The following is a 57671-nucleotide window of genomic DNA, read 5'->3' on the forward strand; positions in this document are numbered from 1 at the left end:
GGGCGGGAGGGGCCGTCAAGGAGCTGGTATGGACCAAAGTTGAGCAGATTCATGTCCGCCGCACATACATATGAACGCAGACCCGGCACAACCGGGCGACCCGCCGTCCATGCCGCCCTCGACTTGACCCGCACATGACTGACGCCCGCTGTTCACCGAGGGCCACGGCTCCTGTGGGAGGCTCCCGCTGAACGGTCGCCCCACCAACGCGCCAACGTCCTTGCCGACGCGCGCTGTTGACTCTCGGCGCCGCCACCACACTGCCCGTGGCCGCCGCCACGGCCACGGGCGCTTTCCGGCGGCATACGGCACCGGGCCGGGCCTCCGCCGACGGCCCGGACCGAGACACCGGCCGGCCTTCCGGCCGCCCCGGCCGCAGCCGCCGGAGAGATGACCGCGGGATCTCCGGCTTCTGGACAGGTGCCTATAGTTCATGGACACATGTCCAGAAGCTCTGACCGTTGAGGATCCCGATCATGCAGACAGCCGCGCATGTCCTGACCGCCCTGGTGGCCGCCTTCCATATCTATGTCATGGTGCTGGAGATGTTCCTCTGGGAACGCAAGCCGGGACGCGAACTCTCCGGATTCGACGCCGACATGGCCCGCGCGACCGCGACCCTCGCCGCCAACCAGGGCCTCTACAACGGCTTTCTGGCGGCCGGACTGATCTGGGGCCTGATCGCCGCCGACCCGGCCGGCCACCACGTACAGATCTTCTTCCTGAGCTGCGTGGTCGTCGCCGGTGTCTATGGCGGAGCCACCGCGAACAGGCGCATTCTGTTCGTCCAGGCCCTGCCGGGCGCGATAGCGCTCGCCGCGGTCCTGGCGGCCGGATGACCGGCGCACCGGCGGTCGGTACACCGGAGGGCCGCGCGTCCGAGAGCGATCCACGGGCCGCCAGGACGCGGGCCAGACTGCGGCAGGCGCTCCTCGACGCGTGTGCGGAGCGTCCGCTCGAAGAGATCGGTGTGGCCGCTCTGGTGCGCCGGGCCGGTATCGGCCGGGCCACGTTCTATCTGCATTATCCGGATCTCCAGGCGCTGGCCGCCGACGCCTGCGCGGAGGTGGTACGGGACGCCGTGGCCGCACTGCACGCCTGGCGGGGCGCCGTCGATCCGCACCGGCCGCCGGCCGCGCTCACCTCGTTCTTCACCGGCCTGCCCGCGCACGCGGCGCTCTACCGGACGCTGCTGCGCCCGGGTGGCGGCGGCCCGCTGGGCGAGCTGCTCCACCGTGAATTGCGCGAGCGCAGCCGCGCCGAGCGCGCCCTGGCCGGAGCGCCCGCTCCCGAGCTGATCGCCTCGGCGGTCTCCGCCGCCTTCACCGGAGTGCTGGCGGACTGGCTGCACGGACTGATCGAGGAGTCGCCGGAGGGCGTCGCGACCCGGATCTGGCGGCTGCTCGTCGCGCTCCACCGCCTGCCGGCCGCGTGAGACGGAGCCGCGCGGAACACGGTCCGCAGAGCCTGCGGCATATGCCAGAAGCACCACCGGATCGAGTGTTGCCGAATGCCTTACAGGCCACAGGCCCCTGTGCGACAGTCATAGCGGTCCATCATTCAGACCACGCAGTGCCGCGCCCGTATCGGAGTACGAGATGCCGTCCCCTCTGTTCGCGGACCGTCCAGCGCCTCAGTCTCCCGAGCGGGAGACGGTGGACGCGCTCATCACCCAGGCCCGCCGGCTGCGCGGAGACATGGACGCCGTGCGCCGGGACACCTCGGTCGACGACGACGACACACTGTGGCGCTGGCAGCGAGCGCTCTGCGAGCTGGCCGTGCGGCAACTCGACCATCTCGGCGCCCATTTGGACCAGCTCAGGGCCGGCCGGCCGGACAGTCCCACCGACCTGGGACAGGACGCTCCGTCCACTCACCGCCGGCGTGAACCGCCGGCGCTCGCGCGGCCGGCGCTCGGCCGCGTGGGCAGCGCGGAGTGGGATCTCCTCACCGACGAGGTGAGCTGGTCGGACGAGTTGTACGAGATCTTCGGCCGGCCGGCCGAGAGCGGGCCGATGTCACTGGACGAGCTGCCCTCGCTGGTCTTTCCCGACGACCAGCCGGTGCTCACCGCGATGGTGACGGGCTGTCTGATCGACGGAAAGCCCATCGACGGCGAGTTCCGCGTCCTCAGGCCGGACGGCCGCGTCCGTACACTGCACATGCTGGGTGAACCCGTCATCGACACCGGCGGCTGCACCGCCTCCATGTGGGCGGTCCTGCGGGACATCAGTGAACTGCGCCGCAGCGAGCGCGCGGTGCGCGAATCCGGTGACTCGCTCCGGCGCGCACAGCACATCGCGACGACCGAGCGGCGGCTCGTGACCGAGCTCCAGGAGGCCCTCCTCCCGTCGTGGCGCGGCTCGTTGCAGTTGTCCGGAAGCGGTCCCGCCGCACTGGATCTGGCGGCGCGTTATCTGCCGTCCGTGTGGAGTCCGCCGACCGGCGGTGACTGGTACGACGTCTTCGAACTGCCCAGCGGTGAAACCCTGTTGACCGTCGGCGATCTCACCGGCCATGGCATGGCCGCCGCCTCCTCCATGGCGATGCTGCTGGGCGCCCTGCGCGGGATGGCCGTGGCGGGGGTCGAGCCCGGGGCGCTGCTGGGGCATCTCAGTCAACTGCTCGACGCCTCGGAGCAGCCCGCGCTGGGCGGCGTCCTGTGCTCCCGCTACACCCCGGCGACACGCACCTTCACCTGGGCCCAGGCAGGACACCCCGCCCCGCTGCTGTTCCGCGACGGGACGGGGCGCACGCTGACACCACCGGACGGTGTGCTGCTCGGCGCGGCCTCCGGAGCCGCGTACGAGCAGGCCGGCGTCCGGCTCCGGCCCGGAGACCTGCTGGTGCTGCACACCGACGGACTCACGGCCGACGGCACCACGACCGAACAGGACCGGCTCCTGGCGCTGGCGCCCCGGCTGACCGGGACCCGTACCGCGCAGCAGTGCGCCACGACGGTCGTCGAGGAGTTCGGCGAGGCCGAGCGGGCGGACGACGCCTGTGTGATGGTCGCCAGGGTCGGCGGCTGAGAGTCTTCGATGAGCGCCGCATCCGGTCGGGCCGGTGCGGCGGACGTCAGATGCCGGCGCTCCTCACCCTCTTGACCGGATTCTTGGGCATGACGAGCTGGATCTCCTCGCGCAAGTCCTCGATCCTCGGATAGCCCGCGTACTGGCCGGTGAGCCGGTACATCTCCCGCAGCCGGTCCCAGGTGCGGTGCGAGGAGGTCTCTCCCATCGACATCAGCGCCAGCCGGGCGTAGCGGTCGGCCTGCTCCGGGTCGTCGGCGATGAAGCAGGCCGAGGCCAGCGAGATGTAGTCGAAGATCTTGGACCGCTGCCGGCCGTTGCCGCGCAGCTCCAGCGCCCGTTTGGCGTGGCTCTGCGCGACACCGGCCGCCGAGGGTTCGTGTTCGGCGAGGGTACGGAAGGCCAGGGCCTCCATTCCGTGCAGATCCGCCTCGTCGAACATCTGCATCCAGCACGGTGGCGGGACATCGCCCTTGTCCGAGCCGAAGAGGTCCTCCGCCTCGCCCAGGGTGCGGCGCATGGCCTGGCCGTGGCCCATGGACGCCTGGGCCCAGGCCTCGATCGTGCGCAGCATGGCCCTGGTGCGAGGCAGTGTCTCCTCGCCGGAACCGGACTTGGCGAGCTTCATCAGATCGAGGGCCTCGTCGGGCCGGCCCAGATGGACCATCTGACGAGCCGCTCTGGAGAGTGCCTCGCCCGCGCGGGGACGGTCGCCGCCCTCGCGTGCCGCGTGGGCGGCGATGACGAAGTACTTCTGGGCGGTGGGTTCGAGGCCGACGTCGTGGGACATCCATCCGGCGAGTACGGCGAGATTCGCGGCGACGCCCCACAGACGCCGCTGAAGCGCGTCGGGGTGACGGTAGGCGAGCATGCCGCCCACTTCGTTGAGCTGGCCCACCACCGCCTTGCGCTGGAGTCCGCCGCCCCGGGCGGCGTCCCAGGCGCGGAACACCTCGACGGAATGCTCCAGCGCGTCGATCTCCTGCGACCCGATGGGGGCGGCCTCGTAGCGGTCGAACCCGGCGGGGTCGGCGTGCAGGGGATCGTCGAGCCGGGGGGCGTCGGACGACAGTGCTGGATCGGAGTGCAGCCAGTCATGCATGGCGCTGCTGAGCACGGAGCCCACGGTGAGCGCGGCACCCGCGCCCATCAAGTCGCGACGGTTGAGCATGAGGTCCATTCCCGTGAATTCGGTGAGGACCGCCGCCGTACGGTCGGGCGCCCACGGGAGAGCGTCGGGGTTGTCCGCGTTCCGGGCGTCCCGCCGTTTCCCCGCGCGCCCGCTCCGGACGAACCCGAGGTCCTCGATGGTCACGACACGACCGAGCCGCTCGGTGAACAGGGTTGCCAGCACTCTCGGGACAGGATCGCGCGGGATCTCGCCCCGGTCGATCCAGCGCCGCACCCGCGAGGTGTCGGTGGCCAGTTGAGGGTGGCCCATGGCCGCCGCCTGCCGGTTCACCAGCCGTGCGAGTTCGCCCTTGGACCAGCCGGCCAGGCCGAACAGATCCGACAGACGCGTGTTGGGTTCCGCGCTCACGTCAAGCCCCCAGGTTCTCGGCTGAGTTGACAGTAACCGTCTGTCAGATGCGTGGCGACTATTCGCCATGCTTTCGCCAGGGTGCGCCATATGGTGTGCCACCCGTACGCCGGTGTCAGGTAGGAAAGCGCCACCCCGTCCCGGCGGCGTTCGGCACTCCCCAGGGTGCGGAACGACCGCCGGGACGGGAGGCGCACGCAATTCGTCGGCGCACGAAGGGATCTGTACCACCCATGTACACAGCATCGTCCTCCGTGTCCGCCCCGCCCCGGTCGCAGCGTACGGTCGCGCCCGGCAGCGGACCGTATCTCGACCCCGCCCACGCCGGTCGGACCCGGCTCCGGGCAGGGGCGGTCACCCAACCGCTCAGCGGGAGAATCGACTTGTCCGGCCCTCAGGGCGCGCAGCTTCGGATGGCCATCGCCTCGGTGCACCGGATCTGTCCGGAGTTCAATCCGGTGCAGGTGCTGCGTCGCAGCGGCCGCTCCGTCCTGCTCGTCGGATCCACCGGGCGTACCACCGCGGTCGCCAAGTGCCTACTGGACCACTCACCGGTATGGACCGAACGGTTCCGTCATGAGATAGCCGCTTACCGCTCGTTCGTCCGGCACCGCCCACCGGTGCGGGTGCCCCGGCTCATCGCCGCGGACCCCGACAACTGCGCGCTGGTGGTCGAGCGGATGCCGGGCCGTGCGGCGGCGCTGGCCCGCCATCCGGTGGAGGCGCCGCCCAGGGCCGATCTGCGGACCGTGCTCGGCGTGGTCGCCAGGCTCAATACCTGGCGGCCGCCGGCCGGACTGTTCGACGCGCCGCTCGACTACGCGTCGCGGATCGCCCGCTATCACGAGCTCGGCCTGTTCACCGACCGGGATCTGGACGATCTGCAGAAGCTGCTGCACGGGCTGGCGGGCGGCAGGCAGAGCATGGGCCAGTTCTGTCACGGCGACGCTCTGCTCTCCAACATACTGCTGTCGCCGGCGGGGCCGGTGCTGGTCGACTGGGAGCACGCGGGCTGGTATCTGCCCGGGTACGACCTGGCGACGCTCTGGGCGGTGCTCGGAGACGCTCCGCTGGCGCGGCGGGAGATCAGCAAGCGCGCCCAGGCCGCGGGACCGGCGGCACGGGACGCGTTCCTGGTCAATCTGATGCTCGTGCTGACCCGGGAGATCCGGATGTACGAGACGGCGGTGCAGCGCGCGATGCGCGAGGCGCCGTCACCCGGCCCGTCGCCGTCCCGGACCGTGTCCGCCGCCGTGTCCCCTTCCCCGGACCGGCAGGCGGGCGCGCCGACGGGCGAGGAACAGCGGCTGCTGCTGCGGCGTCTGCACGAGGACTGTGCGATGGCGCGGCGGGCCGTGCGGGCCGCCGTCGGTACTCGCTGATCCGGCTCCGCCGGAGGGAGGACCCGCGCTGTGTGCCCCGTGCCGACACACGGGGCACGCAGCGCGTTCGGCTGCCGCCGCGGCGCGCCGGAAGGTCTTCGTATACGTTCATTGGTTCACTCCACTGACGCGCCGCAGGCCCGGGAACCGCCGCCGCGAAACTCCGCGATACCGGCGCTGACGTGCGAAATCCCTACCGTGGCGCATCATTGACGGATCGTCTGGGAGCCGATACCCCTGGGTGCGACCCGGCTCCGCGGGCCCTTCCCGTACACCCGTCACTGGAGGCTGCATTGCAAGGTTCCGTCCCCCCACGTCCGAAAGCCGCGCGCCGGCGCGCGCTGAGAGCGGGCGGCGTCGTGGCGTCCGCCGCCCTGCTGCTGCCGCTGGTCTCGGCCGGTCCCTCCGCCACCGCGGAACAGCCCGGATCCGGCACGCTGCAGCGCGAGTTCGCCGCCGCCGCCGCGCAGTACCGGGTGCCGGGAAGTGTGCTTCTCGGTGTCTCCTATCTCCAGTCGCGCTGGGACACGCACAGCGGAGCGCCCAGTGTCACCGGCGGCTACGGCCCGATGCATCTCACCGACGCCAGGACCGCGCTCGCCGAGGCGCCGCACCACTCCGACGCCACGGAGGACGCGCGCGGCGACAGCTCGCGCGCGGCGAAGCGAGCCGACGCGGCGGCGCTGCCCAAGGCGTCGGCGCTGCCCGCCCGGCTGCGTACGCTGGACCGCGCCGCCGAGCTGACCGGGCTGCCGGCCGGGAAGCTTCGGGACAGTCCCGCCGCCAATGTCCGGGGCGGCGCGGCGCTGCTGGCCGCGGCGCAGCGGGAGCTGGGCAGGCCGCTGAGCGATGATCCCGCCGACTGGTACGGGGCGGTCGCCCGGTTCTCCGGGGCCGACGACGCCGCGACCGCCGCGATGTACGCCAACGATGTGTACGCGGTGATCCGGGCGGGTGAGCGGCGTACGACGGACAGCGGCCAGCAGGTGGCCCTGCCCGCGGTCCCGCGGGTCTCGCCGGACACCTCTCCGCTCTCCCGGCTCGGTCTGCGCAAGGTCTCGGCGGCGAACACGGAGTGCCCGAGGACGGTCGCCTGCGAGTGGATTCCCGCGCCGTACGCGGAGTTCGGCGAGGACGACTACGGCAACCACGACAAGGCCGACCGGCCGGTCTCCCAGGCGATCGACTACATCGTCATCCATGACACCGAGGCGTCGTGGGCCGGCACGATCACCATGATCCAGGACCCGGCCTATGTGTCGTGGAACTACACACTGCGCTCGTCCGACGGCCATGTCGCGCAGCATGTGGCGGCCAAGGACGTCGCCTGGCACGCCGGCAACTGGTACGTCAACAGCAAGTCGGTGGGTCTGGAGCACGAGGGTTTCCTCGCCGCGCCGGACGCCTGGTTCACCGAGGCGATGTACCGCTCGTCCGCCCGCCTGGTGAAGTATCTGGCTCGCAAGCACGGTGTACCGCTGGACCGCCAGCACATCCTGGGCCATGACACCGTGCCGGGCACGACCACCGCGCTGATCCCCGACATGCACACCGATCCCGGTCCGTACTGGGACTGGGCGCACTACTTCGAGCTGCTGGGCAAGCCGTTCCGAGCGACCTCCGGCGCGATGGCGGAGGCGGTGACGTTCCGGCCCGACTACGCGGCCAACAAGCCGTCGTACACCGGGTGTGTGAAGGCCGGCGAGGCGTGCGCGCCGCACGGTTCCGGCGCGGTACGGCTGCACACCTCGCCGGACGAGAGCGCGCCGCTCGTCAAGGACATCGGCCTGCGTCCGGACGGCGCGGACACCACGACCGACGTCAATGACCTGGGAGCCCGCGCCTCGACCGGCCAGCAGTACGCGGTCGCCGGGCGCAGCGGCGACTGGACGGCGATCTGGTATCTCGGCCAGGAGGCGTGGTTCCGCAATCCGCGCACTCAGCCGACGGCGGTGGGCGCCAGGGCGTCGCTGCTGACGCCGAAGCCGGGCCTCGCGGAGGTGCCGGTGTACGGGCGGGCCTACCCGGAGGCGTCGGCGTATCCGGCGGATGTGCCGGTGCAGACGGTGTCCGCGCTGCCGTACAAGCTGCTCGCGGGCCAGCGCTATGTGGTGGGCGACGTCGCGCCCGGTGAGTACTACTACTCGCCGGTCTTCGACACGGCCGGGCACCGGGTGGTGCGGGGCAAGGAGATGTACTACGAGATCCAGTACGGGCACCGGGTCGCCTATGTGAAGGCGTCCGACGTCGAGGTCCGGCCGGCCCGCTGACGGCCGTCGCCGGCATGCCGGGCGTCACCAGCGGGTCCGGTGGCGCCCGGCACGGTCAGTAGCGCAGGACGCCGGCGATCCGGTCGTGCCCGGCGAGCATGTCGTCCGGGAGGAAGACCACTTCGGCGCCGCCGTCCAGAGCGGCTTCCACCAGTTCGTCGACGATGTCGTCGCATACGCCGGGCCGGTGGGGTGTGGAGTCACCGACGGGGAGCAGATGGCCGTCGGTGATCCGGACCGCGACCCGGAAGTGTTCTTCGAGCGCGACCACTTCGGCCCGCTTCTCGCGTACCGATTCCCAGACCTCGTCGAGGCCCGCGGCGAAAGCGCGCCGGCTCCGGGCCTCGTCGAGCCGGACGAGTATCTCGTCCTGCTCACGGCGGGCGCACTCCTCGAACACGGGCTGGAGTTCCCTGAGCAGGACGGGCGCCGGCCCGTCCGTCAGTCCGCCCTTGACGAGCCGGCCCGCGGCCGTGTGGGTGGCGGCGTTGCCCGTGTCCTCCAGGAGCGCGAGAGCGGGCGCGAGGCCGACCAGGTAGAGCAGCCGCGGCTGCTGTGCCAGCACCGTACGCACGGCTTCGTCGACGGACCGCAGAAAGCGGCGGGTCTCCTCGTCGGTGAAGGTGCTCGGTGTGTCGCCGATGCGTTCCACGCGTTCGACGTCCCAGCTCTCCGGCTCCGGCTTCCTGGGGAAACCGTCCTCGCGGTGCTCGTGCAGGGACTCGCCGCGGCCACTCCACAGTGTGGCGCGGTCGGCGGCGATCCCGAGCACCCAGTAGGGCCGTGACTGCTCGCTGGCGGCCACCAGATTCCGCGTGAGATAGGTGTCGCCGAGGACGACCTGCTCGGGCACCGCGCGCGGCAGATACCAGACGCTGTGCTCGTCGGCGTCCGCGAGGAGCAGCAGCCCGTCGAGAGGGTGGCGCAGATCGACCTCGGCGACGGCCCGGCCGAGCTGTTCCCTGACCGCGAAGCGGGCCCGTCGTGTCAGCTCCGGCTCGGCCTCCAGGCGGCGTCCGGCCTCGGCGAGGAGGTTGCGCAGCCGTACCACGTCCTCCTCGTTGCGGGGCTCACGCCGGTGGGTGGGCATCGTCAGGGACACAGCAGGATACGGGCGCGGTGTGCGCAGCTCCCGCAGGACGTCGGGCGTCAGACCATTGCTGTCCATGCTGTCCCTTCGCTCCGTGAAGGTCCGGCGGCGGGCGGACAGCCGAGGCGTCCGGGCCGGCCCCCGGTCGTGGGTCCATTTTGCGGGATACCGCCGGGTTCCGCAGGAGGGGAGGCCGGGTCCCGCCGGTGGCCGGGCGGGACCCGGCCGGCTCAGGGCTGAGGAAAGACGTATGTCTGGCCCGCGCTCGCCCTGAAGGTGTGCTCACCGCCCGGAAGCAGGGTGCTGCGCAGGGTCAGATCGGTCGTGCGGCTCGCCCGGAGGGTGATCCGGCTCGCGCGGCCGCCGGACCAGACGATGTCGAGAGTGACACCGCCGCGTGCCCGCAGTCCCGTCACCCGGCCGTCGGGCCAGGAGCCGGGCAGGGCCGGCAGGATCTCGATCGGACCGTGCTGGCTCTGCACCAGCATCTCCGCGACACCGGAAGTGGCGCCGAAGTTGCCGTCGATCTGGAACGGCGGATGCGTGTCCCAGAGGTTCGGCAGTGTGGAGCTCTTGAGCTGCTCGGAGAGCATCTTGTGGGAGTGGTCGCCGTCCCGCAGCCGGGCCCAGAAGTTGATCTTCCATGCCTTGCTCCAGCCGGTCCCGCCGTCGCCGCGCGCGGTGAGGGAGACCTTCGCCGCCTCCGCCCATTCACCGCCCGCCTCGATCTGCCGGCCCGGATGGAGCCCGAAGAGATGGGAGACATGGCGGTGGTCGTCCGTCCGGCTGTCCACGTCGGTCTTCCACTCCTGCAACTGGCCCCAGGAGCCGACGCGGAGTCCGGGATCGAGCTCGGCGAGGGCGTCCTCCAGCCGGGTACGGAAGTCGGGAGCGTCGCCGAGAGTCCTGGCCGCCTCCAGCGTGCTGGTGAACAGATCGTGGACGATCTGCTGGGACATGGCCGCGCCGGCCGTGAAGTCACCGTGTTCCGGTGAGTAGCTGGGCGTGACGACGAGCTTCCCGTCGCGCGGGTCGGTCCTGAGGTTGCCGAGCCAGAACTCCGCGGCCTCCTTCATCACCGGATAGGCGGTGGAGCGCAGATAGTCGGTCGAGCCGTTGAAGCGGTAGTGGTCGTACATCTGCTGGGTGAGCCAGGCCGCGGCCTCCGGGAACCAGAAGGAGGTCGCCCAGTCGTGGACGCCGGTGAAGCCGTACGGATTGGTCTCGTTGTTCACGACCCAGCCGGCCGAACCGAAGATCTTCCGCGCGCTCCGGCGGCCTGGTTCGCGCATCGACTCGACATAGCGGTCGTAGGGCGCGGTGGTCTCGGCGAGGTTGGTGACCTCGGCGAGCCAGTAGTTCATCTGGAGGTTGATGTTGACGTGATAGTCGGCCGACCAGGGCGGGTTGGTGACGTTGTTCCAGACGCCCTGGAGGTTCGCGGGCAGTGAGCCGGCGCGTGACGAGGCGATGAGCAGATAGCGTCCGTACTGGAAGAACAGCGCTTCCAGCGCGCGGTCGGCGGCGCTCGTCCCGCCCGTGTACCGCGCCAGGAGCTGGTCCGTGGACAGGTCCGGCGTCTGCTGGCCGATGTCGAGCGAGACCCGGTCGAAGAGCGTGCGGTGGTCGCTCACATGCTCGGCGCGCAGATCCTCGTACGAGCGGGCGGCGGCCGCGTCGACCGCCGCGGTGACCGCACCGTGCGGGTCGTCACCGCGGTAGTCAGGGAAGGTGTCGGCGTAGTCCGTGCCCGCGGCCAGGACGAACCAGGCGCTGTCGGCGCCGCTGACGGTGAGCGTGCCGTCCGCGCCCGCGCTGACGCTCCCGCCGCTGGTGCGCACCCGGATCTGGGCCTCGAACCGCAGGCCGTTGTCCTGGAGCGCCCCTTGTACGGTGAGCCGGTCGCCGGTCGCCGTGGCGGAGAAGTCGTCGCGCGGTGAGGTGTAGCGCAGGATGAAGCCGACCTTGCCGGGCTGGTCGGCGGAGAACCGTCCGGCGATCACGTCGCCGGGATACGAGGCGAAGAACTCCCGTGTGTACGCGGCCTCTTGATGTATGTACGAGACGCCGGCCACGGCCTGCCCGAGGTCGAGCGCCCGCCGGTACGAGCCGTCGGGAGCCGTCGGCGCGCCAGGGACGGCCAGCTCCAGGTCTCCGAAGACCTGATAGGCGCCGAAGCCGTGTTTCGGCTGGCCGAGCTCGGCCACGACGGCTTCCGGCGTGAGTTTTCCCTCGGTGTCGAGGCGTTGCTGGACGGAGGCGAGGACACCGGGCCTGGGCTGGGTCCAGTCGCCGTGGTCATAGCCTCCTCCGGCGCCCGGGCCACCGGTCCACAGTGTCTTCTCGTTGAAGGTGAGCCGCTCGGTGGCGAGCGTTCCGAAGACGCTCGCACCCAGTGCGCCGCTGCCGATGGGCAGCGACTCGCGCTCCCAGTCGGCGGCGGGTGTTCGATACCAGAGTGTTAATTCATCGGATGGCTCGGCGGCGACGGCGGTTCCGGACAGCGCCGGAACTCCCAGCGCCAGAGCGCCTGTTATCCCGAGTGCGGACGTGAGCGTGGTTCTGCGGCTGATACCAGAAGTCATGGCCAGTCACGTTAAAAGTCCGATGACTGAATTGGCAAGGGACATGACAAATTCGCTCGCTCGGCGAACCACCGGCGGTCCGGCGGCTGCTCTGAGGCACCGAGCGGCCACAGAGCCGTATACGAAGTCCGCGCGGTCCCGCACAGGAACCGGCGCCGCCGCTCCCCGCCGTGCGGCGGCGTCCGGCCCGGCCCCCGGTCTCAGCCCTGCTGGAACAGCTCGGCGGGCAACGGCTTCAGCAGCGCGTACAGATCATCGGTGATCGGCCGGTCCCAGCTCGCGATGGTGACCAGGACATTGTCGCTGCGGTCGAACTGCACACAGGAGATACGGCTCTCGGAGAGCTTGAGACGCCGGACGATCAACAGGTTGTCGCCCTGCATCACCGGGATGTCCTCGACGCCGATGACCTGGACCGGCTCTTCGTTCTCCAGCGCCAGCAGTAGCTGGGCCACCTCGAACGGGATCTGTCCCTCGTCGAGATCACGGGCCTGCGAGCCTTCCGGCAGGTTGCCGATGATCATCGCGGGGCCGCGGCCGCCGAACAGGTCGTACCGGAGGAAGACACCCTGGCAGCTCCCGTCGGGAGCGGGCAGCAGCCCGGCGCCCAGGTTTCCGGGCCAGTCACCCGGGTCCATGGCCAGGACATCGAAGTCCGGACCCGCGGGTGTGGCGGCGCTGCGGCGGCGGAGGAAGGACATCCCACCATGGTACGTGTTCGCGCGACTACACCGGAGCGGGGTAGGGCTGTCGTGAGCGGGCGGAAGCGGCGCCCGGGAGGTCGCTCCGAGCACTCCGGTACCGCCGGTGCGGACAGCGGGAACGGGATGTGGACCGCTGCCGGTGCGGGCGCTCCCGGTGGCAACGGCGCGGGCGCGCCACCGCGCCCGGCTCAACCGCCGCCGCGCGGAGGAGAGTCGGGGCGGGAGGCGCCGCAAGCCCGGTGCGCCGGCCGTGCGGCGGCGGTCGGGCCGCGTCAGGTGAGGTCGAACTCGCCGTCGCGTGCGTTGATCACAAAGGCCCGCCACTCCGCCGGGCTGAAGATCAGCGACGGGCTTTCCGGCCGGCCGCTGTTGCGCATGGCGATGAAGCCCTCGACGAAGGCGATCTGGACGTCACCCGTGCCCCGGCTGCTCGACTGCCAGTCCGCTCCGCTCAGATCGAGTTCCGGCTTGTCCCAGCCCGATAGCGGCTTGTGGGTGGTGGTGCTGTCTGCCACGTCCTGCTCCTCCCGCTGCGTCGTCCCGGGCCAGCCTATCCACCGCCACCGGTCCCGGACAGGCCGCGGGAGAAGGACAGCGGGCCGGTGACGGCGCGGCGGCGACGCCGGGTCCGCGCCGGATCCCTTGACGCTCGCCGGCACTCCTGGATTACTGATCCAAGGCGGTCGACCGAATGATCGGTTGATCGATTGACCGCATTGCCCGAGCGACCGGGAGAGCGCCCATGACACCTGTGCTGGACGCCGCGGAACAACTGGGCCGCGAGGAGCTGGCCGTACTGCAGCTTCAGCGGCTGCGGTCCACGCTGCGGCACGCCTACGAGAACGTCGGCTTCTACCGGCGGTCCTTCGACAACGCGGGGCTGCGCCCGGAGGACTGCCGCTCACTCGCCGACCTGGCCCGCTTCCCGTTCACCGCGAAGGCCGATCTGCGCGACAACTATCCGTTCGGGATGTTCGCCGTGGACCGGTCCGAGGTACGGCGTATCCACGCGTCCAGCGGCACCACGGGCCGGCCGACCGTCGTCGGCTACACCCAGCGGGATCTGGACACCTGGGCCGATGTGGTGGCGCGCTCGATCCGGGCGGCCGGCGGGCGCCCCGGGCACACGGTGCATGTGGCCTACGGCTATGGACTCTTCACCGGTGGGCTCGGCGCGCACTACGGCGCCGAGCGGCTGGGCTGCACCGTGATCCCGGCCTCCGGCGGCATGACCTCCCGCCAGGTCCGGCTGATCCAGGACTTCCGTCCCGAGATCATCATGGTGACGCCCTCGTACATGCTGACGCTGCTCGACGAGTTCGAGCGGCAGGGCGTCGATCCGCGTGACACCTCCCTCAGGACCGGGATCTTCGGCGCGGAACCGTGGACGGAGGAGATGCGCCGGGAGATCGAGGAGAGATTCGCGATCGACGCGGTGGACATCTACGGGCTGTCCGAGGTGATGGGCCCCGGAGTGGCCCAGGAATGTGTGGAGGTCAAGGACGGTCTCCACATCTGGGAAGACCATTTCTATCCGGAGGTCGTCGACCCGCTCACCGGTGAGGTGCTGCCCGACGGCGAGGAGGGCGAGCTGGTCTTCACCTCGCTCACCAAGGAGGCGATGCCGGTGATCCGCTACCGGACCCGGGACCTCACCCGGCTGCTCCCCGGCACCGCCCGGGTGTTCCGGCGGATGGAGAAGGTCACGGGCCGGACCGACGACATGGTGATTCTGCGCGGCGTGAACCTCTTCCCCACCCAGATCGAGGAGATCGTGCTCCGTACGCCGGGCATCGCCCCGCACTTCCAGCTTCGGCTGACCCGTGAGGACCGGCTGGACACCCTGACCGTGCGGGCCGAGGCCCGCGCGCGGGCGACGGCCGGTGAGCGTGCCGCGGCGGCGCCGGCGATCGCGGCGGCCGTAAAGGAGAGCGTGGGAGTCTCGGTGTCCGTGGAGATCCTCGACCCGGACACCCTGGAGCGCTCGGTCGGCAAGATCAGGCGGATCGTGGACCTCAGGCCGCGCTGAGACGTCCGGTCGGAACGGAACACCACGCCTCGCCGTCACGGACTGATGGCGAGGAAGACGAAGGCCGCGAAGATCCCGAGGTGCACCCCGCCCTGGAGCAGCGTGGCCCGTCCGGGAGCGACGGTCAGCGCGCCCACCACCACGGTCAGCGCGAGCAGGACCATATGGACGGAGTTCAGGCCGAGCACCAGCGGTCCGCTCAGCCAGATGCTGGCGAGCGCGATGGACGGGATGGTCAGCCCGATGCTCGCTATGGCGGAGCCGAGCGCCAGATTGAGGCTTGTCTGCACCCGCTCGCGCCGGGCGGCGCGGACCGCCGCGAGGGTCTCCGGCAACAGCACCAGCAGCGCGATGACAACACCGACCACGGCCTGTGGCAGGCCGGCCGACGCCACACCGGACTCGATGGTCGGTGAGACCGCCTTGGCGTCGCCGACGACCGCGACCAGTGCCACCAGCAGCATCACCAGACTCAGCAGCGTCGCCCGCCGGGTGGGCCGCGGAGCGTGCGTCTCCACCTCCCGCACTCCGCCCTCCTGGGTGACGGGCAGGAAGTAGTCACGGTGGCGCACGGTCTGTACGGCGACGAACAGCCCGTACAGCGCGAGTGAGGCCGCGGCGGCGAAGCCGAGCTGCGCCGGAGAGAACTCCGGTCCGGGTTTGCTGGTGGTGAAGGTCGGAATGACCAGGGTGAGGGTGGACAGCGTCGCGACGGTGGCCAGCGCGGTGCCCGTGCCCTCGGCGTTGAACACGGCGACCCTGCTGCGGAGCGCCCCGACCAGCAGGCACAGCCCGAGGATCCCGTTGCAGGTGATCATGACGGCGGCGAAGACGGTGTCCCGGGCGAGTGAGGCGGTCTTGCCTCCGCCGTCGATCATCAGGGTAACGATGAGCGCCACCTCGATGACGGTGACCGCGACGGCGAGGACGAGAGAGCCGAAGGGCTCACCGACGCGGTGCGCGACGACCTCGGCGTGGTGCACGGCGGCGAGCACGGCGCCCGCCAGGCACAGCGCGACCAGGACGACGGCGGAGCCCGGCAGCTCGCGACCCCAGCTCAGCACCAGCGCGACCACCGCGAACACCGGCACCAGCACGGTCCACTGGGATGCCAGTGACCTGATGCCGGTACGCATACTCATGCGCCACACGCTGCCAGAGGCCCGGGTTCCACGCCCGGTGGGCTGCGCCAGACGGCGCGGCCGGTTCCAGGTCCGAGGACGCGGCCGTTTGACGAGGCGTCAGTTCCCGTGGGGTTGCCGGGCCACATGAGGCGGCAGGGTTGACAGCACCCATGTCCCGCAAGAAAGTTTCAACAGTCGAACGAGATCCCGAAAGATACTTTCAGGGGAGGTTCCCGATGACGGAGGACACCGTGGGCGGCGGAATCAGCCGGCGCAGACTGGGTGGCGGCGTGCTGGCGCTGGGCGGGGCGCTCGCGGTGGCACCGATTCCCTTCGCCGAGGGCCCGGCCCACGCCGCGACGGCCGGATCGGGTCGCGGCGTGGGCGGGCCGACCGTCCGGCGTCCCGGCTCCGGGCGGACGACCCTGCGGCGCGGCTCACCGGAGCGCGCCGGGCTGATCCCCGGCGCGCTGGAGCGGCTGGTCGCCGACGCGGAGACCTTCCTCGGCCCCTCCCCCACGCATCCGTGGTACGCGGGCGCCGTGCTGCTCGCCGGGCGCGGCGGGACAGTCGCGCTGCACCGGCCGATCGGCAAGGCGGTGCGCTACGCGGCGTACGACGAGAAGACCGACACCGGAGTGGAGTTCCCGGCCGAGCGGCAGATCGCGATGGCCGAGGACACGGTCTTCGACCTCGCCTCCGTCTCCAAGCTGTTCACCTCGATCCTCGCCGTCCAGCAGATCGAGCGGGGCACACTGGCGCTGGAGGCGCCGGTCACCAGATATCTCCCGGAGTTCGGAGGTGGCGGCAAGCAGGACATCACGGTGCGCCAGCTCCTCACCCATACCTCCGGCTTCCGCGCCTGGATTCCGCTCTACGCGGCACCGACCCGCGAGGGCAAGCTCCAGCTCCTGTGGGACGAGGCTCCGGCGAGCCCGCCCGGCACGGTGTATCTGTACTCGGACCTCAATCTCATCTCGCTCCAGTTGATCCTGGAGGAGATCACCGGTCGCCCGCTGGACGCGCTGCTCCGGAGCGAGATCACCGCTCCGCTCGGGATGCACCGTACGCGTTACAACCCGCCCGCCTCCTGGAAGCCGAAGACCGCCGCCACCGAGGACGCGCGGCCGCCGTGGTCCGGTCTCGACCGGGGTCTGGTGTGGGGCGAGGTGCACGACGAGAACGCGTACAGCCTCGGTGGAGTCGCGGGCCATGCCGGTGTCTTCTCCTGTGCCTGGGACCTCGCGATCCTCGCCCGCACGCTCCTGAACGGCGGCGCGTACGGCCGGGCGCGGATCCTGCGTCCGGAGTCCGTGGAACTGATGTTCACCGACTTCAACACGGACTTCCCCGGTAATGCGCACGGCCTGGGGTTCGAGCTCTACCAGCACTGGTACATGGGCGCCATGGCCACACCGAGCACGGCGGGCCACACCGGATTCACCGGCACCAGTCTGGTCCTCGACCCGACGACCGACTCGTTCCTGATCGTGCTCGGCAATTCCGTCCATCCCGTGCGCGAGTGGCGCTCGGGCAGCGCGCCGCGTGTCGCGACCGCCGACCGGATGGCCCGGGCCGTCGCGGTCCGGCCCGAGCGTGGCGGCCGTCGCGCCTGGTTCTCCGGAATGGCCGGCGGCACGACGGCCACGCTCACGCTGCCCGCGCTCACGCCGGGCCCGGGAGAGGTCAGGCTGAGCTGTTCGCTGTGGTGGGACACCGAACCCGGGTCCGACGCGCTGTTCCTGGAAATGTCGGCCGACGCCGGCGCGAGCTGGCGGCCGGTGCCCTTCACCACCGTACGCACGGGCCAGGAGCCGGTGGCCCATCCGGCGGGCTCGGCCACCGGCTGGTCGGGCCGGGTCTGGCACCGGCTCTCCGCGGACCTCGCCGCCGGGCGCCGCGAGGAGATGCGGCTGCGCTGGCGGTACACGACGGACCGGCTGTACGTCGGACGAGGCGCCTATGTGGACGGGCTGCGGGTCGAGGACGGCGGCCGCGTCGTCTTCGACGAGGCACGGCGGACGGACGCGGCGCGTATCGAGGCGGCGGGCTGGGTGGCGTCCGCGGACTGACGCCACCGCCCGCGAGGCACCGTGCGTCGCGTCCGCGCGACGTGTGTCACCGGCGGTGGGCCGGAGCCGTCGCGGTGGTGCCCGCTGGTGCCCGCGCTCACTGTTCCAGCACCGCCATCGCGGCGTTGTGGCCCGGCACTCCGCTGACCCCGCCGCCGCGTACCGCGCCCGCCCCGCACAGCAGCACATTCGCGTGCGCCGTCTCGACGCCCCAGCGGCCGGCTCCGGCGGTGGCGTACGGGAAGGAGAGGTCGCGGTGGAAGATATGGCCGCCGGGCAGCCGCAGTTCGCGTTCGAGGTCGAGCGGCGTCTTCGCCTCGATACAGGGACGGCCGTCGCCGTCCACGGCGAGACAGCCGGCGATCGGCTCCGCGAGATGCTCGTCGAGCTGGGCGAGGGTCGCGGCGAGCAGCTCCTCGCGTACGGCGTCGTTGTCCCGCGCGAACAGCCTTGCCGGGGTGTGCAGTCCGAACAGCGTCAGGGTCTGGTAGCCCCGCGCCGCGAGTTCCGGACCGAGGATCGAGGGGTCGGTGAGGGAGTGGCAGTAGATCTCGGACGGCGGGGCGCCGGGCAGCCGGCCGGCGGCGGCCTCCTGGTAGGCGGTGGCCAACTGGCGGTAGCCCTCCGCGATGTGGAAGGTGCCGGCGAACGCCTCACGGGGATCGACCGACCGGTCCCGCAGCCGCGGCAGGCGGCGCAGCAGCATATTGACCTTGAGCTGGGCGCCCTCGGCGGCGGGGGGCGGCTCCTCGCCGAGGAGTGCGGCGAGGGCTTCCGGCGACGCGTTCACCAGGACATGACGGGCGGTCACCGTGCCGTCTCCGCCGTCCGTACGGAAGGAGACCTCGGCGCCCGCGCCGTCCGTGTCGATCCTGGTCGCCTCGTGCCGGGTGACGATCTCCGCGCCCGCGGACCGCGCGGCGTCCGCCAGCGCGTCGGTGAGAGCGCCCATCCCGCCGACGGGCACGTCCCAGTCTCCGGTGCCGCCGCCGATCACGTGGTAGAGGAAGCAGCGGTTCTGTACGAGTGAGGGATCGTGGGCGTCGGCGAAGGTACCGATCAGCGCGTCGGTGAGGACCACTCCGCGGACGAGGTCGTCGTTGAACCGCTCTTCGATCGCGACGCCGACCGGCTCCTCGAAGAGCATCCGCCACGCGGCCTCGTCGTCGATCCGCGCGCGCAGGGCCGCGCGCGTGGGCAGCGGCTCGGTGAGGGTCGGGAAGACCCGCCGGGCGACCCGTCCCGTGGTCGCGTAGAAGTCCTGCCAGGCTGCGTACTCCCGCTCGCCGCCGGTCAGCGCGGCGAACGACTCACGGGTGCGGCCCTCGCCCACCAGGAGTCCGCCGTCGCCGCGCGGAGTGTAGGAGGACACGGTCCGCCTGCGGACGGCGAAGCGCAGCCCCAGCTCCCGGACGATCTTGCCGGGCAGCAGGGACACCAGATAGGAGTACCGCGAGAGCCGGGCGTCCATCCCCGCGAAGGGCCGGCTGGAGACGGCCGCGCCCCCGGTGTTCCCGAGGCGCTCCAGCACCAGGACGGTGCGTCCGGCGCGGGCGAGATAGGCGGCGGCGACCAGACCGTTGTGGCCGCCGCCGACGATGACGGCGTCGTACGAGACATGTGCGGGCATGGCCACCTTGGTAACACGCGGATGATCGCGGTGCCAGAGGCCGGCCGCGCGGACCGCTGTCAGCCGCCGGCGACGCCGCGCTGCCCGCGCAGCGCCGCGACCCGGCGGTACAACTCCATCGCCTCCGCTCTTCTGCCGAGCTGTTCCAGGCAGTGCGCCTCGTCATTGCGGCTGGCCAGGGCATCCGGGTGGGCGGGGCCCAGGACCCGGTCACGGCTCTCGGCGACCTGCCGGTAGACGGACAGCGCGTCGTGCCAGCGGCCCAGCCAGCCCAGAGCGACGGCGATCTCCCGGCGGCTGACGAGTGTGTCGGGATGGTCGGGGCCAAGCACGCGTTCACGGAGCGCGCAGACGTCCCGCGACTCGGCGAGTGCCTCCTCCCAGCGCGCCAGCCGGCCGAGGTTCACCCCGAGACCGTGCCGGGCCCGCAGAGTCTCCGGGTGCAGCGGTCCCTGGACGCGGGTGCGGTCGCCGACGAGGCCGCGGTAGAGATCGAGGGCCTCCGCACTGCGGCCCAGCCTGCCGAGGCCGACACCGGCCTCGTAACGCGCGGCGAGAGTGTCCGGATGATCGGGACCGAGTGCTCGCGCGCGCGCCGCCGCGACCTCCTGGTACGTGTGCGACGCCTCCGGCCAGCGGCCCAGCCGGCTGAGCGCGTGGGCCACCTCGTACCGGGTGACGAGCGTGTCGGGATGGATGGGCCCGAGGATCCGCGCGCGGGCCTCGGCGACCTCGTGGGCCAGCCGGTACGCGTCCTCCAGCCGTCCCAGTCCGCCGAGGTTGAACGCCAGGTCGTGGCGGCAGCGCAGGGTGTCCGGGTGCTCCGGTCCCATCGTGCGCTCACGGGAGGCCAGCACGGCCGCGAACACCTGGTGAGCCTCGAAGTGCCGGCCCAGCTCTCCCAGCGCGTACGCGGACTCCTGGCGGGCGGCGAGCGTCTCCGGATGGTCCGGGCCCAGAGTGCGCTCGCGTCCCTCCGCGACCCGTGTGAACTCACGCAGCGCGTCGGCCGGCCGGCCGGTCCTGCTGAGAGTGAGCGCGACTTCGTACCGGCTGCCGAGGGTCTCCGGGTGATCGGGACCGAGGGTGTGCTCGCGTTCCGCGGCGACCGCCCGGTGCACCTCGCCCGCCTCCTCCCAGCGGCCCAGCCGGCCGAGGCTCAGAGCGGCGTCGTGCCGGCCGCTGAGGACGGCGAGCTGCTCCGGAGGCGGGGCGGGCCGGCCGGAGCCCGCGAGCACCGGGGCGGCGTGCGGGCCGGCCGGGCCGGTCCAGGCGCCGGTCAGGCCCGCGGCGGGATCGGGCCGGGTCGGCCGGAGGACATCCGCGCCGGCCGCCTTGTGTCCGGTGGTCATGCCGCGGGTCCAGGACGGCAGCCGGGATCCACCCGAGGCGGGCTGCCCGGCCTGGCCGGAGAGATACGGCGCCGGACCTCCGTCCGGTCCGCGTACCGTCGCGAAGCCGTGCGGGCCGACGGCCGGCCGCGCGGCACCGAGCCGGCGCCGGAGATCGGCGGCGTCGGCGGGCCGCTCCTCGGGCGTCTTGCCCAGCAGATCGAGGACCACCCGCTCGAAGAACACGGGCAGCTCGGGCCGGTGCGTGCGCGGCGGCTCGGGCACGGTGTCGCGGTGGCCGACCAGCACCGCCCAGGCGTCGTCCAGGTCGAACGGCGGTGCGCCGGTGGCGATCTCGTACAGCACACATCCCAGCGAGTAGAGATCGCTGCGGTGGTCGACATGGTCGGCGCCGATCTGCTCGGGCGACATGTAGTGCGGAGTGCCCATCGCGATGCCCGTGCCGGTGAGCCGCGACGTGAAGCCGATGTCATGGCCGAGGCGCGCGATGCCGAAGTCGCAGATCTTCACCGTGCCGTCGGTGAGCCGCATGATGTTGGCGGGCTTCAAGTCACGGTGGATGATGCCCTGTTCATGCGTGTACGCGAGCGCGTCCGCCACCTGTTCGGCGATGTCGACGACATCGGGAACCGGCAGCGGCCGCTGTTTGTTGTCCTCCAGAAGCTGGCTGAGGTTGCGTCCTTCGAGAAGCTCCATCACGAGGTAGAGGACGCCGTCGTACTCACCGAAGTCATGCACCACGGTGACACCACGGTGCTGCAGCGCCGCCGCGACCCGCGCCTCCCGGCGGAACCGCTCACGCATGATCCGGGTGAAGGAGTGGTCCTGTTGAGGTCCCAGCGGCTTGAGGCACTTGACCGCGACGAGCCGGCCGAGCGATTCGTCGCGCGACCGCCACACCTCGCCCATCCCTCCGCGCCCGATCACCTCAAGCAGCCGGTAGCGGCCATGGATCAGCCTGGTGTCCGCCATCGCGTGCTGTCGCCCCCGTTGTCTGGCCGCGTCCTCCCCGGATCGTCCAGTATGGCCGCCCGGCTGTGGAGTGTGTACGGGTCGGGACGGGTGTCGGGACCGAGCCTGGCCATCGCCCGGAGGATGTGCTTGGGCGGCAACTGCCATCGCACTCGCGCGGGGACGCGGCGCAGCAGCTCTCCGGCCGCGGTGAGCCGTCGGGTGACGGTCTCCGGCGCGGGAGCGGGTCTGCCGTACAGGACATGCGCGTACGGCGGCAGCGCCTGGTACGCGAGTGCGGCCACCCGGCGCCACAGCAGTTCGCGGGCCGGGACCAGCGGAGCGGGCACCGGAGGACGGCGCAGGAAGTCGTCGACCTCCCGTGCCTCGGCTCCGCACTCCAGCTCGGGACGCGTGGTGTCGAAGTATCCGGCCAGCTCGCCGGTGGTGGCGGGGACCAGGTCCGGGTCGAGGCCGACCAGTCTGGCGCTCTCGCGGTGTTCGGCCGCATAGCGGTCCGCCTGCGCGTCGCTGAGCCGGATCCCGGAGCGCCGTACGACCCGCAGATACGAGTCGACCTCCGCGCAGTGCACCCAGAGCAGCAGCGCCGGCTCGTCGACGCCGTAACGCTCGCCCGTCACGGGATCGGTGGCCCTGAGGAGGCGGTGGATACGGCGGACACGGGCACCGGCCCGCTCGGCGGCCTCGGTGGTGCCGTAGCTGATGGTGCCGACGAAGTCGGCCGTGCGGCGCAGCCTGCCCCAGGCGTCCGCTCTGAAGTCGCTGTTCTGGGTCACGCCCCGGACGGCGCGCGGGTGCAGCGCTTGGAGATAGAGGGCACGGATACCGGCGATCCACATCATCGGGTCGCCATGGAGCTGCCAGGTGACGGAGCCGGGCCCGAAGAGCCCGGGATCGGCCGGTCCTTCGCCGGCCCCCGGTCGTGACTCGGTCCCGTCCATGCCACCGCCTTCCGGCCTTCTCCGGCCGCCTCGCGGCGACGCGGCGTACGGCAAGGTTAAGGGCTGTCCCGTAGGCCGTGTCCGTCCGCCGCAGCCGGCCCTGCCACGTCTCCGGACGGGCGGAGCCGTGCCCTCCGTTGCAGGATGGCTGCATGCTGCTGGCACCGCTCGCCCGTGTCTCCCGGGAGGTCGCCGAGACCTCGGCACGGTCCCGGAAGGTCTCTCTGCTGGCCGGACTCTTCCGTACGGCCGGTCCCGAGGACGTGCCTGTCGTCATTCCCTATCTGGCCGGGCGGCTGCCCCAGGGACGGATCGGAGTGGGCTGGAACGCTCTGAAGGACCCGCCGCCGGCCGCGGACCGGGCCACGCTGACGGTGCACCGGGTCGACGAGACCTTCACCGTCCTCGCGGCCGTCGCCGGCCCCGGCGCGCAGAGTGAGCGCAGACGGCTGGTGCGGGAGCTGCTGGGCGCGGCCACCGAGGACGAGCAGCGCTTCCTCGTCGGCCTGATCTCGGGCGAGGTGCGCCAGGGCGCGCTGGACGCGGTCGCCGTGGAGGCCCTCGCGGAGACGGCCGGCGCGAGCGCCGCCGGAGTCCGGCGGGCGGTGATGCTGGCCGGCTCACTGCGGCCGGTGGCGGAGCGGCTGCTGGCCGACGGCCCCCGGGTGCTGGAGGAGTTCCTGCTCACGGTGGGCCGGCCGGTACTGCCGATGCTCGCGCAGAGCGCCGGGAGCGTGGCCGAGGCGCTCGGCCGGCTCGGCGCGTCGGCGGTCGAGGAGAAACTGGACGGCATCCGGGTGCAGGTGCACCGGGACGGCTCCACGGTGCGGATCTTCACCCGCACGCTCGACGACATCACGGACCGGCTGCCCGAGGTGACGGCGGTGGCGCTCGGGCTGGACGGCGACCGTTTCGTGCTGGACGGTGAGGTCATCGCGCTGGACGCCGAGGGCAGGCCCTTGCCGTTCCAGGAGATCGCGGGCCGAGTGGGCTCCCGGATCGATGTGCCCACCGCGGCGGCGGCGGTGCCGCTGTCGCCGGTCTTCTTCGACCTCCTCGCGGCCGACGGAGAGGATCTGCTGGATCTGTCCTTCGAGGAGCGGCACGAGGCACTGGCGCGGCTGGTGCCGGAGCCGATGCGGGTACGGCGGATCGTCGCCGCCGGTCCGGCCGGCGACGCGGCCGCCATCGCCGCCGAGGAGTTCCTGCGCGAGACCCTGCTCCGGGGACACGAGGGTGTGGTGGTGAAGGCGCTGGACACCCCGTACAGCGCGGGCCGGCGCGGCGCGGGCTGGCTGAAGGTCAAGCCGGTGCACACCCTGGATCTCGTGGTGCTGGCCGCCGAGTGGGGGCACGGCCGGCGGACCGGCAGACTCTCCAATCTGCATCTGGGCGCACGGCGGGAGGACGGCTCGTTCGTGATGCTCGGCAAGACCTTCAAGGGACTGACGGACGCGATGCTGGAGTGGCAGACCGAGCGCCTCGGCGAACTGGCCGTCCACGACGACGGTTTCACCGTGACCGTACGTCCTGAGCTGGTGGTGGAGATCGCCTACGACGGTCTGCAGCGGTCGTCGCGCTATCCCGCCGGAGTGACCCTGCGCTTCGCCCGCGTGGTCCGGTACCGCGAGGACAAACGGGCTTCGGAGGCGGACACCGTGGGCACGGTGCTGGCGGCCCACGGCCGGGACCCGGGACGACGGAGCTGACCCGCCGCGCGCGGCGGGTCCGGCTCCATCGCCTCGTAGCTTCGGAGCCGGCCTCGCCGGCTAGGACGTGTCTGACACATGGCGCCGTCCGCCCGGAGGGCGGGGCCCGCGACGTCTGGTGCGTGCGATCCCAAGGCGGAGGATCATCCGTGTACTGGACGTACTCGGATGACTCCGACAACGCGGTGAGCGTGCGTGCCAGGCGTCGCAGGCCAGGCGGGATGTGTCAGACAGGGCCTAGCTCGCGCTCCCGCGCGGCACGGCGGACGACAGGACCGACGGCAGGGAGCGCCAGTCCGCCGAGATCAGGCTGGCGTCGCGCTGGGCCAGCAGCGTCAGCCGGTCGCGGGCCTGCTGCTCGGTCGGGTTGGTGCCGTCGATGGCGGGCGCGACGTTGTGCGCGTCCGTCATCAGTACGAAGTAGTGGCGCTGGTCGTACCAGGCCGTGTCGATGCCGTTGGCGACGAAGGCGGAGGCGTCACCGTCGAAGAACACGAACCAGGGTCTGATCGACGCGTCCGTGTAGCGGGTGCGCGGGTCGCCGGCCGCGACGCCGTGGACGGCGGGAAAGGCCGCGGCCTCCCGCAGCCGGCCGGCCGCCTTGAGGTCACGGAGATAGGTGGCGTATTCGCGGTCCGTCCACAGGGAGTCGAACGGATTCTGCTCCTCCACCGTGCCGGGGATGAGTTCGACGATGAACTTGCCGGCCAGTTGCCCGCGCGTGGGCCAGGCGCCGGCCTGGGAAGCCTGGTCGAGGTCGGCGCGGTCGCCCGCCAGGTCCGCCGGACGGAAGAGCGCGTCGCCCAGCTTGCCGGAGAGCAGGGCGTCAAGAGCGGCCGGGCCGCGGCCGGCCTGTCCCTGGAATCCGTCCTTCATCTCGATCTTGAGCACGATCGGCCGGTGGCCCGGGTTGGCGTCGTGCCAGACCTTGATGTCCGACAGGCAGCCGCCGAGGTCGCGGTTCTGGCCGTTGCCGCGGAGCTGGCTCACATTGGTGGCGTTCGCGCAGTTGTTGTTGTTGCCGAGCGGGTTCTCGTGCGACACGCGCCAGGAGGCGCCGAACACATTGGTCCACACGTCGAGTTCGAGCATTCCCGCACCGGAGTCCAGCGCGTCCGCGAAGTACGGGAAGGCGGCCTTGTCGTACGAGTTGTGGACGCCGACCCCCGTGGTGGAGGAGTACGGCAGCGAGTTGGTGTCGGCGGCCTGAGCCGGAGTGGCGACGAGGGCGAGCACCGCGACGGCACCGGCCGCCAGCGTGGCGCGAAGAAGCTTTGCCATATCCCTTGTTCCTCCTGCTGCGCATGTCTTGGGCATGTCAACAAAGCAGGAGCGTAGGGGTGTTCGATGAAGAGCGGGAGGACGCGAGCTTACGGAACCGATCAGCGAATTGGCCGCCAGGTGCCCACGCGCGGTCCCGTGACGGACGCGGGAGCCCGCCGCGCGCGGCACAGCGCGCCCCGACCGCTTCTCGCGGTGGGGCGCGCTGGTGACTACGGTGAGCGGTGCGCCGCCGAGCGCTCTACGGCAGCTCCTCCTCGATGGCCGCGCGGCCCTTCTCGGCGAGCCGGCGCCGGGCCCACTCGATGTTCTCCGGTGTGAGATCGCGGCCCGAGGCCAGCGTGAGATCCTCGGCCGTCACCTCGTCACCCGCGGTGTGCAGCAGCCGGTCCGGGGTCACGCCCTCGCGCTCCGGCCGCCCATCGGACTGTGCGTTCATGCCGCCTCCTCGTTCGTCCGGTGTTCGCCATTCTCGTGCCCGCTCATCCCGGCCGCATCCCGGTGTCCCGGCGGTGCCACGGCACGCTTGTCGCCATGGCCGCCTGCCTGGATCCGGTATGGATATGTGCGCTCCGCGTATACCTATCCCGGGTCCGCGCCGGGGCGGACCCGGGAGACGGACTGCCGGCCGAGCAGCTCCGCCAGACCGCGCCGAGTGGCCGCCAGCACCACCCGGTCCCGGGCATGAAGCACATAGCCGGGATGGAGATCCCAGACGAGCCCCGCCGGCCGCCGTCCCTGGCGGTCCAGCCGGGTGTCCGCCAGATCGGGCACCCGCTCTCCAGGTCCGGCGGTGTCGAGCGCGATGACGCGCCAGGCACCGGGACGGAACACCTCCGCGACCGTGCGTCCTTCGAGCCGTGGATGACCGGCCACATCGATGGCGGCCACCAGCAGCACCTTGCGCTCCACCGGAATGGCACCGAGGATCTGACGTCCCATCATGGCGATGGCGAAGGCCGGAGCGGCCAGGGTGGAGACACTGCGGCTCCGGGTGAGCGCTCCGGGATGAGCGGCGCGCAGGGTGCGGTAGACGGCGGTCGCGAAATCGTCGTCGTACACCCGCAGCGCCACCCGCAGGCCGGGCGCGACGGAGCGCGCGTACAGCGCGGCTTCCAGATTGGTGATGTCGACACTGGTGAGGGCGAGCAGCGCGTGTGCCCGCTCGATCTTGGCCGCCTCCAGGACGCCTTCCTGTGTGACATCGCCCAGTACGGTCGGCACCCGCAGGCTGCGGGCGAGCGCGATGCCACGCGCCTCTGGGTCCTCCTCCACACACACCACGGGGATGCCCAGCTCGCGCAGGCGTACCAGCACCCGGCTGCCGATCTTGCCGAGTCCCAGCAGCACGACATGGCCGGACAGCCCGCGCGGCGGTCTGCGCAGCGCCGACGCCGTACGGAAGGTGCCGAGGGCTTCCAGGACCGCCGCGAGCACCACGGGCAGCAGCAGGAGCCCGGCGGTCCCGGAGAGGAGTTGCAGGATCTGCCGGTCGGCGGGCTCACCGACGGCCGGGTCGCCGATGCCGAAGAGGTCGAGCAGCGTGAGATAGGTGGCGCGCAGCGGATGTTCGCCGGTGATGAGCATGGATGTGACCGCCAGGGCCGCCACGGCGACCGCGATTCCGGCGAACGACCAGCGCAGACGGCGGGAGAACAGCGAGGCCAGTGGTGCGCCGCGGCCCGCGAGCCGGCTTCCCGGCAGATCGGGTCCCGCGTGGGACACGGCTTCGAGGACCACGGTGCCGCGGCCGGTGGCGGCTGCCGCGCTGGCGTCGTCGGGCAGCAGCCGCGGGCCTTCCTGTCCGCTGTTGTCCGAACCCTCCGCGCCGGCCGGGTCGTTGGTGGTGGCCGAGAGCAGCGCGAGAGTGCACAGGCCCGGGTCGGCCACCTCGCCGGGTCCCGGCGGGTTGCGTTCCACCGCTCGCAGCAGCAGCCCGTCGGCCCTGATCACCTTGCTGGTGCCGGCGACGGCGGTGGCGGCCAGCGCGGGAGCGGCGGTGTCGGCGTCCGAGAGGACAGTGGTGGAGGCGTCCAGCGCCGCCGTGTCCAGGCCGGGTACGGCGACGGCGGCGGCCTGGTCGAGCAGGCCCTCCAGATGCTGGCCGAGTTTCCGGTTGTAGAGCCTGATGACCAGGCGCAGTTGTGGGTTGAGACGGCGGGCGGCGAGCGCCGCCCGGATATTGGTCTCGTCGTCGTCATGGACCAGGGCGAGCGCGGCCGCCTCTCCCACCCCGGCGTCCACGAGCGCGCCCTCGTCGAGTTCCACCGCCTCCAGGACGGGCTGGGCATCCGCTCGCGGCGGTCCGCCGTCGGCCGCCACCACCTGTGTACGGGCCATGGCCGCGGACATCCGTCCGATGAGTGCGGAGGCTCTGCCCCGGCCGGCGAGCGGAGCCGGTGGCCGGCGGGAACCGCGTACGGGCGGGACGACCAGCACGACCTGTTCGCCGTAGACGTCGCGCAGCTCGCCGGCCAGCCGGTGGGCCAGCGTGTCGTCGCCGCAGACGACCATATGGCCGGCCGGCGGACCGTGTTGCGGCTGTTGAGGAAGTGAAGACACGACACCAGTGTGCCGAAAGGATGAGCGAACCTGACACAGCCGCCCCGGCCATGGGCGTTGGCTCGGGACGGCTGATCAGACATCAGTCACGCGCTCGGGACACTTTTCTGACGCTTCGTCACCCATTCGGCGCCTGTTGGCGCGGTGGTCACTTGTTCACGGAGTAGGAGTGCGCTCCCACTCCGGCGAGGGCGCCGCCCTGGACGATCAGATATTCGTCGCGCAGCGGAGTGCCGGCGAAGAAGGACTCCAGGATCTCGCGCGTCCCGGCCGCGTAGCGGGCCTGCGCGGAGAGCGAGGAACCCGAGATGTGCGGCGTCATGCCGTGGTTCGGCATGGTCCGCCAGGGATGGTCGGCGGGCGCGGGCTGCGGATACCACACGTCGCCCGCGTAACCGGCGAGCTGTCCGCTGCGCAGCGCGCGCTCGATGGCGTCGGGATCGGTGATCTTCGCGCGAGCGGTGTTGATGAGATACGCGCCGCGCTTCATGGTCGAGAGCAGCTCGTCGCCGAAGAGCCCCTCCGTCTCGGGATGCAGGGGCGCGTTGATGGTGACCACGTCGCAGTGCGGGACCATGTCGGCCGCGCTCTCGTGCCAGGTCAGGTTGAGCTCCTGCTCGACGGCCTCCGGAAGGCGGTGCCGGTCGGTGTAGTGCAGGCCGACGTCGAAGGGCGCGAGGCGGCGCAGGACCGCCAGTCCGATCCGGCCGGCGGCGACCGTGCCGACCTGCATGCCCTCCAGGTCGTACGAGCGGGCGACGCAGTCGGCGATGTTCCAGCCGCCGTCGAGGACCCACTGGTGCGACGGCAGGTAGTTCCGTACCAGCGACAGCGTCATCATCACGACATGCTCGGCGACGCTGATGCTGTTGCAGTACGTGACCTCGGCGACGGTGACGCCCTTGGCGATGGCGGCGTCGAGGTCGACATGGTCGGAGCCGATGCCGGCGGTGATGGCGAGCTTCAGGTTCTGGGCCTTCGCGATGCGCTCGGCCGTCAGATAGGCCGGCCAGAACGGCTGTGAGATGACCACGTCGGCGTCGGTCAGCTCCTGGTCGAAGACCGACCCGTCCCGGTCCTTGTCGGAGGTGACGACCAGGGTGTGTCCCTGCGACTCCAGGAAACGGCGCAGGCCCAGCTCGCCGGAGACACTGCCGAGGAGATGCCCGGGCGTGAAGTCGGTCCCTTTCGGCGTGGGCGTGGTCTGGCCGCCCGGGTAGTGATCGATGCGCGGAAGGCCGTCGCGGGCATAGGACTTCGGGTATCCGTCGACCGGGTCGTCGTACAGCACGCACAGCACCTTTGCCATGACTGCGGCTCCTCATCCGTTGCTGCGGGAAGATGCCTCCACGGTCCTCGGGTGCGGTGGCCACGGTCAAAATGAACTTCTCTATGTCGGGATAGGGCCCGGCTATCCACTCTCGCCCGGTGGGACGGCCGGGCGCAGATGGGCGTCCAGCAGCCGGTCGAGGGCCTCCCGGACGCCGGCTTCCCTGGCGACCTCCAACAGGGCTCTGGCCAGCACGGGTTCGGGACTGCGGTCGGCGATGACCAGGCCGACGCGCGGGCCGTGCGCCGGATTCTCCAGCGGGACCACACGCATGCCGTCCGGGACGCCGAACATGTGCAGCCAGGCGTGCGAGATCACGCTCGACCACCGTCCCGCCGTCAGATGCGCGTAGAGACCGGCGACGGAGTCGGTCTCGATGGCCGGGGTCACGGCGGCCACGCCGTCGGCGGCGAAGTACTCGTCCATGATCCGGCGGTTGCGCATCTGCGGCGAGAGCAGACACAGCGGCAGCGTCGCGATGGTCGCCCAACCGGCCACCGGCCGGCCGGCCATCGGCCCGTCGTGCGGGGTGAGCAGCAGATAGCGCTCCTCGTACAGCGGCGTTTTGCGCACCTGGCCCAGGCTCTCGTCGTCCAGATAGGTGAGCGCGATGTCGAGTTCGAACTCGGCCAGCCGCTGGGTGATCTCGCGCGAGGAGAGAGAGTCGAGCGAGACCCGGGCCCGCGGATGGCGTTCGACGAACGGCGTGGTGAGCAGCGAGGCCGCGGTGAGGGCGGTCGGGATGGCTCCCAGCCGCAGGGTGCCCGCGAGACCGTCGCGCATGGCGGACAGTTCATGGCGCAGCGCGTCGCGCTCGGCGAGGATACGGTGCGCCCACAGCAGTACCCGTTCGCCCTCGGGAGTCAGCCCTTCGAAGCGGCGTCCGCGCCGCACGATGGGCACGTCCAGTTCGTGTTCCAGTTTGCGTATCGCCGCGGACAGCGACGGCTGTGACACATAGCAGGCCGCCGCCGCCCGGGCGAAGTGCCGTTCCCTGGCGAGCGCGACCAGGTACTCAAGCTGACGCAGCAACATCTCTCGCTCCCCTGCTCCGGCCGTCCGCTCGCCGTGCTCGGGCCCGTGCCGCCGGCGGGACGGGCCTCACAGTGCGACGAGGGTGACCTCGGTTGCCTTGACACTGGTCCACACGGACACGCCCTCGGCCAGGCCGAGTTCGGCGGCGGCTCCCGGCGTGATCTCGGCGACCAGGTCGGGCGCCTCGTCCGAGGTGACCAGTACGCGCAGCCGGCTGCCGAGCGCGGTGATCTCCCGGATCGTTCCGGGCCAGACATTACGGGGGCTGCCGCCCGGCCGGTCACGGTGTACGGAGACCGCTTCCGGCGCGATGACCGCCAGAGCCCGCACGCCGTCGGCCAGCGGCTCCGCCACGACCAGCCGTCCGCCGGCGGTGAGCTGGAGCCCGTCCGGGCCGAAGGTGCCCGACCAGGCGTTGCGGCCGAGCATCCGGGCGACCCACGGGGAGCGCGGATGGCGGGTCACTTCGGCGGGCGGCGCGTCCTGAAGGACGCGTCCCTCGTCGAGTACGAGGACCCGGTCGGCCAGCGAGACGGCCTCGACCGGATCGTGGGTGACGATCAGGCAGACACCGCCGAAGCCGTCGAGGTGGGTACGGAGGGTGTGCCTCACCTGGGCGCGAGTGGTCTGGTCGAGAGCGGCCAGGGGCTCGTCCAGAAGCAGCAGCCGGGGCCGGGCGGCGAGGGCGCGGGCCAGCGCGACACGCTGCGCCTGGCCGCCGGAGAGCTGATGCGGCTTGCGGTGGGCGAGATGACCGACGCCGAGCCGGTCGAGCCACCGCTGTGCGGTGCGGCGGGACTCGCCACGGCGCAGGCCATGGGCGCGCAGTCCGTAGGCGGTGTTGGCGAGCGCGCCGAGATGCGGGAAGAGCGCGCCGTTCTGCGGGACCCAGGCCACACCGCGGCGGTGCGGCGGCAGTGAGGTGACGTCCACGTCGCCGAGCCGGAGTTCGGCGTGGGCCCGCGTGGTCAGCCCGAGAAGGGCGCGCAGGAGGGTTGTCTTGCCGGCGCCGTTGGGTCCGACGACCGCGATGGTGGTGCCCGGTTCGGCGTCCAGCGTGAGCCGGTTGAAGCCGGTGACATCGGCGTGCAGCCGCCAACGCTCCTGCGGAACCGGCGGTCCGGCCGGTTCGGCCCGTGGCACCTCGGTGTCGTCCGGCGGACGGCCGGGCCGCGCGGAGCGGTCGACGGTTGTGCCGGTCCAGCGGCCGCGCAGGGCGATCAGTACGGCCATGGCGATGACGAGAAGCAGCAGGGAGACGGAGGTCGCGGCCTCCGGCGAGTCCTGGAGCAGCAGATAGACCTGGAGCGGAAGGGTCTGGGTGGTGCCGGGGAGATTGCCCGCGAAGGTGATCGTGGCGCCGAACTCGCCGAGCGCCCGCGCCCAGGTCAGCGCGGCGCCGGCGACCAGTCCCGGGGCCACCATGGGAAGGGTGACGGTGAGGAACACCCGGAGCGGCGAGGCGCCCAGCGAGGCGGCGGTCTCCTCGTACGCGGGCCTCAGTCCGGCGAGGGTGCCTTCGAGACTGATGATGAGGAACGGCATCGCGACAAAGGTCGCGGCGACCACGGCGCCCGAGGTGTGAAAGGGCAGCGTGATACCGAAGGTGTTCTCCAGCCAGGGGCCGAGCAGTCCGCGGCGGCCGAAGCCGAGCAGCAGCGCGACTCCGCCGACGGTGGGCGGCAGCACCATCGGCAGCAGCACCAGTGAGCGCACGAGTGTCTTGCCGGGAAAGCGCACGCGGGCCAGCAGCCAGGCCAGCGGTACGCCGACCAGCAGGGAGAGGCCGACGGCCCAGAAGGAGACCAGCAGCGACAGTCGCAGCGCCTCGACGACATCGGGGCTGGTGAGATCCGTACCGAGCGCGTCCCAGGAGGTGCGGGCGAGAATGCCGATGAGGGGCAGCAGCAGAAACGCGATCGCCAGCAGTGCGGGCAGGACCAGGGCGACGGGAGCGCCGGTCCTGTGGATGCGGATGCGTCTCATCGGCGATTCCTGGGCTCGGGAATTCCGGCCCGGCGTCTCCGGGCCCGGTTCCAATGAATTCGGCGTCCGGAGTGAGGAATGCGGAGCCGGGGCCGGCCGGTCCCGGACCCGGGCGGCCCCTGCCGTCACACGGCGCGTCGTTACGGCTTCTGGAATCCGGCGTCCTGGAGGATCTTCTGCGCCTCGGGTCCGCTGAGCCATGTGACGAACGCCGCCGCCGCGTTGGTGTTCTTGGATGTCTTGAGCGTGGCGGCCGGGTACTGGGCGACGGCGTTCTGCGCGTCGGGGATCTCGACGGCGTCGACCTTGCCGGCCGCTGTCTCGGCGTCGGTCTTGTAGACGATGCCCGCGTCGGCCTCGCCCAACTCGACCTTGCTCAGCACGGCGCGGACGTTCGGCTCCTCGGAGACCGGCTTCACGGCGATCTTCTGAGCGTCGAGCACCTGCCTGCTGTAGCGGCCCACCGGCACCTCGGGCGCGGCCAGGACGACCTTCAGTCCGGGGTCGGCGAGGTCCTTGAGACTCTCGATCCTGTCCGGATTGCCCTCGCCGGTGGCGATCACCAGACGGTTCTTGGCGATGATCGTCGGAGTGCCGGCGTCGGCCTTCAGCCCGTCCATGGTCTTGGTGTCGGCGGTGACCAGCGCGTCGGCCGGCGCTCCCTGCTTGACCTGCGCGGCCAGTTCCTGGGAACCGGCGAAGGAGAACGTCACCTTCGTGCCCGGGTTCTCCTTCTCGTAGGCGGCGCCCGCCGTCTTGAACACATCGGTCAGCGACGAGGCGGCCAGCACGGTGAGGTTCGCCTTGGGAGCGCCACTCGCCGACTCGCCGGTCCGCGTGCCGGACGCCTCCTTCCCGCCGTCGTCGCCGCAGGCGGTCAGCGGCATGAGGAGCGCGGCGGTCACGAGCGCGGCGGCGGCACGGCGGCGGGTGAGGGCGGAAGCCATGATGGTGAACTCCTTCGCGGTGCGGGCCCGGAGAGCCCGCGAGCGGATGGTGACGGGGCCCGAGGCACGGGCGACGCCCCGGGGTCGTACCGGAGGGCCGGAGACTGCGACGGCTCGGGGAACTGCGGCGGCTCGGAAAAGCGCGGCGGTCCGGATCGCGTTCGTCCGGAGAACGCGGAAGTCAGGCGCGGTCGATGTGCACGCTGGTGGACTTCACACGGGCGGTGGCCCGCATACCGACCTCCAGTCCCAACTCCTCGACGGCTTCCCGGGTCAGCAGCGAGACCAGCCGGTGCGGGCCGGCCTGGATCTCCACCTGGGCCGCGACATCGCCGAGTTTGACGGCGGTGACGATGCCCGGGAACGCGTTACGGGCCGAGGTGTACGAGACGTCGTCCTCGCCGGTGCCGCTCTGCGCGACTTCGACGGAGAAGGCCGCGAGCGCGCGGCCGTCGATGAGACGGCGTCCGCCTTCGTCGCGGTGGGTCACCATGCGGCCGGCGTCTGCCCAGCGGCGCGCGGTGTCCGGACTCACTCCGAGGAGCCGGGCCGCCTGGCCGATCGTATAGGACTGCATGTGCGACAAGGTAGGCCGAATCAACTCGCATTTACAACACGCGGTACGGAGATACGCGGCAGATGCGAGCTTTGACGGAGGAATGGGCACACCTCTCGGTGAGCCACTCCGGACCGGCCGGCGGCATCTCGGGCCGGTGGCGGCGCCACGCGCCGCTCGACCGGGTGGAGTACGACCGAAATGCGAGGAACAGATGAGGTGTAAAACTGACATTCCGCTCATCTTTTGAGGTGTGTCTTCATGGAGTTGTCCATCCGCAACCAACTGCCGGGCACCGTCACCGATGTGACACCCGGAGAGGTCATGGCCACCGTCAAGGTGCGGCTGGCCGGCGGCCACCAGATCACCTCCGCCATCACCCTGGAAGCGGTCCAGGAGCTGGGCATCACCACCGGCACGGCCGTGCGCGCGCTGGTCAAGTCCACCGAGGTCTCGCTGGCGACCGGCCTCGTCCAGGGCCTGAGCATCCGCAACCGCATCCCGGGTACGGTCACCGGCGTGGTCACGGGCGGCGCCATGGCAGCGGTGTCGGTCGGCGTCGAGGGCGGTGAGCTGACCGCCGCGATCACCATGGACGCCGTCACCGGCCTCCGTCTGACCGCCGGTACCGCCGTCACCGCGCTCATCAAGGCGACGGAGGTCTCGCTCGCCATCGCCTGACCTCCGGGACGGCTCCGGGACGCCTCCGTGCGGCGCCGGACGCCGCTCAGCCCTTGACGGCCCGCAGGATCACGAACTTCGGATCGCTCGTCACGATCTCGCAGTTGCCGAAGAGCCGCCGGAGCTTGATGTGATAGCCGAGGTGCCGGTTGCCGATCACCCACAGCTCACCGCCGGGACGCAGCGCGGCGCGTGAGCCGGTGAACATGCGCCAGGCCGTCGCGTCGGTCGTCGCCTGGTGAGTGTGGAACGGCGGGTTGTTCAGTACGAGGTCGACGGTGCCGGCCGGGACGCCCGACAGACCGTCACCGAGGACGAAGTCCGCGGGAACCCCGGCGTCGACGTTCTTGCGGAAGGTGGCCTCGGCGGAGGCCACCGCCGAGAAGGACTCGTCGATGAAGGTCACCCGCGCCGCCGGGTTGTTCAGTGCGGCGGCCGTCCCGACCACGCCGTTCCCGCAGCCGAGGTCGACCACATGCTCGGGTCCCTCGCGCTCCGGAAGGTTGCGCAGCAGGAAGCGCGTGCCGATGTCGAGGCGTTCCGCGCAGAAGATTCCCGCGTGGTTGACGACCGTACGGCCCGAGACCGCTCCCAGGTCGTCCGGCAGCGCATAGCTGTGCGGCCACGGACTGGGCGTCCTGACGCGGCCGGCACCCGGCGCGCAGAAGATGAGCCGGGCCTTCCTGACCGCGAGTGAGGTCTTGGTGGGACCGAGGATGTGCTCGAACAGTTTCAGCGTCGAGGTGTGGATCTCGGTGACCCGCCCCGTACCGATGACGACGGTTCCCGGATGGATGCCGGGAGCGAGGCGGTGGAGCTGGTCCTCCAGCAGCGCGAGGCTCTTGGGAACGCGGATCAGCAGGACGTCGACGCGCTCCGGTGGAGTGTCCCGCGCGGACAGCAGCCGTACGGTGTCCGCGTCCGCGCCGCCGCGCCGCAGATTGGCCCGGGTGGCCTGCTGGGTGAGATACGAGTCGGTGATCTGTACGAGCGGACCGTCGACGAGCTGTTCGAGCCGGAGTGCGGCCAGCGCCGTGGTCAGCGCGCCCCAGCGGTCTCCGACGACGACCACGGTGCCCGTCAGGTCCACCGGCTCGGCGTCGGCCCCTCCGAGATGGCGCAGCAGATATTCGTCGGCGGTGTCCCACGCGCGCAGCGTCTCGCGGGGATGGTCGGGGAATCGGGTGAGGCCGAACTCGCCCCAGGGTGTCGTCAAACGGTTCATCGTGCCCTCAGGCTAGCCCGCCGGCCGGGGTGGACACGCCGCGCCTGGTCAGCGCGTCGGGTGCGCCCGGCGTCGACGGCGCGCCGCTCACGGCGCCGGCCCGCCGCCGGACGGCCCGCGGGCGCGCGGCCCGGAGCGAGGGACGCGCGACCCGGACGCTCGATCCGCGGTGGTCGCCGGGCGGCAGGCAAGAGGCACGCGGATCCGCACCGCGGAGATCCCGGCCCGCCGCGGTGCGGTCCGGCTGGAGTACGGGAGTATCAGGAGGCGGGCGGGACGTAGGGGAAGGTCTTCGACGGCTTGGCCACCACCGCTTCCTTGCCGATTCCGAGGGTGACCGGGGTGTTGGCGGCGAAGGAGAACATCACGTCCGGCGCGTTGTCGGTCATGGTGCGGCCGTTCCAGCCGGCGAAGCCGTAGCAGGCCGGGGTGCCGAGGGTGTAGGGCAGGACATTGGGCAGGATCGTCTCGACGACCTTTCGCGCGTACGCCTCGGGGTCCTCGGAGTTGCCGTAGGCACGCACCACGGCCGCCACGGACTCGGCGAGCGTCTTGCCGTAGATCTGCATGTCCTCGGCGGGCTCGTTGCCGTTGAGGCGGTTGCCGAGGACTTCGTTGTACTGGGTGAACAGCGGGTGGATCATCGGCAGGCCGATGCGGTTGATCGGCTGCCAGCCGCCCGCGTCGGTGGCCAGGCAGTCCAGCCCCCACACGTCGATCCGGCGGTCCGGTCCGGCGACGGGCAGCAGCTCCTCGTCGGCGATCTCCAGGACCACCGAGTAGACGGTGTGCCCGGCGAAGAGGTTCTTCGCGTCGGCGGGGCTCCAACCGGACAGGTCGATCCTGGTCCCGTCCTGGAAGGCGTGGCCGACGGCCTGCAGCACGTCGGGCTCGATCCAGAAGGGATCACCGGCCTTGCCGGTCCAGACCCGTCCGCCGCCGGGCAGGTCGACGGTCTCGCCGGTGCGGCCGCGGGCGATCACCGTCCCCTCGGCGGCGGGGTCGCGCGCCTCGGGGCCGGTCAGACGGCGCAGCTCGTAGCTCTGCTCGCCCGCCTCGTCCCGCTCTTCGAAGGTGAAGCGGTAGGTGAGGTCCTCGACGGCGTCGCCGTTGGCGTCGATCTTGATCTCGTACCGGCCCTCAGGATGGAAACCACGAGGGATGTCCTCACCGGCCAGCGAGTGGCTGTGGTCGGTGATGAAGACCGTGCCCCGCTCCCCCCGGAACACATAGAGGTCGGTGATGTCCAGGCGGGGGTCCTGGCGGGCGATGGGGCAATCGAGGTGATGGGACATGGTTCGCACTTCCTCCTTCGGCGGCGGCGAGGACCGGACACGCGTCCACTCCGCCTCACGGTCGGCGCCGACAGCCGCGGCGGCCGCCGACCGTGGGACGTCGGCCGTCGCTCCCAGCCATGGACTGAATACCTTCCGGCCACACTCGCCGCTTTTTTCCTATTTTCGTTGTTTTTTCCATTTTCGTTGAATCCTCTGCTCGATCCGTGAGGCGGGAAGGGTGTGTCTTCTCGGCCGCCGTACAGCCGGGACGACGCGCCGCGGGCTCTCCGCGCCGCCCGCCTCGGCGATTCCCGGACCGTGCCGGTTCATCGCGCGTTCCCGCGCCCACCCGAATGGCTGTCACACCGGGCTGCCGGTCCGCCGGGACGGGATGCTCGTGCTGAACAGCCTTGACACATCACCGGCCATTGGAGCGAGAGGGGCCCCATGACCACGCCCGCCGGACGAGCGGACCTCGGCCGTGCCGCACGCAGGCAGGCGTCCCGCTCTTCGCACGGACTGTGGATACCGGGCGCCGACCGCCTCGATCCGCTGACCGTACTGGCGCGGCAGGCCGCGACCCGGGCTCCGGAACTGCTGCCGCTGCGCTACGAACGGATGGCCGCCTCTCCGTTCGCCTTTCTGCGCGGCGCCGCCGCCGTCATGGCCGCCGACCTGGCCACGCAGCCCCGCACGGGGCTGACCGTCCAGCTCTGCGGCGACGCGCACCTCTTGAACTTCGGCGTCTCCGCCTCGCCCGGAGGCACCTTGCTCTTCGATCTCAACGACTTCGACGAGACCCTGCCGGGACCGTTCGAATGGGATGTGAAGCGTCTCGGAGCGAGCGTCGCGGTCGCCGCGCTCGACAACGGCCAGTCCGACGCCCAGGCCCGGCGCGCCGTACAGGCCGCGGCCGAGGCGTACCGGAAGTCGATGCGCCGCATGGCCGCCCTCGGTGAACTCGACGTCTGGTACGAACAGACCGGCCCGGCGGACATCCTGCCTCTCGTACAGCCGGGACGGCACAGGCGAGCGGAGACGAACGCGACACCGCCACGGCCGCGCACGGCCCTGCGGGCGCTGGAGAAGCTGACCGACGCGCCGGACGGACGGCGCCGCATCACACCGGACCCGCCGCTGCTCGAACCGCTCGGAAGGATCGACACGGCCGCTCTGCGTACGATCTTCACCGGCTACCGGAGCACGCTCCCCGAGGCGCGGCGTACGCTCCTCGACCGCTTCGCCTTTGTCGAAGCGGCGCGCAAGGTCACCGGGGTCGGCAGCGTCGGCACGCGCTGCTACGTCGTGCTGCTGGAGGGCCGTAACGCCGGTGATCCACTGTTCCTCCAGATCAAGGAGGCCGAGAGATCCGTGCTCGAACCTCATCTGCGAAGAAGCGCGTACGCCCAGCAGGGTGAGCGGGTGGTGGCGGGACAGCGGCTGCTCCAGGCGGCCGGCGACATCTTCCTGGGCTGGGTCACCGGCCCGGAGGGCCGCCACTTCTACTGGCGGCGGCTGCGTGACACGCAGGGCTCCGCGGCCGTCGAGGACATGTCGCCCGACTCGCTGTACGACTACGCGAAGCTGTGCGGTACGGCCCTGGCCCGGGCGCACGCCCGTTCCGGCGACCGTGTGGCCATCGCGCACTACCTCGGCGGCACCGACACCTTCGCCCGCGCGATCGCCGATTTCGCGCTGCGCTACAGCGACCGGAACGCGGCCGACCACGCGGCGCTCACCGCCGCGCTCGCGGCGGGACGGATGCCCTCCGTGGGACCGGGGCCGGTCAGACAGCCGTGAGGCGCCGTCTCAGTACGTCAGCCGTGGATGGTGATCCGAGGTCTCTGACCAGTGTGTGCGGACAGAAGATCATGGGCTGACCGCAGGGCACAGCGCGGGCCCTGCCCACCGGCAGGAGGTGTTCAACGGCGGACACCAGGCGGCCGGCACTCGTCCGGCAGGATGTGGCCGGCGGTCATACCGCCTTCGTCGGCCCGGTACGGCGGTGGCCCGCGCCGTTCTCAGCCGTGTCCGCGTGACGCCTTCAGCAGCAGGACCGCGGCCTCTCGCGCCTGCGCCGCGGGCTCCGCGCTCCGGAATATCCCGGCGGTCACCATGGCGCCCTCCGCGAGGAGTTGGAGGTGATCAGCCATGGCCGGCGGCAGTCCCGCGGCGGTCACAAGACCGGCGAGATACCGCTTGAACGCGAGTTTGTGCGCGCGGGCCCGGGCGGCGACCCGGGGCGAGGTGGCGCCGAGTTCACCGTACGCGTTGATCCAGGCGCAGCCGCGGAAGTCCGGTTCGCCGAACCATTCGCGTAGCTGGTCGAAGACGGCGAGGATCCGCTCCACCGGGTCCTGGTGACGCTCCACCCGGTCGGCCAGCCTGCGCAGCCAGACGACGTCGCGGCGCACGAGATATGCCTCGACGAGCTGCTCCTTGGTGGGAAAGAGCTGGTAGAGCCGCTTGAGCGAGACACCGGAGGCGCTGCGGATGTCGTCCATGCCCACGCTCTGGATCCCTCGGCCGTAGAACAGCCGCTCGGCGGCGTCCAGCGCCTGCTCCCGGGCGGCCACGCCGTCCATCCGCATCACCCCTCGACCTGAGAACCGGCGTTCTCCACGCTATCAGCGCGGTCGGCGAGGCGGACGAGGCCCTTTCACCCGTCCGGGACCGGGCCCGCGGTGTCCAGTGCCGCGCCCGTGTCGTCGGCGAGCGTCACGGCGACCAGCCGGGCCTGGCGGGACGGGACGACGTCGGGCGAGGGCCGCAGCATGTATCTGCCGCGGTAGTGGCCGTTGCCCGCGGCCCGGAGTTCGATCTCTCCCCGCGGCCAGCCGAGCCGTTCGAGATCCCAGGGCTTCCGGTCCACGACGACCGTGCCGTCCTGTTCCAGCCGTGCCGGGTGCCCGAGGAGACTGCCGTACTCGAAGCGGCAGCCGCGCAGCCCCAGTATGTCGATGAGCTGTCCTCTGACCTGGCCCACGACGACATCGGGAGATCCGGCGGCCTGCACCAGCCGTGCGGTGTCATGGACCCGGGCGAGCAGCCCGGCGTCGATCACGGTGGTGACCCGCAGCCGCCGGGCGCGTGCGGCCAGTTGCGAGACGATGAGGCCCACCGCCAGCAGCAGGACGGCTGTCACGATGTCGTTCGTGTCGTTGATGGTGAACCGCTGGAACGGCCGGGCCAGGAAGAAGTCGAACCATACGGCCGACGAGAGCGCGGCCACCGCGCCGGCGAGCCGGTTTCCCATGGCGGAGACCGCCACCACGACCACCACCAGGATCAGCGCGAGGTTGGTGCTCGCCAGGCCCGTACGGAACGGAACCAGGATCAGCGCGACCACAAGAGGCGCGACCAGCGAAAGACCCAGTGCGATCCGGTCACGAAGCGCGTATCTCATGGTCCACCTCGCCGTACCTCGTGCGTCGGACCCCCGGGATCGGCGCCGCGGCCCGGCGCCCCTTTTCCCATGCTCCCACCGGGCGAGGCAGTCGGCCCGGGACGGCCGCGGTCTTGATGAGGCCCTGCCGGGAGTCCGACCAGCGCTGACACGACATTGACAGGTGCTGACGGGGCACGGCGCCGCCGCTCGCCTGTCCCGCGTGACCGGCGGGCCGGTCGCCGGCGGTCCTCAGCGGGCCGCGCGGCCGTGGCGTTCCTGGCCGCTGGAGGGCCTCGGCGAGCAGACCACGCGCCACACCGGCCGGATCCCGCGCGGCTACGCCAACCGGACCGATGGCGACCCGCTGGGCCGTCCGGTGCCTCGCTCCCGTGCACGCGGACGGCGGGCCGGTGGCCTCCGGGCGGACGGGTGATCGCGGTCGGCAGAAAACAGCCGTCGTCACGCCTGCCGCGTGATACGTCTCCCTGTTATGGACGACCTTGTGACAGAGCGGCTCGTGCTTCATCCGCTGAGCGTCATGGAAGCGGAGCGGGTGGCATCGGGTGAGCCGGACGACGGAGACCGCTGGGCGCCCGGATACCCGGCCGACGGCGACATGGTGGGGGCCAGGCGCTTTCTGACGACCTGTGCGATAACCGGCGACCCGGCGCCCTTCGGCGCGTACGAGATACGCATCCGCGAGGACGGCCGGGCGATCGGCGGCCTCGGCTTCCACGGCGCGCCCGACGAGAATCTCGTCGTGACGATCGGATACGGCCTGATCCCGTCTGCGCGCGGCAGAGGGTACGCCTCCGAGGCGCTGCGCCGGCTGCTGCGGTTCGCCCGCGAGAGCGGCATCGTCCGGGTCGGAGGAGACGCCGATCTCGACAACATCGCGTCCCAGCGCGTCATGACCGCCGCCGGTATGCGGCTCGTCGGCGAGGACGAGCAGCTCCGGTACTACGACATCGCCTGGGACGACGACCGCACGACCGTCTCCGGCCCCTGAGCGCGGCCCGGAAGCGACGGCGCCGCTTCCGGGACACTCCACCGGCCTCCGGCGGGTCAGCGGCCCGGATGGTCACCCGGGCCGGACAGCCGGTCCGCGAGCGGTGTGGGAGACAGGTCCGAGCTCTCCTCGCCCGGTTCCAGGAGCGTGTCCGCCGGACCCACGATCAGCGGGTCCGGCTCGCCGATGGCCTTGTTGTCCTTGTTGGCGTAGTCGAAGCGCCACAGCAGGCTGCGCATCGCCTCCAGCCTGCCGCGTTTCTTGTCATTGGTCTTCACCACCGTCCAGGGCGCGAACTTCGTGTCGGTGGCCCGGAACATGTCGATCTTGGCGGCCGTGTACGCGTCCCACAGATCCAGCGAGGCCAGGTCGGTCGGCGAGAGTTTCCACTGCCGCACCGGGTCGACCTGCCGGATCGCGAACCGCGTGCGCTGCTCGGCACGCGAGACGGAGAACCAGAACTTCACCAGCAGGATGCCGTCCTCGGCGAGCATGCGCTCGAACAGCGGGGCCTGCTGGAGAAACTGCCGGTGTTCGTCCGGGGTGCAGAACCCCATCACGCGCTCCACACCGGCGCGGTTGTACCAGGAGCGGTCGAAGAAGACGATCTCTCCGGCGGACGGAAGATGCGCGACGTACCGCTGGAAGTACCACTGGCCGGCTTCGCGCTCCGTCGGTTTCTCCAGCGCGACAACGCGGGCTCCACGCGGATTGAGCCGCTCGGTGAACCGCTGGATCGTGCCGCCCTTGCCCGCCGCGTCACGTCCCTCGCACACCACCACCAGGCGCTGCCCGGTGTCCTTGACCCAGCGCTGGAGCTTGAGCAGTTCGATCTGCAGCACCCGCTTGCGCTGCTCGTACTCCCGCCGCCGGACCCGGTGGTCGTACGGGTAGTTCTCACGCCACGTGCGGATGGGCCGCCCCGCCTCGTCGAGCAGCACCGGCTGTTCGGGTCGGCGGTCGTCGACCGTCAGCCCGCGCAGCAGTGGACGGTCCCCTTCCTCACGTGTCATCCGGTCGAGCTCCTACCCTCGGCGCGATGGGGACGTGCGGCGTCGTGTCGGGGGCCGGTCGAAAACGCTGTCCGCGTCGACGTCGTCGTCACCCTCGCCGTCGTGCAGTGGTGGCAGTTCAACGGTATAGCGCGGCTCCAGGAAGATGTCGCGGTGCTGCGGACGCGCGTTCGGCGCGGCCGCCACGCTCGGTCCCCGCATTGGATCCTGGCGGGACGGTGAAGAAGGCATGCACAACCGTTCGGAGAGTCGAGCGGCCGCGCGGCCCGTATGCCGATCGACCCGCTGGAAAGGTGTCTACCTCATCATTCCCCGTCATGCACAACCGCGGTAGCCGGAGCGCGGCGCCGCCGGTCCCGGACGGCCGCCCGGCGGGACCCGGCCGCGTGCCTCTCACCGGTCGGTGAGCATGCCCGCGCGGAGCCGGGTCAGGGTGCGCGAGAGCAGGCGTGACACATGCATCTGGGAGATGCCGAGGCGCTCGCCGATCTCGGACTGGGTCAGCTCCTGGCCGAAGCGCATCTCGATGATGTGGCGCTCGCGGTCGTCCAGTTCGACCAGGAGAGGTGCGAGGGCGTGGAAGTCCTCGACAAGCTCCAAGGCGGGGTCGCGGCCGCCGAGAGTGTCGGCGTAGGTGCGCCCGCGCTTGTTGACCTGGCCGTCATCGCCGTTGTCACTGGGCGCGTCGAGGGAACCGGCGCTGTAGCCGTTGGCGGCGACGAGCCCTTCGATGACCTCTTCCTCGCTCAGCTCCAGATGCCCGGCGAGCTCCGCCACGGTCGGCTCGCGATCGAGGGCGAGGGCCAGTCGCTCCTTGGCCTTGGCCAGCTCGACCCGGAGCTCCTGGAGCCGGCGCGGCACATGGACGGCCCAGGTGGTGTCGCGGAAGAAGCGCTTGATCTCGCCGACGATGTAAGGGACCGCGAAGGAGGTGAACTCGACCTCGCGGGACAGATCGAACCGGTCGATCGCCTTGATCAGTCCGATCGTGCCGACCTGGAGGATGTCCTCCATCTCGTCGGCGCCGCGGTTGCGGAAGCGGCCCGCGGCGAACCGCACCAGTGACTGGTTCATCTCGATCAGCGTGTTGCGCGCGTACTGGTATTCACGCGTGCCCTCTTCGAGGACCTGGAGCTGATCGAAGAAGAGCCGCGACAACGCCCGCGCGTCCTTCGGAGCGATCTTCCCCGCGTCCTCGATCCAGGGCAGTTCACCCACGAGGACATCGGCCGGCGCCGGGTGACCGGCGGCGGCCCGCTGTACGGACGTAACTGCGGACTGCGTCGATATGGTCACGTCGTCAGCACCTTCGGGGTCGGGGAGTCTGCTGTCGGCTCACCTGCCCCCGAAGCACGGGCCTACGCCCCCGCGGTCGGAGAAGTTGAGAATTGTCCGACCACGGGAGCGGAATCAGGCTCTGTGGGACGGTATGTACCGGTCCCTCATGGGGCCCTCAGGCGCGGCGTCCGCCGTAGTAACCGCCGACCTGCTCGTGGTAGCCCTCGTCGCCGAGGTGCTTGTCCTTCTCGAACTCCGGCGCGTCCTTGATCTGAGCCTTCGTCCGGTCGACGTAGATCTTCTCGTCGGCCGTGTCGATACGGCTCACGGTGCCGGCCGGCAGCAGCACATGCTTGCCGAAGATCCAGACACCGGTGTCGACGACGAGACAGGCGGCGCCCACGTCTTCGGAGTGCTTGTCGACCTTGCCGATGCTTCCGTCGGTCGCCTCGACCTTGAACCCGATCAGGCTGGTGCCCGCGGTGTGACCGCTCGTCGGCTGGTAGCCCCAGATGTTCTCGCTCATAAAACGGCTCCTTCATCGACGATGATGGCCGGGGAATTCGGTCACCGTATTACCGGCGACCGCCCCCTCGGCCTTCCGAGTGCCCCGGCGCTCTTTTCCCACACATCCTGAAGATGTCAGGACCGGTATTTATCCGGCCCGTCAGGCGGGCCGGGGCGAGGCCGTGTTGGAGGCGCGGTTCCCTGCGCTGCGCGACGGTCACCCCGGCCGCATTTCCCGTGTACCCCGAGGATCGCGCCGCACAGTGGAATGGCGCGGGCCGTCCGAATCCCGTCCCGGCACCGCACGAAAATGCGGGTGTCCGGACGATATCGTCCGGACACCCGCATCAGTGCTGCTCCGTGGCGCTCTCTACCAGCGGTACCAGCGTCCCTTACGGCCGCCACCGGCGGCGGGCCTGATAAGGAAGCCGAGCAGCCACACGACCAGCACAATGATCGCGATCCACCACAGGGCCTTGAGCGCGAAACCCGCACCGAAAAGAATCAGCGCGAGCAGCAGAACGAGAAGCAGGGGAACCATAGTCATCAACCTCCCAGCAGCCGTTTTCCCCGAGTCAGCGCGGTCATGCGTGCAAGGTTGCGCGTTTCGCATTCTATGCACGGGGCATTCGGACGCGCTCTCCCGGACGGCCGGCGCATTCATGGATCAGCCGGTGAGAAACCCTGGGAGCGCCAGCGCTCCCAGGAGCGTCATGCCTCCCAGCAGCCAGGCGACATAGTCCCCGATATGACCCGAATGGAGTCGGCGCAGCGGCGCCGTCCAGTCGCGGGCCGGATGACGCGCCGGGCGGCGCACGGCGTACAGGGCGGCGCCGGCGGCCAGGACGGACGAGAGCAGGCCCAGTGCGACTCCGGCCGCCGACCAGTGCGGCGGGACGGTCAGCGTGCCCGGCAGCACCTCGTCCACGGCGTGTCCCACGCCCACGGCGAAGCCCGGTACAAGGCCCGTCGCCAGACTGCCGGCGAGCAGGACCGCCGGGACCGCCAGCATGGTGTCCGGGACGCGTCCCAGTCTGCCCGCGGTCTCCGGCTCCTCCCGCTCTCCGCTCGTCTCGTACGCCGAGTCCTCCAGTGGCGGCGGCCCCCAGCCGGCGAAGACGCGTGCAGTCACTCTCAGCACCGCTCCGCCGGTCACCGCCGACACGGCGACGAAGAGCGCGGTCAGCGGGCCGCCCGCCGCCTCCTCGGTGAGCGCCTTGCCCAGACCCGTACCGAACGGCGGCAGTCCGGCGAGGGCCAGCCCGCCGGCCGTGAACACTCCGGCCACCAGCGGCAGCCGGCCGGCCCGGCCGTACAGTTCGTGTTCGTCGACGCTTCCGTAGCGGTCCAGGAGGATGCCGGCGCAGGCGAACAGAGCGGCCTTCACGCCCGCGTGCGCGAGCACATAGACCGCGATGCCGCCCGTCGCGTCCGGAGTGAGCAGTCCGAGCCCGACGAGGAAGAGCCCGGTGTGCGCGACCGTGGAATACGCCAGCAGCCGCTTGATGTGCCGCTGCTGCCAGCACATGACGGCTCCGACCACCGAGGAGGCCACGCCGAGCGTCACCAGCGCGCGTTCCGCGTCGGCCGCCGGCACCCCGCCGGGCCCGCCGAAGACGGTCCAGTACACGCGCCACGCCCCGTACACACCCAGCTCGACCATCACGCCCGACAGCAGCATGCAGACCGGCGTGGGCGCCACGGCATGGGCGTCGGGCAGCCAGAAGTGGAACGGCACGGCCGCCGCCTTGACCAGCAGTCCGGTCAGGACGAGAACGAAGGCCGCGAGCACGAGCGCGTCGGGACCGCCCCGCGCGTCGAGGCTCTCGCCGATCGCCCGCATGCCCAGCTCGCCCGTGCGCGCGTACAGCAGCACGATGCCGGTCAAGGTGACATAGGCGCCGAGTGAATTGACGACACCGAAGGTGAGAGCGCCCTGGACCGCCTTCGCCTCCTCCACGCGGTAGCCGGTCAGGGCGTAGGCGACGACGCTCATCACCTCGAAGAAGACAAAGGCGTTGAACAGGTCTCCGGTGAGCACGAAGCCGCACATGCCCGCCTGGAAGAGCAGTACGAGCGCGGGAAACGATCCGGCCTGCCGTCGCGGCGGCTCGTCGAAGTACCGCCAGGAGTACGCCAGTACGGCCACGACCAGCAGCGAGACAAGCGTCGCCAGCCCCAGCGCCACCCGGTCGCCGACCAGTACGATCCCCACGCTCCGGCCGTGCCGGGGCCGCCAGCCTCCCACCCACTCGATCAGCGGCCCGGAGGACGACGACACAAGGAGACACAGCGCGAGGGCCGCGGTGGCCGTGGCGACGGCGCAGCCCGTGGTCTCGGCCACGGGACGGCGCACTCGGCGTCCGGTGACGACGAGCACGGCCGCTCCCAGCAGCGGCACCACCACGATCAGTGGCAGGAGCTGATTCATCCGCGCAGCTCGGACAGTTCGTCCGGATTCACCGTGCCATGACGCTTGGCGACCTGGATGACCAGGGCGAGCAGCAGAGCGGTGATTGTCGCTCCCACCACGACATCGGTGAGGGTCAGGGCCTGGACGACCGGATCGACCAGGGGCCTGGAGCCCGGCGCGATGTCCGAGAAGACCGGGGCCGTGCCGTGGTCGCGGTAGCCGACGGCCAGCAGGAGTACATAGGTGGAGGACTGGCAGACGGCGAGACAGCCCACCGCGTGGATGAGATTCCGGCTGGTGGCAAGCCCGTAGCAGCCCACGAGGAAGATCCAGGCGGCCACCGCGCAGGGCAGCACGGACATCATCGCGCTCTCACGTTCCGTTCTCCTCCTCGATCTCGACGGCCTGGTCCAGAAAGCGGGCGAGCAGCACGATCACCGCGCAGGCCACCTCCATGCCGATGGCGGCGTTGAGCAGCGGTACGGTCCCGCCGGAGGCGAGGTTGTTGAACGTGCCGTACGGCAGGAAGTTGGCGAGGAACGCCGCCCCGCCGAGCAGTCCCGCGAGTCCCAGCACGAGATAGGCGCCCTCGCCCACCGCGTCGCCCACTTCGTACAGACGCAACGGCCTGATCCGCTCCAGCGCGCGGTAGTCCACCGCGATGTAGAGAAGGTGCAGGGCCGTGGCCACCACCACTCCGCCCTGGAAGCCGCCGCCGGGACTGAGCTGGCCATGGGCGACGACATACAGCCCGACCAGCAGCGTGACGGGCAGCAGATAGCGCGCGTAGCGGCTGACCAGCGGCGCCACGGGCGCCGGGGCCGGTTCGACCTGCCGCTCGTCGCGGGTCTGGCGCAGCAGCACGACGGTGCCCAGCACCGCGCCGAAGAGAATGCTCTCCTCTCCCAGCGTGTCGAGGGCGCGCTGGTCGAAGTTGACGGAGGAGATGACATTCGCCGTGTGGTGCGCCAGGGAGGCGCGTACCGCGCGGTCACCGTACGGATGTGAGTCCCCGCCGAAGCGCGGCAGTCCGAAGCAGGCGGCGAGGAGCAGGGCCGCGACTCCGGCCCCGCCCACGGCCAGTACCCACATGCGCAGCCGTCCGCTCATCCCGTCTGCCCTTTCGCCGGATCCTTCGGCGGATCCTCGGTGCGGGTGCGGCCGCGCCGCCGGACCTTGCGTACGGAGAGCAGCAGCAACAGCGGCGTCAGCGCCGAGCCGACGGCGAGCTGCGACAGCGCCACGTCGGGCGCCTGGAGAACGGTGAACAGCACGGCGAGCGCGAGCCCCAGCATCGAGAGCACCAGCGCCTGCCTCGCCGGGTCCCGGACCAGGACGGCGGCGGTGGCCGCGGCGGCCACCAGCACCAGCGAGACGACGATCAGTACGTCATCCATGGCGTGCCGCTCCTGACGGGTCCGGCGGAGGCGGGTCCGGAGGCTCCAGAGACGGATGGCCGCGCAGCGCCCGTGCGGAGACCTGGTTGCCGGCCACCAGAAGCACCCCGATCACCAGGAGTTTCACCAGCGCCCTGCCTGGTCCCGTGGCCACACACAGCGGCAGTACGACGGCGGCCGCGGCGCCGACCGACAGCACCGACAGCGCGTCGACGGCTTTCCCGCGTGGCGGATCGTCCCGGAGCTCCTCGGCGAACAGCCGGGCGTAGATCAGCGTGCCCGCCGGCCCGAGCAGCGCCAGGACCAGTGCGGAATCGATGTACGCGGACCGTTCGTAGCCCCGCGCCAGAAGCAGCAGCACAAGACAGACCGTCAGCGTGGCCGTGTTCTGCGCCACGACACGGCGGCGGACCGGACCGGTGGCGACTCAGAGAACGGCCGGGCCCGCGCCGCCCACCAGCAGCGCCGCGGCCGCCACCAGCCAGCCGTTCACCGCCGCGCCACGGCTCGTCGGGCGCCGGTGGCGGCGACGGCTGCCAGCAGCGCGGCCGCCGCGCCCACCAGCACCTCCAGCGGGTAGACGGTGCTGATCAGCATCAGCCAGAGGACGAGCAGGGCCAGCCACCACACCGCCAACTCGGCGGCCAGCATGATCCTGTGTGCCACACGCTCACCTCCGCACACGCCACCATCCGGGCATTCGGTTATAAAAGCACTGTGGTGGCGCCCGTGGTCCGCCGACGCGCTCACGGCCGGTCCGCTCAGCCGGGAGGTGCCTCCGTGATGTCGAGAAAGACATGGTCGGCCTCCGGCCAGGTCCGCGACACCGACTCCTTGATGCGCACCGAGACCAGCTCGACGGACTCGCTGTCGAGTCCGGGCACCAGATCGATACGCGCGGCCACCAGCGTCGAGTCGAGGCCGAGCTTCATGGTGAGCAGTGTGTCCACATTGTCGATCTCGGGCTGGGAGTCGAGCATCGAGCGGATCCTCCCGCGCAGTTCGGGATCGATCGCCTCGCCGACCAACTGGCCACGGGCCTCGGCGCCGAGACGGTAGGCGATATAGACGAGGAGCAGTCCGATCGCGAAGGAGGCGCACGCCTCCCAGGCGATGTTCCCGGTGACGAGATGGAGCACCATGCCGGCCATGGCGAGGAGCACGCCGAGCACGGCGGTCGCGTCCTCCGCGATGACCGTACGCAGTGCGGGGTCCCGAGTCTTTCCCTTGGTGCCGCGCACCTGCGTCAGGGCGCGGACCAGCGAACTCCCTTCGGCGATCAGCGCGACGCCGAGGACTACCAGGCCGATCCCGTAACCGCCGGGTGCCTCCCGCTCCGTCGAGTTGAGCGCCTCGACGCCCTGGAAGAAGGAGAAGCAGCCACCCATGACAAAGATTCCGACGGCCGCGAGCAGCGCCCAGAAATAACGCTCCTTGCCGTATCCGAAGGGATGCCGCTCATCGGCGGGGCGGCGGCTGCGTCGCAAGGAGGCGAGCAGGAACACCTCGTTCATGCTGTCGGCGACGGAGTGCGCGGCCTCGGAGAGAAGCGCCGGTGAACCCGTGAGGAGACCGCCGACGGCCTTGGCCGCGGCGATCACGAGGTTGGCCGCGAGTGCGATCAGGACCGTCACCCGGGTCTTGCCGTCGGACTGTTTACGGTTCACCGCGGTTCACCTCGCGTAAGAACGTGCTGTGAGTCCGTGCGGCTTCGGCCTGCGACGGCGTCCGTCGTCCGCCACGCGCGGCGCGGGCCGCCGGTCCCACGGATGTGCCTCCTGTCCCGAGCACGGGAACCGACTGCCCGGCGCCGGTCGCACCAAACGCGGGCCTCGCGGACGCCGTCGCCGTCCCGGCCGACCGGGAAACCAGCCCGTCGGGCGGCCGAGTGACGTCTGTGCCGGCGGGTACGCGGACAGCCATGAACGCACCGAACACTTTCCATGAGAGCAAGGCCGTCGATCTCGCGGCGAGCGGTGCCGGGCTCGGAGTGCTGGTAGCCGTGGCGGGCCTGGTCGTGGTGGTCCTCCTCATCGGCGCCTTCTGGTGGGGCGCGCGGCTGCGCGCCCGGCAGGCCGCTCCGCCGCGCCCGTCCGAGCAGCCGCGGCCGCCGGCCGGCCCCACTCGGGTCGAGGAGGATGTGCGGCCCGCCGACTCCTTCCCGGACAACGGCGAGCGGCTGACTCCGCATCAGCTCGGCGGGCATGGTGACGAGGCCGCGCGGCCGTCGGGCGGCGCGGAGACCGGCCGTGGCGGGCGCCCCGGCGGAGCCTGAGGCCCGGTCCGAGGAGGTGACCGCCGGTACCGGCCGGAGTCAGTCGGCGGGATGTCCCGGTGACAGACCGAGCACGTCGCTCAGACGGAGCAGGGCGCCGCGCCGGGCGGCGCGGGCGTCCCCGTCCACCGGGCTGAGCAGAAAGCCGACATGGTCACCGCCGTCGGTGTGCCGCTCGACCCGGCCGACGAACCAGGCGGGAATGCGGGCCAGTACCGGTGTGCCACCGATACCGCCGTGCCACGGCACACCGGCGAACTTGTCGACGGTGTCGCCGGTCTCCTCGCCGAACAGCCTGGCCAGCTCGTACTGGTCGGGCGTCAGCAGATGCACGCCGAGGAACGAGGCCGAACGCGCCACCCGGAAGGTGTGGTTGGCCTTGGACAGCCACACCATGTACCGCTCCGGGCTGATCGAGCACTGCGAGGCGAACCCGACGAGACAGCCCGCCCGGTTCCCGCCCGACGCGGCCGTCACGATGTACATCGGGTAGTCCAGCAGATCCGCGAAGTCCTCCGCCCGGGCCACCGCGCGCTCCTCCGGCTCGTGGCCCGCCAGTGGTGCGGAACGGCCCGGACAGCACCGGTTGTCCGCACCGCCGACGGGCACGTCAGTGACTGATCCTCATGCCGTGTGCCGTTGTTCCCGCGCGGCCCGTTCCTCCGCGGCCTTCGCCGCGCGCTGAGGACCCACCGTGTACGCCGGGTCCTTGGCGGAGGCGACGCCCGCCGCGAAGATCCCGAACCGGGTGCAGGCCGAGCCCGCGAGCAGCATGACACCGCTGCCCACCGCCGTCCGGCGGGCATGCCGGCCGAGGAGAACCGATCCCGCCGCGGCCGCCGCGCCGGCCACCGTGAGCACGCGGGCCGCACGCAGCAGGTTTCCCGCGCGGCCCGTCCGGTAGGTCTCGGCGACCACACCGAGCCGCCGCTCGGCGGCGGTCATCGCGGACACCTCCGCCGCCGCCGCCAGCACCGCGGCGAATCTCGCCGGAGCGCTCTCCCGCGGCGGAGCGACCGCCAGCGCCATTCCGGCGGCGGCCGCGGTCGCCGACGCGCAGAAGACATAGGGCAGTTCGCGGTGGGCGCCGTGCCAGGCGGGCACGGCGGTGTTCGCGGCGAGGACCGCCGTATACGCGGCCACGGCGGGCCCGGACACGGCCGCCGCCGCGGTGGCGGCCGCTCCGGTCCGGGGCAGCCGGCCGGTGACGGCGCAGACCGCCGCCGCACCGGCGCAGGGCCCGTACAGGGAGAGCAGCCAGGAGCCGACGCTCATCGGCGAGGTCGGCTTGAATACGCGCAGCATATTGACGAACCGGCTGGGCCGGCCCAGGTCGTTGACGAGCGCCGCGGCGGAGAGCGAGATCGCGGCGAGCGAGGAGATCTTCATCGCGGTCGCCGTCGTCGTACGGCCGGTCGCGTGCGCGCCCGCGGCCACCGCGGAGCCCGCTCCCGCGAGTCCACCGAGAAAGAAATACCCGGCGATGTCACGGGCCGACCAGGACGGCGGTTTGATGACGGGCCGCCCGTAGTACGAGTCGAACTCGGCCCGGGGCACCATCAGTTCCTCGCCGCGCCGCTTACGGCGCCGGCCACTCCGGATCCCGCTCCCGCTGATGTCGGAGTTGGTCATCGCCGTCCGTTCTTTCCGGTGAGTGCGGGGAGCGCGAACGACAGCGCGACGCCGCCCGCCAGGGACAGCGCGGCCGTGGCCGCGTGCTTCCACATCGCGGGCAGGTCGCGGGTCGTGACCACCGGGTGCGGCGGCAGTCCGTAGATCTCCGGCTCGTCGAGAAGCAGGAAGAACGCTCCGTCGCCGCCGACGCCGTCGTCCGGATCGTGCCCGTAGAGCCGGGCCTCCGGGACGCCCGCCGCGTGGAGCTGCTCGACCCGCAGCGCGGCCCGTTCGCGCAGTTCGTCGAGCGGGCCGAACTGGATGGACTCCGTCGGGCAGGCCTTGGCGCAGGCGGGCTCCTGACCGGCGCCGAGCCGGTCGTAACACATCGTGCACTTGAAGACCCGGCCGTCGGAGGGCCGTTGCTCGATGACACCGTACGGACAGGCCGGGACGCAGTAGCCGCAGCCGTTGCAGATGTCCTCCTGCACGACGACTGTCCCGAACTCCGTACGGAAGAGTGAGCCGGTCGGGCAGACGTCCAGACACGCGGCATGTGTGCAGTGCTTGCAGACGTCCGACGACATGAGCCAGCGGATGTCGCCACCGCCGCCGCCCGCCGCCGGAGCCCCGTCCGTCCCGGCGGCCGTGAGCGGAAGCTCGGTCCGTCCGTCGGGCGCCGGGACCGACAGCGCGGCCGACGGCGCGACCGACTGCTCGATAAAGGCCACATGCCGCCAGGTGGAGGCTCCGAGCGCCTGCGTGTTGTCGTACGACATACCGGTCAGCGACATCCCGTCCTCCGGGATCGCGTTCCACTCCTTGCAGGCGACCTCGCACGCCTTGCAGCCGATGCAGACGGACGTGTCGGTGAAGAAGCCCACGCGCGGCGGGGCGTCCTCGTGGCCCGCGTCGCGCGCCGGGTCCGACTCGGGGCCGCTGAGCAGATTCTGCGTCACTTCCTGGTCTCCGTTCCGGTCTGCGCGGTGATACCCGCCCTCCGGCGGTATTCGGCGACGAGTTTCGGCAGGTCAGGACCGCGTGGACGGCGACCGGAGAAGATGTCCGCCGTCAGGGCCTTGTCCTCCTGGATGTGCGAGTTGGGGTCGAGCGCGATGGCGACGAGTTCATTGGCCGCGTCGCCGGTGGTGACCCCGTTGGGACCCCAGTGGAACGGCAGCCCGATCTGGTGGACGGTGCGGCCGTGCACCGTCAGCGTCCTGATCCGCTCGGTCACCATCACGCGGGCCTCGATGGCGTTGCGCGCCGTCACGATCGTCGCCCAGCCGCCGTGCTCCAGGCTGCGTTCCGCGGCGAGCTGCGGGGAGATCTCGCAGAAGAACTCCGGCTGGAGCTCGGAGAGATACGGCGACCAGCGGCTCATCCCGCCGGCGGTGAAATGCTCCGTCAGCCGGTGGGTGGTGACCACATACGGGTAGACGTCGGCGCCGGGTTCATCACCGCTGGGGTGGTAGCGGTTGCCCTCGTACGGCATGAGCTGACGTACGGGCGAGCGGGAGGCCCGCGGGTAGAGGGCGTTGGTGAACGGCGAGTCCTGCGGCTCGTAGTGCGTGGGCAGCGGGCCGTCCTCCAGCCCGGCGGGCGCGTACAGCCAGCCCTTGCCGTCGGCCTGCATGATGAAGGGATCGTCGCCGCGCAGCGCGTCGGGCCCGGTCGCGTCGTCCGGTGGTACGTAGTCGGGTGCGCGGTCGAGGATGAAGTCGGGGACGTCGCGTCCGGTCCATTTGCCACTCCGCTGGTCCCACCAGACGTACGCCTTGCGTTCGCTCCAGGGTGTGCCGTCCGGCGCGGCGGAGGCCCGGTTGTAGAGGATGCGCCGGTTGGCGGGCCATGCCCAGGCCCACTCGGCGGCCACCCAGTCCTGTTCGGTGTGCGGTTTGCGGCGGGCGGCCTGGTTGACACCGTCCGCGAACACTCCGCAGTAGATCCAGCAGCCGCACCGGGTGGATCCGTCGTCCTTCAGCTCGGTGTACGCGCTCAGCGGCGAGCCGTCGGCCGCGTGTCCGTTGATCTCGGCGAGCACGGCCGCGGCGATCGGCTCCTTCAGCGGGCCGTCCACCGGGTAGTCCCAGGCCAGGTCCTGTACAGGCCGGTCCATCGGGTCGGTGGACGCGGCCAGCTTCTCCTTGATGCGGCGCCCGAGGTGATACATGAACCACAGATCGCTGCGGGTGTCGCCCTCGGGCTCGACGGCGGCGTGGTGCCACTGGAGCCAGCGGTTGGTGTTGGTGAAGGAGCCCGACTTCTCGGTGTGCGCGGCGGCCGGGAAGAAGAACACCTCGGTGCCGATGTCCTCGGTGCGCATCTCGCCGGTCTCGATCTCCGGGCCGTCCTGCCACCAGGTCGCCGACTCGATCAGCGAGAAGTCCCGTACGACCAGCCACTCCAGCTCGGCCATGCCCAGTCGTTGGAGGCGGGTGTTGGCGGAGCCGACGGCAGGGTTCTCTCCCATCAGGAAGTAGCCCTTGCAGACGCCTTCGAGCTGGGCCAGGACCGTGTCGTACGTGGAGTGCGAGCCGGTCAGGCGTGGCAGATGGGCGAAGCAGAAGTCGTTGTCCACGGTGGCCGCGTCGCCGTAGTACGCCTTGAGCAGGCTGACGAAGTAGGCCCGCATATTGCCCCAGAAGCCCTTTTCGGTGCGGCTGGCGTCGATGAACGCGTCAAGGTTCTCGTGGGCGTGCGCGTGCGGCATCGGCAGATAGCCGGGCAGCAGATTGAAGAGGGTCGGGATGTCGCTGGACCCCTGGATGGAGACGTGTCCGCGCAGGGCCTGGATGCCGCCGCCGGGACGCCCGATGTTGCCGAGCAGAAGCTGGAGCACGCTGGCCGCGCGGATGTACTGGGAGCCCACCGAATGCTGGGTCCAGCCCACCGCGTAGACGAAGGCGCTGGTGCGGTCGCGTCCCGAGTTGGAGGTCAGGGCGTCGCACACCTTCAGGAACGCCTCCCTGGGAATGCCGCAGGTCTCCTCGACGAGTTCGGGCGTGTAGCGCGCGTAGTGCCGCCTGAGGATCTGGTAGACGCAGCGCGGATGCTGGAGGGTGTCGTCCCGCTTGGGCCGTCCGGCGGCCTGAGCGCCGCCGGAGCCATGGGTCTCGGAGCCGCCGGCCGCACCGATCCTGGTCTGCGCGTCGGGGTCCTCCTCACGTGCCTCGTACTGTTCGTCGACGTCTCCGGACGGAGCCTGGACCTCGGATCCCTCGTACTGCCAGCTCCTGGGGTCGTAGTGGTGCCGCTCCTCGTCCAGTCCCGAGAAGACTCCGTCGAGATCCTCGGTGTCCCGGAAGTCCTCGCTGACCAGCGTGGCCGCGTTGGTGTAGGCGAGCACGTACTCCCGGAAGTCCTTCTCCTCGGTGAGCACGTGATTGATGATCGCGCCGAGGAAGGCGATGTCGCTGCCCGCGCGGATCGCTACGTACTGATCGGCGACGGCGCTCGTGCGGGTGAAGCGCGGGTCGACATGGATGATGCGGGCGCCGCGCGCCTTCGCCTCCATGACCCACTGGAAGCCGACCGGGTGTGCCTCGGCGTAGTTGGAGCCCTGGATGACGATGCAGTCCGCGTGCTGGAGGTCCTGCATGAACGTGGTCGCTCCGCCGCGTCCGAACGAGGTACCGAGGCCGGAGACGGTGGAGCTGTGACAGACCCGTGCCTGGTTCTCGACCTGGACCACGCCGAGGCCCGTCAGCAGCTTCTTGATGAGGTAGTTCTCCTCGTTGTCGAGGGTGGCTCCGCCGAGGCTGGCGATTCCCAGCGTGCGTGCGGTGCGATGGCCCTCGTACTCCCACTCCCAGGTGCGCCGGCGCGTCTCCACGACCCGGTCCGCGACCATGTCCATGGCCGTCTCCAGATCCAGCGGCTCCCATTCCTTGGCGTACGGAGCCCGGTAGAGCACTTGGTGGCGGCGGGCCGGACCGGTGGTGAGCTGGAGCGTCGCCGAGCCCTTGGGACAGAGACGGCCCCGGCTGATCGGCGAGTCGGGATCTCCCTCGATCTGGACGACGCGGTCGTTCTTGACGTACACCTGCTGACCACAGCCGACGGCGCAGTACGGGCAGATCGAGTGCGCGACCCGGTCGGCGGTGTCCGTGCGAGGCCTCAGCGCCTCGGTGTACGACGACATGGCCGCCCGGCCGCGTCCGAGTGGATCCGATCCGGTGAGCTGCCGGTAGGCGGGCCAGTCACGGATCAGTTTGCGGACACCCATCGCTTCCTCCAGCGCGTGTGCGGTCCCTGGGGCCCGGCGGCCTCGACGGCTTTCCGGCTTCTGGGGAGGTGCTGCTCCTCAGCCTCCCTCGGTGTGCCGTGGTGTGCGACCGGACGGACCGCCGTCCGGCTGTGCCGCTCGCGGGGCAGCGGGCACCCGGCCGGCGGCGGGCGACGCCGGTCCGGCGCCGGGAGATCATTCGCCGGACGGTGAGGTTTCGCGCGCGGAACGACCGGCTAAGCGCTGATCATGGTGCAAATCGGATACACGATGATGACCGAGCAGGCGGGACCCCGGGAGCTGGTCCGGCATGTGGTGGGCGCGGAGCGAGCCGGCTTCGACTTCTCCGTGACCTCGGACCACTATTTCCCCTGGCTGGAGTCGCAGGGCCACGCGCCGTACGCCTGGAGCGTGCTGGGCGCCGCCGCCCAGGCCACCTCCCGTATCCCTCTCATGACGTATGTGACCTGCCCGACGACGCGCTACCATCCCGCGGTCGTCGCGCAGAAGGCCGCGACCATGCAGCTCTTGTCCGAGGGCCGTTTCCGGCTCGGGCTCGGTTCCGGTGAGAATCTCAACGAGCATGTGGTGGGCGGCGGTTGGCCCGCGGCTCATATCCGGCTGGAGATGCTCGAAGAAGCCGTCGAGATCATCCGTGCGCTGTTCGCCGGCGGCTATGTGAACCATCACGGAGCCCACTTCGATGTGGAGAGCGCGAAGCTCTGGGATCTCCCCGATCAGCCGCCGCCGATCGGGATCGCGGTCTCCGGCAAGCGGTCCTGCGAACTCGCCGGACAGGTGGCGGATCTCGTCATCGCCACCGAACCGGAGGCTGAGCTGCTGGACGCCTTCGACCAGCACGGCGGGTCGGGAAAACCGAAGGTCGGCCAGGTGCCGGTCTGCTACGACACGGACCGGGACACGGCGGTCGCCAGGGCACACGAGCAGTTCCGGTGGTCCGTCGGCCCCTGGCCGGTGAACTCGGAACTGCCAGGTCCGGCGGGATTCGACGGCGCCACGCGACATGTACGCCCCGAGGATGTCGCGGCGGCGATTCCGTGCGGTGCCGACGTGGACGCGTTCGTCGAGGCGGTGAAGCCGTATGCCCAGGCCGGTTTCACGGAGGTCGCCCTGGTCCAGATCGGCGGCGGCCACCAGGATGCCTTCCTCGACTGGTCGGAGCAGACACTGCTGCCGGCGCTGCGGCGACTCTGAACGGCGGAGTGCGGATGCCCCC

49 protein-coding genes are annotated in these 57671 nt (G+C 71.0%); 13 read left to right on the plus strand and 36 right to left on the minus strand.

Translation table 11 applies throughout. The annotated features are described in order from the left end of the window. The first annotated feature begins 476 nt into the window (after nt 1–476). From PV679_RS28330 to PV679_RS28340, 3 genes are all read left to right on the plus strand, one after another. Nucleotides 477–839, plus strand: coding sequence for a DUF1304 domain-containing protein (locus tag PV679_RS28330; RefSeq protein ID WP_319683298.1), 363 nt, complete (start codon nt 477–479; stop codon nt 837–839). Beyond that, nucleotides 836–1435, plus strand: a complete 600-nt coding sequence (locus PV679_RS28335; RefSeq protein ID WP_319683299.1) for a TetR/AcrR family transcriptional regulator — start codon at nt 836–838, stop codon at nt 1433–1435. The genes PV679_RS28330 and PV679_RS28335 overlap by 4 nt, the downstream gene beginning before the upstream one ends. Nucleotides 1436–1598: 163 nt before the next feature. Beyond that, nucleotides 1599–3032, plus strand: coding sequence for a PP2C family protein-serine/threonine phosphatase (locus PV679_RS28340; protein ID WP_319683300.1), 1434 nt, complete (start codon nt 1599–1601; stop codon nt 3030–3032). Nucleotides 3033–3078: 46 nt separating this feature from the next. On the opposite strand, the gene PV679_RS28345 is transcribed toward PV679_RS28340, so the two are convergent. After that, nucleotides 3079–4572 carry a hypothetical protein gene (locus tag PV679_RS28345; RefSeq protein WP_319683302.1) on the minus strand — a complete coding sequence of 498 codons (1494 nt, stop codon included), beginning with the start codon at nt 4570–4572 and terminating at the stop codon, nt 3079–3081. A gap of 233 nt (nt 4573–4805) precedes the next feature. Between PV679_RS28345 and PV679_RS28350 the strand changes: the two genes are divergently transcribed. Then, a complete protein-coding gene (locus tag PV679_RS28350; RefSeq protein WP_319683303.1) occupies nt 4806–5954 on the plus strand; it encodes an aminoglycoside phosphotransferase family protein in 1149 nt (382 codons plus the stop codon). A 293-nt stretch (nt 5955–6247) separates the two neighbouring features. Further along, complete coding sequence (locus tag PV679_RS28355; RefSeq protein ID WP_416069823.1) at nt 6248–8224, plus strand: N-acetylmuramoyl-L-alanine amidase; 1977 nt, start codon at nt 6248–6250, stop codon at nt 8222–8224. A 55-nt stretch (nt 8225–8279) separates the two neighbouring features. Here PV679_RS28355 and PV679_RS28360 read toward each other — a convergent pair whose 3' ends face one another. The 4 genes from PV679_RS28360 to PV679_RS28375 all read right to left on the minus strand — a co-directional run bounded on the left by PV679_RS28360 (nt 8280) and on the right by PV679_RS28375 (nt 13118). Then, a complete protein-coding gene (locus tag PV679_RS28360; protein ID WP_319683306.1) occupies nt 8280–9392 on the minus strand; it encodes a chemotaxis protein in 1113 nt (370 codons plus the stop codon). Between the two features lie 152 nt (nt 9393–9544). Beyond that, complete coding sequence (locus PV679_RS28365; RefSeq protein ID WP_319683307.1) at nt 9545–11899, minus strand: glycoside hydrolase family 95 protein; 2355 nt, start codon at nt 11897–11899, stop codon at nt 9545–9547. Between the two features lie 200 nt (nt 11900–12099). Continuing rightward, nucleotides 12100–12600, minus strand: coding sequence for a hypothetical protein (locus PV679_RS28370; RefSeq protein WP_319683308.1), 501 nt, complete (start codon nt 12598–12600; stop codon nt 12100–12102). A gap of 275 nt (nt 12601–12875) precedes the next feature. Beyond that, entirely contained in the window at nt 12876–13118 is a 243-nt protein-coding gene (locus PV679_RS28375; RefSeq protein ID WP_319683309.1) for a DUF397 domain-containing protein, read from the minus strand. Between the two features lie 227 nt (nt 13119–13345). On the opposite strand from PV679_RS28375, the gene paaK reads away from it, so the two are divergent. After that, nucleotides 13346–14632 (plus strand): phenylacetate--CoA ligase PaaK, encoded by a 1287-nt coding sequence (gene paaK / locus PV679_RS28380; RefSeq protein WP_319683310.1) that lies wholly within the window; start codon nt 13346–13348, stop codon nt 14630–14632. Between the two features lie 35 nt (nt 14633–14667). On the opposite strand, the gene PV679_RS28385 is transcribed toward paaK, so the two are convergent. Next, nucleotides 14668–15768 (minus strand): ionic transporter y4hA, encoded by a 1101-nt coding sequence (locus tag PV679_RS28385; protein WP_319683362.1) that lies wholly within the window; start codon nt 15766–15768, stop codon nt 14668–14670. 224 nt (nt 15769–15992) lie between these two features. Here PV679_RS28385 and PV679_RS28390 point away from each other — a divergent pair, with 224 nt between their 5' ends. Beyond that, entirely contained in the window at nt 15993–17828 is a 1836-nt protein-coding gene (locus PV679_RS28390; protein WP_319683311.1) for a serine hydrolase, read from the plus strand. Between the two features lie 97 nt (nt 17829–17925). Here the strand turns inward: PV679_RS28390 and PV679_RS28395 are convergent, their stop codons facing one another. From PV679_RS28395 to PV679_RS28405, 3 genes are read right to left on the minus strand one after another with little or no spacing between them, the layout of a single operon-like run. Further along, a complete protein-coding gene (locus tag PV679_RS28395; protein ID WP_319683312.1) occupies nt 17926–19458 on the minus strand; it encodes an NAD(P)/FAD-dependent oxidoreductase in 1533 nt (510 codons plus the stop codon). Nucleotides 19459–19517: 59 nt separating this feature from the next. Continuing rightward, nucleotides 19518–21782, minus strand: a complete 2265-nt coding sequence (locus PV679_RS28400; RefSeq protein ID WP_319683313.1) for a tetratricopeptide repeat protein — start codon at nt 21780–21782, stop codon at nt 19518–19520. After that, a complete protein-coding gene (locus tag PV679_RS28405; protein WP_319683314.1) occupies nt 21764–22723 on the minus strand; it encodes an oxygenase MpaB family protein in 960 nt (319 codons plus the stop codon). The genes PV679_RS28400 and PV679_RS28405 overlap by 19 nt, the downstream gene beginning before the upstream one ends. Before the next feature lie 152 nt (nt 22724–22875). Between PV679_RS28405 and PV679_RS28410 the strand changes: the two genes are divergently transcribed. Continuing rightward, entirely contained in the window at nt 22876–24432 is a 1557-nt protein-coding gene (locus PV679_RS28410) for an ATP-dependent DNA ligase (protein ID WP_319683316.1), read from the plus strand. 237 nt (nt 24433–24669) lie between these two features. Here PV679_RS28410 and PV679_RS28415 read toward each other — a convergent pair whose 3' ends face one another. From PV679_RS28415 to PV679_RS28450, 8 genes are all read right to left on the minus strand, one after another. Further along, nucleotides 24670–25713 carry a phosphatidylinositol-specific phospholipase C domain-containing protein gene (locus PV679_RS28415; RefSeq protein WP_319683317.1) on the minus strand — a complete coding sequence of 348 codons (1044 nt, stop codon included), beginning with the start codon at nt 25711–25713 and terminating at the stop codon, nt 24670–24672. Nucleotides 25714–25954: 241 nt separating this feature from the next. Beyond that, nucleotides 25955–26152, minus strand: a complete 198-nt coding sequence (locus tag PV679_RS28420) for a hypothetical protein (protein WP_319683318.1) — start codon at nt 26150–26152, stop codon at nt 25955–25957. Nucleotides 26153–26295: 143 nt separating this feature from the next. Beyond that, nucleotides 26296–28227: a potassium channel family protein gene (locus PV679_RS28425; protein WP_319683363.1), complete on the minus strand. Its 1932-nt coding sequence runs from the start codon at nt 28225–28227 to the stop codon at nt 26296–26298. A gap of 196 nt (nt 28228–28423) precedes the next feature. Beyond that, on the minus strand, nt 28424–29584 hold the full coding sequence (locus PV679_RS28430) for an NAD-dependent formate dehydrogenase (protein WP_319683319.1): 1161 nt from the start codon (nt 29582–29584) through the stop codon (nt 28424–28426). Nucleotides 29585–29686: 102 nt separating this feature from the next. Next, the gene (locus PV679_RS28435) at nt 29687–30640 is read right to left on the minus strand and encodes a LysR family transcriptional regulator (protein ID WP_319683321.1); all 954 of its coding nucleotides are present in this window, start codon (nt 30638–30640) and stop codon (nt 29687–29689) included. A gap of 66 nt (nt 30641–30706) precedes the next feature. Further along, nucleotides 30707–32626 (minus strand): ABC transporter permease, encoded by a 1920-nt coding sequence (locus PV679_RS28440; protein ID WP_319683322.1) that lies wholly within the window; start codon nt 32624–32626, stop codon nt 30707–30709. Nucleotides 32627–32766: 140 nt separating this feature from the next. Then, a complete protein-coding gene (gene modA, locus PV679_RS28445; RefSeq protein WP_319683323.1) occupies nt 32767–33573 on the minus strand; it encodes a molybdate ABC transporter substrate-binding protein in 807 nt (268 codons plus the stop codon). A 181-nt stretch (nt 33574–33754) separates the two neighbouring features. Continuing rightward, entirely contained in the window at nt 33755–34150 is a 396-nt protein-coding gene (locus PV679_RS28450) for a helix-turn-helix transcriptional regulator (protein WP_319683324.1), read from the minus strand. A gap of 240 nt (nt 34151–34390) precedes the next feature. Between PV679_RS28450 and PV679_RS28455 the strand changes: the two genes are divergently transcribed. Continuing rightward, a complete protein-coding gene (locus PV679_RS28455) occupies nt 34391–34810 on the plus strand; it encodes a TOBE domain-containing protein (RefSeq protein ID WP_319683326.1) in 420 nt (139 codons plus the stop codon). A 46-nt stretch (nt 34811–34856) separates the two neighbouring features. Here PV679_RS28455 and PV679_RS28460 read toward each other — a convergent pair whose 3' ends face one another. Both PV679_RS28460 and PV679_RS28465 read right to left on the minus strand, forming a co-directional pair. After that, on the minus strand, nt 34857–36035 hold the full coding sequence (locus PV679_RS28460; RefSeq protein ID WP_319683328.1) for a methyltransferase: 1179 nt from the start codon (nt 36033–36035) through the stop codon (nt 34857–34859). A gap of 260 nt (nt 36036–36295) precedes the next feature. Further along, nucleotides 36296–37330 (minus strand): DUF4331 family protein, encoded by a 1035-nt coding sequence (locus PV679_RS28465; protein ID WP_319683329.1) that lies wholly within the window; start codon nt 37328–37330, stop codon nt 36296–36298. 429 nt (nt 37331–37759) lie between these two features. On the opposite strand from PV679_RS28465, the gene PV679_RS28470 reads away from it, so the two are divergent. Beyond that, a complete protein-coding gene (locus PV679_RS28470; protein WP_319683330.1) occupies nt 37760–39112 on the plus strand; it encodes a DUF2252 domain-containing protein in 1353 nt (450 codons plus the stop codon). A gap of 221 nt (nt 39113–39333) precedes the next feature. Here the strand turns inward: PV679_RS28470 and PV679_RS28475 are convergent, their stop codons facing one another. After that, nucleotides 39334–39897 (minus strand): helix-turn-helix domain-containing protein, encoded by a 564-nt coding sequence (locus tag PV679_RS28475; RefSeq protein WP_319683331.1) that lies wholly within the window; start codon nt 39895–39897, stop codon nt 39334–39336. 74 nt (nt 39898–39971) lie between these two features. Beyond that, complete coding sequence (locus PV679_RS28480) at nt 39972–40718, minus strand: DUF4118 domain-containing protein (RefSeq protein ID WP_319683332.1); 747 nt, start codon at nt 40716–40718, stop codon at nt 39972–39974. Nucleotides 40719–41190: 472 nt separating this feature from the next. Here PV679_RS28480 and PV679_RS28485 point away from each other — a divergent pair, with 472 nt between their 5' ends. Then, entirely contained in the window at nt 41191–41709 is a 519-nt protein-coding gene (locus PV679_RS28485) for a GNAT family N-acetyltransferase (protein ID WP_319683333.1), read from the plus strand. Nucleotides 41710–41765: 56 nt separating this feature from the next. Here PV679_RS28485 and ppk2 read toward each other — a convergent pair whose 3' ends face one another. The 11 genes from ppk2 to PV679_RS28540 all read right to left on the minus strand — a co-directional run bounded on the left by ppk2 (nt 41766) and on the right by PV679_RS28540 (nt 49984). Further along, nucleotides 41766–42722, minus strand: a complete 957-nt coding sequence (ppk2, locus tag PV679_RS28490; protein ID WP_319683335.1) for a polyphosphate kinase 2 — start codon at nt 42720–42722, stop codon at nt 41766–41768. A 393-nt stretch (nt 42723–43115) separates the two neighbouring features. Continuing rightward, entirely contained in the window at nt 43116–44012 is an 897-nt protein-coding gene (locus PV679_RS28495; protein WP_416069826.1) for an RNA polymerase sigma factor SigF, read from the minus strand. A gap of 163 nt (nt 44013–44175) precedes the next feature. Continuing rightward, the gene (locus PV679_RS28500; RefSeq protein ID WP_319683336.1) at nt 44176–44526 is read right to left on the minus strand and encodes a PRC-barrel domain-containing protein; all 351 of its coding nucleotides are present in this window, start codon (nt 44524–44526) and stop codon (nt 44176–44178) included. A 351-nt stretch (nt 44527–44877) separates the two neighbouring features. Continuing rightward, entirely contained in the window at nt 44878–45048 is a 171-nt protein-coding gene (locus tag PV679_RS28505) for a hydrophobic protein (protein WP_319683366.1), read from the minus strand. 126 nt (nt 45049–45174) lie between these two features. Then, nucleotides 45175–46938 (minus strand): complex I subunit 5 family protein, encoded by a 1764-nt coding sequence (locus tag PV679_RS28510; RefSeq protein ID WP_319683337.1) that lies wholly within the window; start codon nt 46936–46938, stop codon nt 45175–45177. Continuing rightward, on the minus strand, nt 46935–47282 hold the full coding sequence (locus tag PV679_RS28515) for a sodium:proton antiporter (protein WP_319683367.1): 348 nt from the start codon (nt 47280–47282) through the stop codon (nt 46935–46937). The genes PV679_RS28510 and PV679_RS28515 overlap by 4 nt, the downstream gene beginning before the upstream one ends. 10 nt (nt 47283–47292) lie before the next feature. Then, a complete protein-coding gene (locus PV679_RS28520; protein ID WP_319683338.1) occupies nt 47293–48030 on the minus strand; it encodes an MnhB domain-containing protein in 738 nt (245 codons plus the stop codon). After that, nucleotides 48027–48317 carry a DUF4040 domain-containing protein gene (locus PV679_RS28525; RefSeq protein WP_319683339.1) on the minus strand — a complete coding sequence of 97 codons (291 nt, stop codon included), beginning with the start codon at nt 48315–48317 and terminating at the stop codon, nt 48027–48029. The genes PV679_RS28520 and PV679_RS28525 overlap by 4 nt, the downstream gene beginning before the upstream one ends. After that, nucleotides 48310–48714, minus strand: a complete 405-nt coding sequence (locus PV679_RS28530; RefSeq protein WP_319683340.1) for a monovalent cation/H+ antiporter complex subunit F — start codon at nt 48712–48714, stop codon at nt 48310–48312. Before PV679_RS28530 ends, PV679_RS28525 begins: the two co-directional genes overlap by 8 nt. 92 nt (nt 48715–48806) lie before the next feature. Continuing rightward, entirely contained in the window at nt 48807–48983 is a 177-nt protein-coding gene (locus PV679_RS28535; RefSeq protein WP_319683370.1) for a hypothetical protein, read from the minus strand. 95 nt (nt 48984–49078) lie between these two features. Then, entirely contained in the window at nt 49079–49984 is a 906-nt protein-coding gene (locus PV679_RS28540; RefSeq protein ID WP_319683341.1) for a cation diffusion facilitator family transporter, read from the minus strand. A 254-nt stretch (nt 49985–50238) separates the two neighbouring features. Here PV679_RS28540 and PV679_RS28545 point away from each other — a divergent pair, with 254 nt between their 5' ends. Continuing rightward, nucleotides 50239–50592, plus strand: a complete 354-nt coding sequence (locus PV679_RS28545) for a DUF6479 family protein (RefSeq protein WP_319683342.1) — start codon at nt 50239–50241, stop codon at nt 50590–50592. A 39-nt stretch (nt 50593–50631) separates the two neighbouring features. On the opposite strand, the gene PV679_RS28550 is transcribed toward PV679_RS28545, so the two are convergent. The 4 genes from PV679_RS28550 to fdh form a co-directional block, all read right to left on the minus strand. Continuing rightward, the gene (locus tag PV679_RS28550; protein WP_416069827.1) at nt 50632–51120 is read right to left on the minus strand and encodes a flavin reductase family protein; all 489 of its coding nucleotides are present in this window, start codon (nt 51118–51120) and stop codon (nt 50632–50634) included. Nucleotides 51121–51216: 96 nt separating this feature from the next. Beyond that, on the minus strand, nt 51217–52224 hold the full coding sequence (gene nrfD / locus PV679_RS28555) for an NrfD/PsrC family molybdoenzyme membrane anchor subunit (RefSeq protein ID WP_319683343.1): 1008 nt from the start codon (nt 52222–52224) through the stop codon (nt 51217–51219). Then, a complete protein-coding gene (locus PV679_RS28560) occupies nt 52221–53165 on the minus strand; it encodes a 4Fe-4S dicluster domain-containing protein (RefSeq protein WP_319683344.1) in 945 nt (314 codons plus the stop codon). Before PV679_RS28560 ends, nrfD begins: the two co-directional genes overlap by 4 nt. Further along, entirely contained in the window at nt 53162–56434 is a 3273-nt protein-coding gene (fdh, locus tag PV679_RS28565; RefSeq protein ID WP_319683345.1) for a formate dehydrogenase, read from the minus strand. The genes PV679_RS28560 and fdh overlap by 4 nt, the downstream gene beginning before the upstream one ends. A gap of 249 nt (nt 56435–56683) precedes the next feature. Here fdh and PV679_RS28570 point away from each other — a divergent pair, with 249 nt between their 5' ends. Continuing rightward, the gene (locus tag PV679_RS28570; protein WP_319683346.1) at nt 56684–57649 is read left to right on the plus strand and encodes an LLM class F420-dependent oxidoreductase; all 966 of its coding nucleotides are present in this window, start codon (nt 56684–56686) and stop codon (nt 57647–57649) included. Nucleotides 57650–57671: the final 22 nt, after the last annotated feature.

The sequence above is a fragment of the Streptomyces sp. AK02-01A genome (assembly GCF_033795305.1).
Classification (GTDB): domain Bacteria; phylum Actinomycetota; class Actinomycetes; order Streptomycetales; family Streptomycetaceae; genus Streptomyces.

Excerpts from the sequence above, each read along its gene's own strand:
- PV679_RS28485 (WP_319683333.1), top strand. The coding sequence starts at position 41,191 with ATGGACGACCTTGTGACAGAGCGGCTCGTGCTTCATCCGCTGAGCGTC.
- PV679_RS28425 (WP_319683363.1), bottom strand. The coding sequence starts at position 28,227 with ATGGTCGTCTGCGGCGACGACACGCTGGCCCACCGGCTGGCCGGCGAG.
- PV679_RS28435 (WP_319683321.1), bottom strand. The coding sequence starts at position 30,640 with ATGTTGCTGCGTCAGCTTGAGTACCTGGTCGCGCTCGCCAGGGAACGG.
- PV679_RS28430 (WP_319683319.1), bottom strand. The coding sequence starts at position 29,584 with ATGGCAAAGGTGCTGTGCGTGCTGTACGACGACCCGGTCGACGGATAC.
- nrfD (WP_319683343.1), bottom strand. The coding sequence starts at position 52,224 with ATGACCAACTCCGACATCAGCGGGAGCGGGATCCGGAGTGGCCGGCGC.
- PV679_RS28370 (WP_319683308.1), bottom strand. The coding sequence starts at position 12,600 with ATGTCCTTCCTCCGCCGCCGCAGCGCCGCCACACCCGCGGGTCCGGAC.
- PV679_RS28450 (WP_319683324.1), bottom strand. The coding sequence starts at position 34,150 with ATGCAGTCCTATACGATCGGCCAGGCGGCCCGGCTCCTCGGAGTGAGT.
- PV679_RS28515 (WP_319683367.1), bottom strand. The coding sequence starts at position 47,282 with ATGTCCGTGCTGCCCTGCGCGGTGGCCGCCTGGATCTTCCTCGTGGGC.
- PV679_RS28350 (WP_319683303.1), top strand. The coding sequence starts at position 4,806 with ATGTACACAGCATCGTCCTCCGTGTCCGCCCCGCCCCGGTCGCAGCGT.
- PV679_RS28470 (WP_319683330.1), top strand. The coding sequence starts at position 37,760 with ATGACCACGCCCGCCGGACGAGCGGACCTCGGCCGTGCCGCACGCAGG.
- PV679_RS28440 (WP_319683322.1), bottom strand. The coding sequence starts at position 32,626 with ATGAGACGCATCCGCATCCACAGGACCGGCGCTCCCGTCGCCCTGGTC.
- PV679_RS28525 (WP_319683339.1), bottom strand. The coding sequence starts at position 48,317 with ATGGATGACGTACTGATCGTCGTCTCGCTGGTGCTGGTGGCCGCCGCG.
- PV679_RS28410 (WP_319683316.1), top strand. The coding sequence starts at position 22,876 with ATGCTGCTGGCACCGCTCGCCCGTGTCTCCCGGGAGGTCGCCGAGACC.
- PV679_RS28385 (WP_319683362.1), bottom strand. The coding sequence starts at position 15,768 with ATGCGTACCGGCATCAGGTCACTGGCATCCCAGTGGACCGTGCTGGTG.
- PV679_RS28465 (WP_319683329.1), bottom strand. The coding sequence starts at position 37,330 with ATGTCCCATCACCTCGATTGCCCCATCGCCCGCCAGGACCCCCGCCTG.
- PV679_RS28330 (WP_319683298.1), top strand. The coding sequence starts at position 477 with ATGCAGACAGCCGCGCATGTCCTGACCGCCCTGGTGGCCGCCTTCCAT.
- fdh (WP_319683345.1), bottom strand. The coding sequence starts at position 56,434 with ATGGGTGTCCGCAAACTGATCCGTGACTGGCCCGCCTACCGGCAGCTC.
- PV679_RS28460 (WP_319683328.1), bottom strand. The coding sequence starts at position 36,035 with ATGAACCGTTTGACGACACCCTGGGGCGAGTTCGGCCTCACCCGATTC.
- PV679_RS28415 (WP_319683317.1), bottom strand. The coding sequence starts at position 25,713 with ATGGCAAAGCTTCTTCGCGCCACGCTGGCGGCCGGTGCCGTCGCGGTG.
- paaK (WP_319683310.1), top strand. The coding sequence starts at position 13,346 with ATGACACCTGTGCTGGACGCCGCGGAACAACTGGGCCGCGAGGAGCTG.
- PV679_RS28405 (WP_319683314.1), bottom strand. The coding sequence starts at position 22,723 with ATGGACGGGACCGAGTCACGACCGGGGGCCGGCGAAGGACCGGCCGAT.
- ppk2 (WP_319683335.1), bottom strand. The coding sequence starts at position 42,722 with ATGACACGTGAGGAAGGGGACCGTCCACTGCTGCGCGGGCTGACGGTC.
- PV679_RS28400 (WP_319683313.1), bottom strand. The coding sequence starts at position 21,782 with ATGGCGGACACCAGGCTGATCCATGGCCGCTACCGGCTGCTTGAGGTG.
- PV679_RS28475 (WP_319683331.1), bottom strand. The coding sequence starts at position 39,897 with ATGGACGGCGTGGCCGCCCGGGAGCAGGCGCTGGACGCCGCCGAGCGG.
- PV679_RS28365 (WP_319683307.1), bottom strand. The coding sequence starts at position 11,899 with ATGACTTCTGGTATCAGCCGCAGAACCACGCTCACGTCCGCACTCGGG.
- PV679_RS28510 (WP_319683337.1), bottom strand. The coding sequence starts at position 46,938 with ATGAATCAGCTCCTGCCACTGATCGTGGTGGTGCCGCTGCTGGGAGCG.
- PV679_RS28340 (WP_319683300.1), top strand. The coding sequence starts at position 1,599 with ATGCCGTCCCCTCTGTTCGCGGACCGTCCAGCGCCTCAGTCTCCCGAG.
- PV679_RS28390 (WP_319683311.1), top strand. The coding sequence starts at position 15,993 with ATGACGGAGGACACCGTGGGCGGCGGAATCAGCCGGCGCAGACTGGGT.
- PV679_RS28335 (WP_319683299.1), top strand. The coding sequence starts at position 836 with ATGACCGGCGCACCGGCGGTCGGTACACCGGAGGGCCGCGCGTCCGAG.
- modA (WP_319683323.1), bottom strand. The coding sequence starts at position 33,573 with ATGGCTTCCGCCCTCACCCGCCGCCGTGCCGCCGCCGCGCTCGTGACC.
- PV679_RS28480 (WP_319683332.1), bottom strand. The coding sequence starts at position 40,718 with ATGAGATACGCGCTTCGTGACCGGATCGCACTGGGTCTTTCGCTGGTC.
- PV679_RS28500 (WP_319683336.1), bottom strand. The coding sequence starts at position 44,526 with ATGAGCGAGAACATCTGGGGCTACCAGCCGACGAGCGGTCACACCGCG.
- PV679_RS28520 (WP_319683338.1), bottom strand. The coding sequence starts at position 48,030 with ATGAGCGGACGGCTGCGCATGTGGGTACTGGCCGTGGGCGGGGCCGGA.
- PV679_RS28420 (WP_319683318.1), bottom strand. The coding sequence starts at position 26,152 with ATGAACGCACAGTCCGATGGGCGGCCGGAGCGCGAGGGCGTGACCCCG.
- PV679_RS28505 (WP_319683366.1), bottom strand. The coding sequence starts at position 45,048 with ATGGTTCCCCTGCTTCTCGTTCTGCTGCTCGCGCTGATTCTTTTCGGT.
- PV679_RS28455 (WP_319683326.1), top strand. The coding sequence starts at position 34,391 with ATGGAGTTGTCCATCCGCAACCAACTGCCGGGCACCGTCACCGATGTG.
- PV679_RS28360 (WP_319683306.1), bottom strand. The coding sequence starts at position 9,392 with ATGGACAGCAATGGTCTGACGCCCGACGTCCTGCGGGAGCTGCGCACA.
- PV679_RS28545 (WP_319683342.1), top strand. The coding sequence starts at position 50,239 with ATGAACGCACCGAACACTTTCCATGAGAGCAAGGCCGTCGATCTCGCG.
- PV679_RS28395 (WP_319683312.1), bottom strand. The coding sequence starts at position 19,458 with ATGCCCGCACATGTCTCGTACGACGCCGTCATCGTCGGCGGCGGCCAC.
- PV679_RS28570 (WP_319683346.1), top strand. The coding sequence starts at position 56,684 with ATGGTGCAAATCGGATACACGATGATGACCGAGCAGGCGGGACCCCGG.